Annotated in this window: 56 protein-coding genes; 16 read left to right on the forward strand and 40 right to left on the reverse strand. The window is 56.0% G+C overall.

Annotation, left to right across the window (positions count from 1 at the left end; genetic code table 11):
- The 9 genes from ABEH87_RS12480 to fkpA all read right to left on the reverse strand — a co-directional run.
- Window positions 1-337 (reverse strand): GTP-binding protein (locus tag ABEH87_RS12480; RefSeq protein WP_255887925.1); only part of this gene is annotated, 337 nt, incomplete at its 3' end.
- A gap of 68 nt (window positions 338-405) precedes the next feature.
- The gene (gene fusA, locus ABEH87_RS12485) at window positions 406-2,520 is read right to left on the reverse strand and encodes an elongation factor G (protein ID WP_346576704.1); all 2,115 of its coding nucleotides are present in this window, start codon (window positions 2,518-2,520) and stop codon (window positions 406-408) included.
- 93 nt (window positions 2,521-2,613) lie between these two features.
- Window positions 2,614-3,084 carry a 30S ribosomal protein S7 gene (rpsG, locus tag ABEH87_RS12490; protein ID WP_004160604.1) on the reverse strand — a complete coding sequence of 157 codons (471 nt, stop codon included), beginning with the start codon at window positions 3,082-3,084 and terminating at the stop codon, window positions 2,614-2,616.
- 96 nt (window positions 3,085-3,180) lie between these two features.
- A complete protein-coding gene (gene rpsL, locus ABEH87_RS12495; RefSeq protein ID WP_003852912.1) occupies window positions 3,181-3,555 on the reverse strand; it encodes a 30S ribosomal protein S12 in 375 nt (124 codons plus the stop codon).
- Window positions 3,556-3,681: 126 nt separating this feature from the next.
- Window positions 3,682-3,969 (reverse strand): sulfurtransferase complex subunit TusB, encoded by a 288-nt coding sequence (gene tusB / locus ABEH87_RS12500; RefSeq protein WP_346576705.1) that lies wholly within the window; start codon window positions 3,967-3,969, stop codon window positions 3,682-3,684.
- 7 nt (window positions 3,970-3,976) lie between these two features.
- On the reverse strand, window positions 3,977-4,336 hold the full coding sequence (tusC, locus tag ABEH87_RS12505) for a sulfurtransferase complex subunit TusC (RefSeq protein WP_346576706.1): 360 nt from the start codon (window positions 4,334-4,336) through the stop codon (window positions 3,977-3,979).
- A complete protein-coding gene (gene tusD / locus ABEH87_RS12510) occupies window positions 4,336-4,722 on the reverse strand; it encodes a sulfurtransferase complex subunit TusD (protein WP_346576707.1) in 387 nt (128 codons plus the stop codon). The genes tusC and tusD overlap by 1 nt, the downstream gene beginning before the upstream one ends.
- Window positions 4,722-5,444: a transcriptional regulator gene (locus ABEH87_RS12515; RefSeq protein ID WP_346576708.1), complete on the reverse strand. Its 723-nt coding sequence runs from the start codon at window positions 5,442-5,444 to the stop codon at window positions 4,722-4,724. The genes tusD and ABEH87_RS12515 overlap by 1 nt, the downstream gene beginning before the upstream one ends.
- Window positions 5,445-5,645: 201 nt before the next feature.
- Window positions 5,646-6,476: an FKBP-type peptidyl-prolyl cis-trans isomerase gene (gene fkpA / locus ABEH87_RS12520; RefSeq protein WP_346576709.1), complete on the reverse strand. Its 831-nt coding sequence runs from the start codon at window positions 6,474-6,476 to the stop codon at window positions 5,646-5,648.
- 290 nt (window positions 6,477-6,766) lie between these two features.
- On the opposite strand from fkpA, the gene ABEH87_RS12525 reads away from it, so the two are divergent.
- Window positions 6,767-6,985, forward strand: coding sequence for a SlyX family protein (locus tag ABEH87_RS12525; RefSeq protein ID WP_346576710.1), 219 nt, complete (start codon window positions 6,767-6,769; stop codon window positions 6,983-6,985).
- Window positions 6,986-7,138: 153 nt separating this feature from the next.
- Here ABEH87_RS12525 and slyD read toward each other — a convergent pair whose 3' ends face one another.
- From slyD to kefG, 4 genes are all read right to left on the reverse strand, one after another.
- Window positions 7,139-7,693 carry a peptidylprolyl isomerase gene (slyD, locus tag ABEH87_RS12530; RefSeq protein ID WP_346576711.1) on the reverse strand — a complete coding sequence of 185 codons (555 nt, stop codon included), beginning with the start codon at window positions 7,691-7,693 and terminating at the stop codon, window positions 7,139-7,141.
- Between the two features lie 136 nt (window positions 7,694-7,829).
- Window positions 7,830-8,024 carry a YheV family putative zinc ribbon protein gene (locus ABEH87_RS12535; RefSeq protein ID WP_346576712.1) on the reverse strand — a complete coding sequence of 65 codons (195 nt, stop codon included), beginning with the start codon at window positions 8,022-8,024 and terminating at the stop codon, window positions 7,830-7,832.
- A 147-nt stretch (window positions 8,025-8,171) separates the two neighbouring features.
- Window positions 8,172-9,977, reverse strand: coding sequence for a glutathione-regulated potassium-efflux system protein KefB (gene kefB / locus ABEH87_RS12540; RefSeq protein WP_346576713.1), 1,806 nt, complete (start codon window positions 9,975-9,977; stop codon window positions 8,172-8,174).
- Window positions 9,978-10,529 (reverse strand): glutathione-regulated potassium-efflux system ancillary protein KefG, encoded by a 552-nt coding sequence (gene kefG / locus ABEH87_RS12545; RefSeq protein WP_346577134.1) that lies wholly within the window; start codon window positions 10,527-10,529, stop codon window positions 9,978-9,980.
- Window positions 10,530-10,654: 125 nt separating this feature from the next.
- Here kefG and ABEH87_RS12550 point away from each other — a divergent pair, with 125 nt between their 5' ends.
- On the forward strand, window positions 10,655-12,556 hold the full coding sequence (locus ABEH87_RS12550) for an ABC transporter ATP-binding protein (RefSeq protein WP_346576714.1): 1,902 nt from the start codon (window positions 10,655-10,657) through the stop codon (window positions 12,554-12,556).
- A gap of 56 nt (window positions 12,557-12,612) precedes the next feature.
- Here the strand turns inward: ABEH87_RS12550 and ABEH87_RS12555 are convergent, their stop codons facing one another.
- Window positions 12,613-14,100: a nicotinate phosphoribosyltransferase gene (locus tag ABEH87_RS12555; RefSeq protein WP_346576715.1), complete on the reverse strand. Its 1,488-nt coding sequence runs from the start codon at window positions 14,098-14,100 to the stop codon at window positions 12,613-12,615.
- Complete coding sequence (gene prs, locus ABEH87_RS12560) at window positions 14,090-14,965, reverse strand: ribose-phosphate diphosphokinase (protein WP_346576716.1); 876 nt, start codon at window positions 14,963-14,965, stop codon at window positions 14,090-14,092. The genes ABEH87_RS12555 and prs overlap by 11 nt, the downstream gene beginning before the upstream one ends.
- 212 nt (window positions 14,966-15,177) lie before the next feature.
- On the opposite strand from prs, the gene ABEH87_RS12565 reads away from it, so the two are divergent.
- Entirely contained in the window at window positions 15,178-15,903 is a 726-nt protein-coding gene (locus tag ABEH87_RS12565; RefSeq protein WP_346576717.1) for an NUDIX domain-containing protein, read from the forward strand.
- Here ABEH87_RS12565 and tauD read toward each other — a convergent pair.
- The 5 genes from tauD to ABEH87_RS12590 form a co-directional block, all read right to left on the reverse strand.
- Window positions 15,900-16,739, reverse strand: a complete 840-nt coding sequence (tauD, locus tag ABEH87_RS12570) for a taurine dioxygenase (protein ID WP_346576718.1) — start codon at window positions 16,737-16,739, stop codon at window positions 15,900-15,902. The two genes, ABEH87_RS12565 and tauD, sit on opposite strands and share 4 nt — an antisense overlap.
- Complete coding sequence (gene tauC / locus ABEH87_RS12575; RefSeq protein ID WP_346576719.1) at window positions 16,736-17,563, reverse strand: taurine ABC transporter permease TauC; 828 nt, start codon at window positions 17,561-17,563, stop codon at window positions 16,736-16,738. The genes tauD and tauC overlap by 4 nt, the downstream gene beginning before the upstream one ends.
- Window positions 17,560-18,327 carry a taurine ABC transporter ATP-binding subunit gene (tauB, locus tag ABEH87_RS12580; protein ID WP_346576720.1) on the reverse strand — a complete coding sequence of 256 codons (768 nt, stop codon included), beginning with the start codon at window positions 18,325-18,327 and terminating at the stop codon, window positions 17,560-17,562. Before tauB ends, tauC begins: the two co-directional genes overlap by 4 nt.
- 14 nt (window positions 18,328-18,341) lie before the next feature.
- Window positions 18,342-19,319: a taurine ABC transporter substrate-binding protein gene (gene tauA / locus ABEH87_RS12585; RefSeq protein ID WP_346576721.1), complete on the reverse strand. Its 978-nt coding sequence runs from the start codon at window positions 19,317-19,319 to the stop codon at window positions 18,342-18,344.
- A gap of 312 nt (window positions 19,320-19,631) precedes the next feature.
- On the reverse strand, window positions 19,632-20,234 hold the full coding sequence (locus ABEH87_RS12590; protein ID WP_346576722.1) for a LysE family translocator: 603 nt from the start codon (window positions 20,232-20,234) through the stop codon (window positions 19,632-19,634).
- A gap of 60 nt (window positions 20,235-20,294) precedes the next feature.
- Between ABEH87_RS12590 and ABEH87_RS12595 the strand changes: the two genes are divergently transcribed.
- The 3 genes from ABEH87_RS12595 to ABEH87_RS12605 all read left to right on the forward strand — a co-directional run bounded on the left by ABEH87_RS12595 (window position 20,295) and on the right by ABEH87_RS12605 (window position 22,473).
- Window positions 20,295-21,314 (forward strand): hydrolase, encoded by a 1,020-nt coding sequence (locus ABEH87_RS12595; RefSeq protein ID WP_346576723.1) that lies wholly within the window; start codon window positions 20,295-20,297, stop codon window positions 21,312-21,314.
- The gene (locus ABEH87_RS12600; protein WP_346576724.1) at window positions 21,311-21,529 is read left to right on the forward strand and encodes a YheU family protein; all 219 of its coding nucleotides are present in this window, start codon (window positions 21,311-21,313) and stop codon (window positions 21,527-21,529) included. The genes ABEH87_RS12595 and ABEH87_RS12600 overlap by 4 nt, the downstream gene beginning before the upstream one ends.
- 74 nt (window positions 21,530-21,603) lie before the next feature.
- Window positions 21,604-22,473, forward strand: a complete 870-nt coding sequence (locus ABEH87_RS12605) for a phosphoribulokinase (RefSeq protein ID WP_346576725.1) — start codon at window positions 21,604-21,606, stop codon at window positions 22,471-22,473.
- A 150-nt stretch (window positions 22,474-22,623) separates the two neighbouring features.
- Here the strand turns inward: ABEH87_RS12605 and ABEH87_RS12610 are convergent, their stop codons facing one another.
- Window positions 22,624-23,031: an OsmC family protein gene (locus tag ABEH87_RS12610; protein ID WP_346576726.1), complete on the reverse strand. Its 408-nt coding sequence runs from the start codon at window positions 23,029-23,031 to the stop codon at window positions 22,624-22,626.
- A 366-nt stretch (window positions 23,032-23,397) separates the two neighbouring features.
- Between ABEH87_RS12610 and crp the strand changes: the two genes are divergently transcribed.
- Both crp and ABEH87_RS12620 read left to right on the forward strand, forming a co-directional pair.
- Window positions 23,398-24,030: a cAMP-activated global transcriptional regulator CRP gene (gene crp / locus ABEH87_RS12615; RefSeq protein WP_000242758.1), complete on the forward strand. Its 633-nt coding sequence runs from the start codon at window positions 23,398-23,400 to the stop codon at window positions 24,028-24,030.
- 57 nt (window positions 24,031-24,087) lie between these two features.
- Window positions 24,088-26,166, forward strand: a complete 2,079-nt coding sequence (locus ABEH87_RS12620) for a YccS/YhfK family putative transporter (RefSeq protein ID WP_346576727.1) — start codon at window positions 24,088-24,090, stop codon at window positions 26,164-26,166.
- Window positions 26,167-26,213: 47 nt separating this feature from the next.
- Here the strand turns inward: ABEH87_RS12620 and ABEH87_RS12625 are convergent, their stop codons facing one another.
- The 3 genes from ABEH87_RS12625 to ppiA all read right to left on the reverse strand — a co-directional run bounded on the left by ABEH87_RS12625 (window position 26,214) and on the right by ppiA (window position 28,730).
- The gene (locus ABEH87_RS12625) at window positions 26,214-27,431 is read right to left on the reverse strand and encodes an aspartate aminotransferase family protein (RefSeq protein ID WP_346576728.1); all 1,218 of its coding nucleotides are present in this window, start codon (window positions 27,429-27,431) and stop codon (window positions 26,214-26,216) included.
- An 86-nt stretch (window positions 27,432-27,517) separates the two neighbouring features.
- Complete coding sequence (locus ABEH87_RS12630) at window positions 27,518-28,096, reverse strand: aminodeoxychorismate synthase component II (protein WP_346576729.1); 579 nt, start codon at window positions 28,094-28,096, stop codon at window positions 27,518-27,520.
- Between the two features lie 61 nt (window positions 28,097-28,157).
- Window positions 28,158-28,730 carry a peptidylprolyl isomerase A gene (gene ppiA, locus ABEH87_RS12635; RefSeq protein WP_346576730.1) on the reverse strand — a complete coding sequence of 191 codons (573 nt, stop codon included), beginning with the start codon at window positions 28,728-28,730 and terminating at the stop codon, window positions 28,158-28,160.
- Between the two features lie 277 nt (window positions 28,731-29,007).
- On the opposite strand from ppiA, the gene tsgA reads away from it, so the two are divergent.
- Entirely contained in the window at window positions 29,008-30,192 is a 1,185-nt protein-coding gene (tsgA, locus tag ABEH87_RS12640) for an MFS transporter TsgA (RefSeq protein ID WP_346576731.1), read from the forward strand.
- A gap of 100 nt (window positions 30,193-30,292) precedes the next feature.
- On the opposite strand, the gene ABEH87_RS12645 is transcribed toward tsgA, so the two are convergent.
- The 13 genes from ABEH87_RS12645 to pilM form a co-directional block, all read right to left on the reverse strand.
- Window positions 30,293-31,570, reverse strand: a complete 1,278-nt coding sequence (locus ABEH87_RS12645; protein WP_346576732.1) for a cytosine deaminase — start codon at window positions 31,568-31,570, stop codon at window positions 30,293-30,295.
- A 185-nt stretch (window positions 31,571-31,755) separates the two neighbouring features.
- Window positions 31,756-32,760: a tryptophan--tRNA ligase gene (trpS, locus tag ABEH87_RS12650; protein ID WP_346576733.1), complete on the reverse strand. Its 1,005-nt coding sequence runs from the start codon at window positions 32,758-32,760 to the stop codon at window positions 31,756-31,758.
- 17 nt (window positions 32,761-32,777) lie between these two features.
- A complete protein-coding gene (locus ABEH87_RS12655) occupies window positions 32,778-33,455 on the reverse strand; it encodes a phosphoglycolate phosphatase (protein WP_346576734.1) in 678 nt (225 codons plus the stop codon).
- The gene (gene rpe, locus ABEH87_RS12660) at window positions 33,439-34,125 is read right to left on the reverse strand and encodes a ribulose-phosphate 3-epimerase (RefSeq protein ID WP_062747604.1); all 687 of its coding nucleotides are present in this window, start codon (window positions 34,123-34,125) and stop codon (window positions 33,439-33,441) included. The genes ABEH87_RS12655 and rpe overlap by 17 nt, the downstream gene beginning before the upstream one ends.
- A gap of 37 nt (window positions 34,126-34,162) precedes the next feature.
- Complete coding sequence (gene dam / locus ABEH87_RS12665) at window positions 34,163-34,984, reverse strand: adenine-specific DNA-methyltransferase (protein ID WP_346577136.1); 822 nt, start codon at window positions 34,982-34,984, stop codon at window positions 34,163-34,165.
- Window positions 34,985-35,111: 127 nt separating this feature from the next.
- Window positions 35,112-36,104: an SPOR domain-containing protein gene (locus tag ABEH87_RS12670; protein WP_346576735.1), complete on the reverse strand. Its 993-nt coding sequence runs from the start codon at window positions 36,102-36,104 to the stop codon at window positions 35,112-35,114.
- A 95-nt stretch (window positions 36,105-36,199) separates the two neighbouring features.
- Window positions 36,200-37,288, reverse strand: a complete 1,089-nt coding sequence (gene aroB, locus ABEH87_RS12675) for a 3-dehydroquinate synthase (protein ID WP_346576736.1) — start codon at window positions 37,286-37,288, stop codon at window positions 36,200-36,202.
- A 54-nt stretch (window positions 37,289-37,342) separates the two neighbouring features.
- Window positions 37,343-37,864, reverse strand: a complete 522-nt coding sequence (gene aroK, locus ABEH87_RS12680; RefSeq protein ID WP_048917675.1) for a shikimate kinase AroK — start codon at window positions 37,862-37,864, stop codon at window positions 37,343-37,345.
- Window positions 37,865-38,257: 393 nt separating this feature from the next.
- Window positions 38,258-39,502, reverse strand: coding sequence for a DNA uptake porin HofQ (hofQ, locus tag ABEH87_RS12685; protein ID WP_346576737.1), 1,245 nt, complete (start codon window positions 39,500-39,502; stop codon window positions 38,258-38,260).
- On the reverse strand, window positions 39,465-39,824 hold the full coding sequence (locus tag ABEH87_RS12690) for a HofP DNA utilization family protein (protein ID WP_346576738.1): 360 nt from the start codon (window positions 39,822-39,824) through the stop codon (window positions 39,465-39,467). Before ABEH87_RS12690 ends, hofQ begins: the two co-directional genes overlap by 38 nt.
- Window positions 39,814-40,311, reverse strand: coding sequence for a hypothetical protein (locus ABEH87_RS12695; protein ID WP_346576739.1), 498 nt, complete (start codon window positions 40,309-40,311; stop codon window positions 39,814-39,816). The genes ABEH87_RS12690 and ABEH87_RS12695 overlap by 11 nt, the downstream gene beginning before the upstream one ends.
- Window positions 40,308-40,853, reverse strand: a complete 546-nt coding sequence (locus tag ABEH87_RS12700) for a PilN domain-containing protein (RefSeq protein WP_346576740.1) — start codon at window positions 40,851-40,853, stop codon at window positions 40,308-40,310. Before ABEH87_RS12700 ends, ABEH87_RS12695 begins: the two co-directional genes overlap by 4 nt.
- Window positions 40,853-41,680 (reverse strand): pilus assembly protein PilM, encoded by an 828-nt coding sequence (gene pilM, locus ABEH87_RS12705; protein WP_346576741.1) that lies wholly within the window; start codon window positions 41,678-41,680, stop codon window positions 40,853-40,855. The genes ABEH87_RS12700 and pilM overlap by 1 nt, the downstream gene beginning before the upstream one ends.
- Window positions 41,681-41,796: 116 nt before the next feature.
- On the opposite strand from pilM, the gene mrcA reads away from it, so the two are divergent.
- Window positions 41,797-44,352 (forward strand): peptidoglycan glycosyltransferase/peptidoglycan DD-transpeptidase MrcA, encoded by a 2,556-nt coding sequence (gene mrcA / locus ABEH87_RS12710; protein ID WP_346576742.1) that lies wholly within the window; start codon window positions 41,797-41,799, stop codon window positions 44,350-44,352.
- A 57-nt stretch (window positions 44,353-44,409) separates the two neighbouring features.
- Here the strand turns inward: mrcA and nudE are convergent, their stop codons facing one another.
- A complete protein-coding gene (nudE, locus tag ABEH87_RS12715) occupies window positions 44,410-44,976 on the reverse strand; it encodes an ADP compounds hydrolase NudE (RefSeq protein ID WP_346576743.1) in 567 nt (188 codons plus the stop codon).
- Between the two features lie 401 nt (window positions 44,977-45,377).
- Between nudE and ABEH87_RS12720 the strand changes: the two genes are divergently transcribed.
- The 4 genes from ABEH87_RS12720 to pckA all read left to right on the forward strand — a co-directional run bounded on the left by ABEH87_RS12720 (window position 45,378) and on the right by pckA (window position 50,964).
- On the forward strand, window positions 45,378-47,516 hold the full coding sequence (locus tag ABEH87_RS12720; RefSeq protein WP_346576744.1) for an intracellular growth attenuator family protein: 2,139 nt from the start codon (window positions 45,378-45,380) through the stop codon (window positions 47,514-47,516).
- 137 nt (window positions 47,517-47,653) lie between these two features.
- On the forward strand, window positions 47,654-48,055 hold the full coding sequence (gene hslR, locus ABEH87_RS12725; RefSeq protein WP_346576745.1) for a ribosome-associated heat shock protein Hsp15: 402 nt from the start codon (window positions 47,654-47,656) through the stop codon (window positions 48,053-48,055).
- Window positions 48,056-48,077: 22 nt separating this feature from the next.
- Window positions 48,078-48,956: an Hsp33 family molecular chaperone HslO gene (hslO, locus tag ABEH87_RS12730; RefSeq protein WP_346576746.1), complete on the forward strand. Its 879-nt coding sequence runs from the start codon at window positions 48,078-48,080 to the stop codon at window positions 48,954-48,956.
- Between the two features lie 388 nt (window positions 48,957-49,344).
- Window positions 49,345-50,964: a phosphoenolpyruvate carboxykinase (ATP) gene (gene pckA, locus ABEH87_RS12735; protein ID WP_346576747.1), complete on the forward strand. Its 1,620-nt coding sequence runs from the start codon at window positions 49,345-49,347 to the stop codon at window positions 50,962-50,964.
- A 68-nt stretch (window positions 50,965-51,032) separates the two neighbouring features.
- Here pckA and envZ read toward each other — a convergent pair whose 3' ends face one another.
- Together envZ and ompR are read right to left on the reverse strand one after the other, a co-directional pair.
- Entirely contained in the window at window positions 51,033-52,382 is a 1,350-nt protein-coding gene (envZ, locus tag ABEH87_RS12740; protein WP_346576748.1) for a two-component system sensor histidine kinase EnvZ, read from the reverse strand.
- The gene (gene ompR, locus ABEH87_RS12745) at window positions 52,379-53,098 is read right to left on the reverse strand and encodes a two-component system response regulator OmpR (protein ID WP_001157751.1); all 720 of its coding nucleotides are present in this window, start codon (window positions 53,096-53,098) and stop codon (window positions 52,379-52,381) included. The genes envZ and ompR overlap by 4 nt, the downstream gene beginning before the upstream one ends.
- A gap of 288 nt (window positions 53,099-53,386) precedes the next feature.
- Between ompR and greB the strand changes: the two genes are divergently transcribed.
- Complete coding sequence (gene greB / locus ABEH87_RS12750) at window positions 53,387-53,866, forward strand: transcription elongation factor GreB (RefSeq protein WP_346576749.1); 480 nt, start codon at window positions 53,387-53,389, stop codon at window positions 53,864-53,866.
- A gap of 100 nt (window positions 53,867-53,966) precedes the next feature.
- Window positions 53,967-56,300, forward strand: a complete 2,334-nt coding sequence (locus tag ABEH87_RS12755; protein ID WP_346576750.1) for a Tex family protein — start codon at window positions 53,967-53,969, stop codon at window positions 56,298-56,300.
- Window positions 56,301-56,396 lie beyond the last annotated feature (96 nt).

Consider the following 56,396-nt stretch of genomic DNA (forward strand, 5'->3'; position numbering starts at 1 on the left):
TTGGGCCGTCAGTCGCAGCAACAACCAGGATAGCGCCGTCCATCTGAGCAGCACCGGTGATCATGTTTTTCACATAGTCGGCGTGGCCTGGGCAGTCAACGTGCGCGTAGTGGCGAGTTGGGGTGTCATATTCAACGTGTGAAGTGTTGATGGTGATACCACGTGCTTTTTCTTCTGGTGCGTTATCGATCTGGTCGAATGCACGAGCAGAACCGCCGTAGGTTTTAGCCAGAACGGTGGTGATAGCAGCAGTCAGGGTAGTTTTACCGTGGTCAACGTGGCCGATAGTACCTACGTTGACGTGCGGTTTGGAACGTTCAAATTTCTCTTTAGCCACGACGATATTCCTTACTTTAATGCTCTCACCCTTTGGTGAGAGCATAGGATCAATATTTAAACTGTAGCTTATTTGCTACGAGCTTCAATTACGGCCTGAGCGACGTTGTTCGGCGCATCATCATACTTCAGGAACTCCATGGAGTACGAAGCACGGCCTTTAGTCAGAGAACGCAACTGGGTCGCGTATCCGAACATCTCAGACAGCGGAACTTCCGCATGAATCTGAACGCCGGTAGCGTTAGATTCTTGTCCTTTCAGCATACCACGACGACGGCTAAGGTCACCGATAACGTCACCGGTGTTCTCTTCCGGAGTCTCTACTTCAACCTTCATGATCGGCTCAAGCAGAACTGGCGTTGCTTTCTTAAAGCCGTCTTTGAACGCGATAGAAGCAGCCAGTTTAAACGCCAGCTCTGAGGAGTCAACGTCATGGTAAGAACCAAAGTGCAGACGAACACCCAGATCAACAACTGGATAACCAGCCAGAGGACCTGATTTCAGCTGCTCCTGGATACCTTTATCAACAGCAGGGATGTATTCACCAGGAATCACGCCGCCTTTGATATCGTTGACGAACTCATAACCTTTAGGGTTAACGCCCGGCTCCAGTGGGTACATGTCGATAACAACATGACCGTACTGACCACGACCACCAGACTGCTTGGCGTGTTTACCTTCGATATCGGTAACTTTCGCGCGAATCGCTTCACGGTAAGCAACCTGAGGTTTACCGACGTTCGCTTCAACGTTGAATTCACGCTTCATGCGGTCAACGATGATGTCGAGGTGCAGCTCACCCATACCAGCGATGATAGTCTGGTTAGTTTCTTCATCAGTCCAAACGCGGAATGATGGATCCTCTTTAGCCAGACGACCCAGAGCCAGACCCATTTTTTCCTGGTCAGCTTTGGTTTTTGGTTCAACGGCGATAGAGATTACCGGCTCTGGGAACTCCATGCGCTCCAGAATGATAACGTTGTCCGGGTCACACAGAGTGTCACCGGTGGTCACGTCTTTCAGACCGATAGCTGCAGCGATGTCGCCTGCACGAACTTCTTTGATCTCTTCACGCTTGTTGGCGTGCATCTGTACGATACGGCCCAGACGCTCACGAGCAGATTTAACCGGGTTGAACACGGTATCACCTGAGTTCACAACGCCAGAGTAGACGCGGAAGAAGGTCAGGTTACCCACGAATGGGTCGGTAGCGATTTTGAACGCCAGAGCAGCAAACGGCTCGTTGTCGTCTGAGTGACGAACAGCCGGAGTGTCTTTACCATCGTCCAACATACCGTTAATAGCGGTAACGTCAGTCGGTGCTGGCAGGTATTCAACTACCGCATCCAGCATCGCCTGAACACCTTTGTTCTTAAATGCAGAACCACAGGTGACCAGAATGATGTCGTTGTTCAGAACGCGCTTACGCAGAGACTCTTTGATCTCTTCTTCAGTCAGCTCTTCGCCGCCAAAGAATTTCTCCATCAGTTCGTCAGAACCTTCAGCTGCGGCTTCAACCAGCTTGGCACGCCATTCTTCAGCCAGTTCCTGCATATCAGCTGGAATCTCTTCGTATTCGAAGGTGACGCCCTGATCGGCTTCATTCCAGTTGATCGCTTTCATTTTCACCAGGTCAACAACACCGGTGAATTTCTCTTCAGCGCCGATAGCCAGCTGCAATGGCACCGGGTTTGCACCCAGACGCGATTTCATCTGATCAACAACTTTCAGGAAGTTAGCACCCATGCGGTCCATTTTGTTAACGAACGCGATGCGTGGAACTTTATATTTGTTAGCCTGGCGCCATACGGTCTCAGACTGTGGCTGAACGCCACCAACTGCACAGTAAACCATTACTGCGCCATCAAGCACACGCATAGAACGTTCAACTTCGATGGTGAAGTCTACGTGTCCTGGGGTGTCGATGATGTTTACGTGGTGTGGCTCGAACTGCTTAGCCATACCAGACCAGAAACAGGTGGTCGCAGCGGAAGTGATGGTGATACCACGTTCCTGTTCCTGCTCCATCCAGTCCATGGTGGCTGCGCCGTCATGTACTTCACCGATTTTGTGGTTTACACCGGTGTAGAACAGAACACGTTCGGTAGTGGTCGTCTTACCGGCGTCGATGTGCGCGCTGATACCAATGTTACGGTAGCGCTCAATGGGTGTTTTACGAGCCATTTGATTCCTCTGATTCTTAGACGTTCTAAGTTAAAAAAGCCCAGCAGGTGAGTCACTGGGACGCCCGCTGGGTTTATAACAACTACAGAGCTGTTACCAGCGGTAGTGAGCGAACGCCTTGTTGGCTTCGGCCATACGGTGAACGTCTTCACGTTTCTTCACTGCAGTGCCTTTGTTTTCTGCAGCATCAGAAAGTTCGTTCGCCAGGCGCAGAGCCATAGATTTATCACCGCGTTTACGAGCAGCTTCAACGATCCAACGCATTGCCAGAGCATTACGACGAACCGGACGGACTTCAACTGGTACCTGATAAGTAGAACCACCAACGCGACGGGATTTAACTTCCACGGTTGGGCGGACGTTGTCCAGGGCTACTTCGAATGCTTCCAGCTCGTTTTTACCAGAACGCTGAGCCAGGGTCTCCAGCGCGTTATAAACGATAGTTTCAGCAGTAGATTTTTTACCATCTACCATCAGGATATTTACAAATTTGGCCAGCAGCTCTGATCCGAACTTAGGATCTGGCAGAATTTTACGCTGACCAATGACGCGACGACGTGGCATGGAAATACTCCGTTGTTAATTCAGGATTGTCCAAAACTCTACGAGTTTATTATGACATTTAAGATAAAACGTTTGGCCTTACTTAACGGAGAACCATTAAGCCTTTGGCTTCTTCACGCCGTACTTGGAGCGAGCCTGCTTACGGTCTTTAACACCTGAGCAGTCCAGCGCGCCACGGACGGTGTGGTAACGCACACCTGGCAAGTCTTTTACACGACCGCCACGGATCAGGATCACGGAGTGTTCCTGCAGGTTATGACCTTCACCGCCGATGTAGGAGGTAACTTCAAAACCGTTGGTTAAACGAACACGACATACTTTACGCAGTGCGGAGTTCGGTTTTTTAGGGGTAGTAGTGTATACACGAGTACATACACCACGTTTCTGCGGGCAGGCTTCCAGCGCAGGCACGTTGCTCTTTGCAACTTTGCGTACGCGTGGTTTGCGAACCAGCTGGTTAACTGTTGCCATTAAATAGCTCCTGGGATTTAGCTTTTGCTTCGTAAACACGTAATAAATCGCCTCGCGGAATCACGAGGCCGCAGAATTTTAGGGCTGGGCTGAAAAAGAGTCAAGAAATAACCAGGATTACCGTACTTACCAGGTCATTTGTTGTGTATGACTGACCGCCAGCTTAACAAAACCAGTATAGCCTACCACGGTCACTTTGGATGAAATTTGAGCAGCAAGCCCACGCGCATCAAGATCTTCCTGCAGCACATAGACAGAGATGGGGGCATTTAGCAGCGCTTCAAGTGCCAGACTACCCTCTAGTGCGGCAATGACACCATCCTGCAGCAGCAGCACGTCATCCCCTTCAGCGACAAGACGCAGCAGAGCAGGCAGATCACAGCGGAATGGTGAGGTCATCAGGGTATGCAGCATGGGTTCCTCAGAAGGTCATCACCCGGTCGTAGTTATTGAGCATGGCACGGAGCGCTGTCGGTGCCAGCACCTCTGCCGCCAGAACCCGACCGGCATCCGCAGCAATACCCCGTTCAGCGAGGGCCGCCGCACAAATATAGCAGCGATCAACGTCATACAGCGGCAGCACGCCAAAAGTGGCGATGTAGTTACGCGCCAGAATCTGCTGGGGTTGTTGACCGTTCGTCAGCTGCAGCACGCCATCACTGATAAAAAATAGCGCCACTTCATCAGTCAGAGCGGAAGTGGCCAGCACCGCATCCAGCCCTTCCCGGCCCGCACTGGAGCCGTGGGGCCCCTGGGTGAAGACAAAAGCAATACGCGTCATCAGAACTGCACCATGCGGTCGCAGCTCAGTGCCGCTTCAGCCAGCGCCCCTAATCCGGCAAGCTGAAAGCCATCAGCCAGATTAGCCGCAGGCAGGCCGAGATGAGCGGCTTCCTCGCGGTCCGTAATTCCCCGACGCAGAGCCGCTGCCACGCAGATATTCAGGGCTACGCCCTGTTGGTTATGAAGCTGCTGCCAGCTGCGGGTGAGATCAAACTCATCGCTGGCGGGCGCCGTCAACAGGCTGGCATTCAGCACACCCTCACGATAGAAAAAGACGCTATCAAGGGTGTGCCCCTGCTCAATAAGCGCACTGGCAAACAGCCAGGCGCTGCTGGCCTGCTGCGTGCCATAAGCTGGACCGGTAACCATCAGGCAAAAACGCATTACTTATCATGCCCATGGAAGTCGCCATTCTTGAACTGGCGAATATAGAGGTACACCGTGTGCTTAGAAATATTGAGGCGCTCAGCCACCTGATTGATGGCATCTTTAATGTCGAAAATCCCCTTCTCATACATGTTAAGCACAATCTGGCGATTTTTCGCATTATTGGAGACGTTACGGTCGGCGCTGACTTCCTCGATAGTAAACTCCAGCGTCTGCATCACCAGGTCTTCAACCGAAGACGCAAAATTGACGGATGAGGCCACTTCCTGCGTTTCAGGCGGCATAAACGTCGCCATGATCTGCGAAAACGGCACGTCGAGGTTCATATTGATGCACAGCAGGCCAATCACACGCTGATCGCGGTTGCGGATGGCAATAGTGACCGATTTCATCAGCACGCCGCTTTTGGCACGCGTGAAATAGGCTTTCGACACATTGCTGTCTGCCCCGGTCATATCATGCAGCATGCGCAGGGCAAGATCGGTAATCGGCGAGCCGATTTTACGGCCGGTATGCTCACCGTTGGCAATACGTACCGCCGAGCACTTCAGGTCTTCCAGCGAGTGCAGAACGATCTCGCAATGCGAGCCAATCAGCATCGCGAGGCCATCAACAACGGCTTCGTAAGATTTTAGAATTTCGAAATCACCGGGCGTAAAGGGGTGCTGCTCCAGCAGCTCCGAATCCGCAACATCACCGGAGAAAAGTGAATTTGACATGAACGACACCACCCTTTGACAAGAGCCTGTCACACGGCGCCAGGGCAGACTCATTCTTATTAATTGCGCGCGGGCTAGTCTAGCAAATATGGGAAAGGCGTGTCCCGCCCTTTGTCGTTAAATACAACATGGCGCAAAAAAGGTGCAGAAACAGTGGGTAAGGCGGAAAAAAAACGCCACCCGGAGGTGGCGATAGTCATACTATTTTTTGGCTTTCGCGTCAGCAGCGGCCGGGGCGGCCTGCTCTGCATCGTTATCCGCTTTCGCCGCTGGTTTGATGTCAAGCAGCTCAACATCAAATACCAGGGTGGAGTTAGCCGGAATGCCCGGAACGCCATTTTTACCGTAAGCCAGGTTCGGTGGGATCACTAACTTGATCTTGCCGCCTTTCTTCACGTGCTTCAGCCCTTCAGTCCAGCCTGGGATCACACCATCCAGGCGGAATGACAGCGGCTCACCGCGAGTGTATGAGTTGTCGAATTCAGTACCGTCAATCAGCGTACCTTTGTAGTTAACTACCACGGTGTCGCTGTCTTTAGGCGAATCGCCTGTCCCTTCTTTCTCTACCTGGTAGAGCAGGCCAGATTCTGTTTTCTTCACGCCTTTTTCTTTAGCGAATTTAGTCGCGTAAGCCTCACCTTTAGCGGTGTTCTCTTTCGCGTCTTTTTCCATCTTCGCCTGTGCTGCACCTTTCACACGACCTTCGAAAGATTGCAGGGTTTGTTCAATTTCTTTGTCAGAGAGCTTGCTCTTACCGGCAAACGCATCCTGAACACCCGCGATCAGCTGGTCTTTATCCAGTGCGATACCCAGTTTTTCCTGCTCCTTCAGGGAGTTTTCCATGTAGCGACCTAAAGACGCGCCCAGCGCATACGCTGACTGCTGGTCGTCATTTTTAAAGGCGGCATTTTTCGGTGCCTGCTGCTGAGCTGTTGGCTTAACCGGAACGGCATCGGCAGACATTGCCAACGGTGCGTTCAGCGCAACAGCCATAGTGGTAGCTAACAATGTAACTTTAAACAATGATTTCATCCATTTCTCCAAAACCGAAGCATCTCACCTCGGAAATCGTGTGCAGACCTGCGGCCTGTAATATAACCGGGGGCGTGACGACAAAACAATCACACCATGAAAACTCGAAGTTAACTTCCGACCGCGTGATTATCCGAAAGTTTCAACACAGGGATGGTGGCAACGCCACGACTTTTCAACCTCTGGCGGCCAATTTACGCCATAACGCTTACTTCTGCCTGCATTTTACCGTTAGAATCGGACAATTCGCGAGCCCGTATGAAGGGCAGGTAGTAACAAGAGGAAACAGAATGCAACAATCACCGCTGGAGCAACGGCTGGAGATAATGGAGAGTAAGCTGGCGTTTCAGGAGCATACCATCGACGAACTGAACCACACCGTTGTGCAGCACGAACTGGAGATGGCCCGACTGCGTGAGCAGATGCGCCTGCTGACGGATAAGCTGAAGGCCGCTGCGCCCTCGCTGATGGCCGATCAGTCCGAAGAAACCCCACCTCCGCATTACTGACCCCCGCGTGAGGCATGTCTGAGCCGCCGCAAGTACCAAAAACAAAAAGGCCACCCGAAGGTGGCCTCTGACTCGTAGGGGGCGACCTTTCTTTCCGGTCGCCCCCTACGACAGGCGAATCCAAAAAGCGGTCCGCCCTTACACATTCATCAATCAGTGGCTGCAGCCGCAGCCGCCAGTCCCGCAACCACCCTGACCGTGGTCATGGTCGTGATCGTGGTCATGGTCGTGGTGATGGCCGTCAGCGCCGTGAACGTGGCCGTGAGCCAGCTCTTCTTCTGTTGCTTCGCGGATAGCGATAACTTCAACATTGAAGCTCAGGTTCTGACCAGCCAGCATGTGGTTACCATCAACCACAACGTGCTCATCTTCCACTTCGGTGATCTCTACCGGTACCGGGCCCTGATCGGTTTCTGCCAGGAAGCGCATGCCTACCTGCAGTTCGTCAACGCCCATAAATACGTCTTTAGGTACGCGCTGTACCAGATTGTCGTCGTAGGCACCGTACGCGTCGTTTGACTCAATCTTCACGTCAAACTTATCGCCGACCACATGATCTTCCAGCGCTTTTTCCAGCCCGGAGATCAGGGAACCATGACCGTGCAGGTAGTCCAGCGGTGCACTCACCGGAGACTCATCAACCAACACACCGTCTTCTGTACGTACCTGGTATGCCAGGCTGACCACGAGGTCTTTTGCTACTTTCATGATTACTCCTAACCGTTGAGAGCTTGAGCACTGATTCACAGACTGTCATTGCCAGCCAGGTGCTCTAAGTGGCGACGATTGTATCGAATTTCAATGCGGCTGTACGGAACAACTGAAAAAAAGCTGAACCGCCAGGTTACTTCGGGTGGAAAATCCCGATGACCTGTTCGTGGGGGCGAACCTGCTCGCGCGCCTGCTTATCGGCTTCGCGCATCTGATGGCCGCACTTCACGCACTCTACGACATCGATATTATTTTCCCGCCACAGGGCGAGGGTATCTTTTGCCTGGCACTTCGGACAGGTCGCGCCAGCGATAAAACGTTTACGCATTGGGTTTCCATTTGTAGGGGCGGAGCCTTTTTTCGCTCCGCCCGTTCACCAGAAGCGGGGCGACATAAAAAGAAGGTCGCCCCTACAAGTCAGGTTATGCCGGAGGCGCGGCAACCGGAATAAGGGTCGCCTGGCCGGTAGATATCATCAATCTGCCTCGTCCCAGCCATCATACTGCCGCTTCTCATGCTGCATTTCGGCCTGGAAAATATCTTCCAGCTCGCGCCGGGCCTCTTTCACTCTTGAAATCTGCTGGCTGTCACTATGGTTCGGCATCAGCTCACGCAGCATACGCATATCCAGACGGCGGAAATGTTGCTGAGCGCGGAACGCCTGATGTGGGTGCATACCCAGCGTCATCAGTGTTTTACGCCCCAGTTCCAGCGCACTGCTGAAGGTTTCACGTGAGAACTGCGTGACGCCGGCCTGCAACAGTTCGTGTGCCTCAACGCGACCACGGGCACGCGCCAGGATCTGCAGATGCGGGAAGTGATGCTGACACAGATGTACGATTTCCATCGCATCTTCCGGCCCGTTACAGGTTATCACGATCGACTGCGCCGTTTCTGCCCCGGCAGCCCGTAAAAGCTCCAGTTCGGTGGCATCACCGTAATACACTTTGTAACCATATTTACGCATCAGGCTGACCGCGCTGATATCGCGCTCCAGTACCGTAATGCGTTTTTCATTGGCCATCAACAGACGCGCCACCACCTGGCCGAAACGGCCAAAACCGACAACGATCACCTGAGGCTTATCGTCTTCTACGAAGGGTTTTTCCTCGCTGTCGTCCACTTCGTTAAAGCGACGCTCTAGGATTTTATCCACACCCTGCATCAGCAGCGGCGTGGTCATCATCGACAGCGTCACCGTTACCAGCAGCAGCGGCATCTGATCGCCACTGAACAGCTTCGCCGTAGCCGCCGCCGAAAACAGCACGAAGGCAAACTCACCGCCCTGGCTGAGTACCGTTGAAAACTGCAATCGTTCCGAACTGCGCAGGCCGTAAATGCGCGACAGCAGATACAGCACCGCCACTTTCACCGCCACCAGAATCACCACCCCGGCGAGGATCTCAATAATATGGGTATAGAGCACACCGAGGTTAAGCGCCATGCCAACGGAAATAAAGAACAGTCCCAGCAGCAGCCCTTTAAATGGATCGATGGCAATTTCCAGCTCGTGACGATACTCACTTTCAGCCAGCAAAATGCCCGCAATAAAGGTGCCGAGCGCCATCGACAGCCCCAGCGCATCCATAAACAGCGCCGAACCGAGCACCAGCAGCAGCGCGGCTGCGGTAAACACTTCGCGCACGCCGGACGCGGCAATAAAGCGAAAAATCGGTCGCAGCAGATAACGACCGCCAACCAGCATGCCGCCAAATGCCAGCACCTTCATCCCCACTTTCATCCAGTCGGTATGACCGCTGTCGCCCCCGGCCAGCAGCGGCACCAGCGCCAGCGCCGGAATGACCGCCAGGTCCTGGAACAGCAGCACGGAAAAGCCCAGCTGGCCGGACTCATTGCGGTTCATCGCCTTGTCGCGCATCAGCTGAAGTGCCATTGCCGTTGATGACATCGCCAGGCCAATCCCGCCAATAATTGCCGCCTGCCAGGAGAAATCGGTCAGCCACAGCAGCCCGCCCAGCACCAGCGCACTGAGGATCACCTGGGCCGCACCCACGCCAAATATCGAACGCCGGAGTTCCCACAGCTTGGAGGGTTTCAGTTCAAGTCCGATGATAAACATCAGGAACACCACGCCCAGCTCGGAGAAGTGCAGGATCTCATCCACATCGCTGATGAAACCCAGCCCCCACGGACCGATAGCAATCCCCGCCAGCAGGTAACCTAATACGGCACCGATACCCAGACGTGCTGCAATGGGCACCGCAATCACCGCCGCAAACAGATACACCACCCCTGCGGTCAGGAGGCTTTGACCTTCCATCTAAACTCCTCCATGCGGCAACGGGTTTGCCAGCCAGTCGCCGTAGGCGCGGGCATAATTTTTCATCACGTCTGCCGACTGGCGACGTGCCCAGTAGATAATCATTGGCGTCATCCAGTGCATATTGCACATCTGTGCCGTCAGTTCGAAAGGTCGCATAATGTCCGACATCGGGTAGCGGTTCAGCCCTTCCTGATGGTAGGCCGCCTCCGGCTCACCGGTGGTGATCACGCTGCGCCAGTATTTGCCTTCCAGCATATTACCGCCTGGCCCACTGGCGAAGCCGCGCGACAGCACGCGATCCAGCCACTCTTTCAGCAGCGCGGGGCAGCTGTATGTGTAAAGGGGGTGTTGGAAAACAATGATGTCGTGTTCACGCAGCAGCTGCTGCTCACGATGAATATCAATAAAAAAATCCGGATAGTGTGCATACAGGTCGTGCACCGTCACATGCTCAAGATGACGGGCCGGCTGCAACAAAACGCGATTAGCAATCGAGTCCTGAGACTCCGGATGGGCATACAACAGCAGGACTTTAGGCGGCTGCGACATCATTCCCCTCCAAATCGTCGTCACGGCGGGAGATTTCCGCTACCATGCTCGACGCAACGGAACTGTGGATTCCGAAAAACTGATTATGATGGTGTAATTTAACATACTCTGAACTTACGGCGCTTATGATTGTATTCTCCTCGTTACAAATTCGTCGCGGTGTCCGCGTACTGCTGGACAACGCCACCGCTACCATCAATCCCGGTCAGAAAGTCGGACTGGTGGGCAAAAACGGCTGCGGCAAATCGACGCTGCTGGCCCTGCTGAAAAACGAGATAAGCGCCGATGCCGGCAGCTTCAGCTATCCCGGTAACTGGTCACTGGCGTGGGTTAATCAGGAGACCCCGGCGCTGGACGTTCCCGCCATTGAGTATGTTATAGACGGTGACCGCGAATTTCGTCAGCTGGAGTCTGAATTAGCCCACGCTAATGAAATTAATGACGGTCATGCCATCGCGACGCTGCACGGCAAGCTGGATGCGGTTCAGGCGTGGACCATTCAGTCCCGCGCCGCCAGCCTGCTTGACGGCCTCGGTTTCACTCAGGAACAGCTACAGCGCCCGGTCAGCGACTTTTCCGGCGGCTGGCGTATGCGCCTTAACCTTGCGCAGGCGCTGATCTGCCGCTCTGACCTGCTGCTGCTTGACGAACCGACCAACCACCTCGATCTCGATGCGGTGATCTGGCTGGAGCGCTGGCTGAAAAGCTACAGCGGTACGCTGATCCTGATTTCGCACGACCGCGACTTCCTTGACCCGGTGGTCGATAAAATCCTGCATATCGAGCAGCAGTCGATCTTCGAGTACACCGGTAACTACAGCTCATTCGAAATCCAGCGCGCCACCAAGCTTTCGCAGCAGCAGTCAATGTTTGAACATCAGCAGCAGAAGGTCGCGCACCTGCAAAGTTTTATCGACCGCTTTAAGGCGAAGGCCAGCAAGGCGAAGCAGGCGCAGAGCCGCATCAAAACGCTGGAACGCATGGAGCTGATCGCCCCGGCTCACGTTGATAACCCGTTCACCTTTAGCTTCCGCGAACCGGAAAGCCTGCCAAATCCGCTGCTGAAGATGGAAAAAGTCAGCGCAGGCTATGGCGACAGAAAGATCCTCAACTCAATCAAACTTAACCTCGTACCCGGCTCGCGCATCGGACTGCTGGGGCGCAACGGTGCCGGTAAATCAACGCTGATCAAGCTGCTGGCCGGTGAGCTTGCGCCGCTGCAGGGTGATATCGGGCTGGCCAAAGGCATTAAGCTTGGCTACTTCGCCCAGCATCAGCTGGAGTTTCTGCGCGCCGATGAGTCGCCCCTCCAGCATCTGGTGCGCCTGGCACCGAAAGTGCTGGAACAGCAGCTGCGCGATTACCTCGGCGGTTTTGGCTTCCAGGGCGATAAAGTCAGCGAAGAGACCCGCCGTTTCTCCGGTGGAGAAAAAGCGCGCCTGGTGCTGGCGCTGGTCGTCTGGCAGCGCCCGAACCTGCTGCTGCTGGATGAACCGACTAACCACCTTGACCTTGATATGCGCCAGGCCCTGACCGAAGCGCTGATTGACTTCGAAGGGGCGCTGGTTGTCGTGTCGCACGACCGTCACCTGCTGCGCTCAACCACGGACGATCTCTATCTGGTACACGATGGCAAAGTCGAAGCCTTTGAGGGTGACCTCGAAGATTACCAGCAGTGGCTGAGCGATCAGCAACGGCAAACCAGCGCCGATGCGGCCCCGAAAGCCGACAGCGCCAACAGCGCCCAGGCGCGTAAAGACCAGAAACGCCGTGACGCCGAACTGCGCACCCAGACTCAGCCACTGCGTAAGCAGATCGAGAAACTGGAAAAGCAGATGGAGAAGCACAACGCTGAGCTGGCCGATGCGGAAGGTAAACTGTCTGACAGTGCGATTTACGAACAGAGTCGTAAAGCCGACCTGACCGCTGCGCTGCAGCAGCAGGCAACGGCGAAGTCAGCATTAGAAGAGTGTGAAATGGCGTGGCTGGACGCACAGGAAGAATTAGAATCCATCATGAACGCCTGAATAAAGGCGGGGCGGATTATCGATCCGCCCCTATGACCCACCCCTTTCTTCTCAGGTTATTGCGCCGCCAGGCGCTGGCGCAGCGCGGTCAAATCTTCAAGATTGTGCAGTTTGCCATTCAGGAAACGGGTTTTCAGCTCTCCGCCCTGCTCCTGCTGCCAGCTCTGACCGTCCAGCAGACGATATTTCCCTTGATCATCTTTCTCCACCCGCAGCAGCCCACGCGCAGAGTTTTTCATGCCGTTGTCCGTTTTTGGCTGTTTGAAGATCTCACGCCCGACGCCGTTCACTTCACCGTAGGTCGCCTTCATCGCAAAGCCGAAGGTGTCACGCGTGTTGTACTGGTAGGTGTAAGACCCCACGCCAAACACTACGTTGCTGCTGGCAAAGCCTTTTGCCTCCAGACGGCTGAGGATCTCATTCGCCCGATCGAGGGTAATCGAATCGCCGTAAATCAGGCCAACATGCGGATCCAGCACCTTGTAGCCTTTCGCATTGATCGTGCCGCCAAAAATCTCCCACAGCACTTCCACCGATCCTTTCTGCCCGGCGCTGCGCGCCGGATCGCGATCCGCATCATCGCCGCTGCCGCAGAGGATTGCCACCGGGTCGCCGCTGTCCGGGCGGAAGACCAGACGGCCTTCGCGCGCCATGATTTCTGGCTTCAGCTCGCGGCTGTATTCGGTCAGTACCTTCCAGTAGTCCCAGGTATCAGAAACGACCGACACAAACCCGGCCGGATACAGCTCCGTCAGCAGGCGACGGAAGGTGGCGATCTCGCCCTGCTCTTCCCCCATGCACATGACGCTGTGCTCGGTGGCAGGAATACTGCCGGCGATAAAAGTGCCTTCCGCAGGCGTGTAGTACTGCTGTGCATAGAGGATCGACGGCAGGCTGTCGGTGCCGGTGAAACTCAGCAGGTGGCCAACGCCGGACTGGGCAGCATCATGCAGCCCGGACATGCCGCGGAACGAAAAGTCGTGGCACTGAAAATCGATGTGCGCCATCTCGTCACAGGTGCGTTCTGCCCAGCGCTGGCAAATCTGGCGATAGTGGTGCGCCACGGTGGCATTGGTCGACGACTTCCACAGCTCCGCCGACATCACGCTCTCCAGGTAATTCACCAGCCAGAAGAACTCATCGACGGTATTGGTAATGGTCAGTACCGGGATCTTCATCGGCACTTTGCTGCCTTCATCCAGGCTTTTGATCTCCAGCGGCAGGTAGCCCAGGCGATGCAGTGCACGGATGTGCTCAACGCTGACGCTATCTTTGCCCAGGTAGCTGTCCATCAGCTGCTGGTACTCACCCACCACCTGCTCTTCCGGCTGAGCGAAGAATTTGTCGTTAAACAGATCGACCATAAACCACTGTAAAAAGCCCTGCAGGCCAAAGAACACCAGCGAGTCATCCGCCAGCGGCGAATGAAAATAACGGTTTCCACGCGGCGTGAAGTTAGAGTAAACCCGGTTAGTGCCCAGCGGGTACTGCTCACGGTGTGTGGTTTTGTAGCCGTCGATAGCCATAATCGGATTAATTTGCATGAGTTGCTCCTTCACTGCGGTAAATGGTTTCGATATCAATCAGTTCAACACGATCCTGCGCCTGCTCAGGCCCGGCCAGCGAGCTGGTCGTCCAGATGCGGTCAATGCCCTGGCTCAGCAGAGTGTCAACGCCTTTACTGAACAGGCCGTGCGTCACATACAGGCTGACCGAGCGCGCTCCGGCAGCGCGTAACACCGCCGCAGAGCCGATAAAGGTGCCTCCGGCATCGCACAGATCGTCGGCGATCAGGACATCACGGCCGGCAACGTCGCCCTTCAGCAGTTCGAAACCACTCAGTGCGCCGCTGGCAATATCACGGTGTTTGCCCAGAATACCGTACTCCTGTGCCTTCACCTGCTGCGCCAGAGCATGTATCTTCTTCAGTGCGCCGGCATCAGGGGCAATCAGCATCATGCCCTGCGCCAGTTCGGCCATCAGTGTGCGGCTCTGCGCCAGGCAGGTATGCTGGGGAATAGCGACCATACGGTCAACCACGCCAGCGGCCACATCGCTGTGCGGGTCAAGAACCACTACGCGATCGAAGCGTAACTGATTGAGAAAACCGGCAAACACCTTCAGGGCAAAACTGTCGCCTTCACGCATAGTGCGGTCCTGACGGGCATAGGGCAGCCACGGCAGTTCAAGCGTGGCCTGACGCAGCAGGCAGCGCTGGCGTACCGCATCAAGCACCTGTGCCACCAGCATCAGATCGTCGAGCGTCTGTAGCGCTGTGGCACGCAGCGTCAGCGTTTCGGCCTGTGGGTTTAACGGCGCTAAAACACGCCCCCAGACCGCTCCGTCAGGGAAACGTCCGCTTTCCAGCGCGACATCCTGACCATCAAGTGTTAATTGCAGTTTCATCATCACCCGCTCCATTTACCTGGTTAGTGTCACAAGGACAACTATATAATTGTCCAAGAGACACTATTTCACAAGAAAAAGATCGCCTGATGGTGAAAATAAATTCAATCCATTGATTATATTAATGATTAATCCTTACGGAAAGCTGTCGCGATTGAACCGATGATGTGAACATGCTAATGTGTCCGAGCGACACTTCTTGCAGGAAAATAGCTATGTCATCCGAACACGAGTATCTGGCGCAGTACGACGCCACACGCTACGCCTCACCGATTGTCACCGTTGACAGCGTGCTGTTTACCCTGTGGCAGGACGAGCTGTGTGTACTGTTAGTTAAGCGAGCCAATCACCCGCAGCGCGGCTGGTGGGGGTTACCCGGAGGATTCATTGACGTGCAGCAGGACCTTTCAACGCGCGCTACCGCGCTGCGCAAGCTGCGCGAAAAAACCACGGTTAATCCACCGTGGCTGGAACAGTTGGCTACCTTTTCCGGACCGGACCGCGACCCGCGCGGCTGGAGCCTGACCACCGCGTGGTTCGCACTGATTGCCGCAGAAGACTGTCTGCCAGAAAGCGATGACGTCAGCGACGCCCGGTGGCAGCCGCTGGCCGGGCTGGCGCAGCGCGGCGATATCGCCTTTGACCACCAGTTGATTATTGCTGAAGCGCTGCAGCGGCTGCGGCAGAAAACGCTCTACTCCCTGCTGCCGGTCTACTGCCTGCCCGCCGCCTTTACCCTGACCCAGTTACAGGACGTGACCGAGACCATCCTTGACCGTCCGGTACAGCGTAAAAGTCTGATACGCCGCTTTGAAGCATCAGAGATGTTTGAGGAAACCGGGAAAAGCGTGGCGACCGGCGCCCGCAAAGCGAAGCTGTATCGCCTTAAACCCGGCGCCGATATTCATCATTTCTCGCGCAACCTGATGAGTGACGTTTAAAACGGCTTATCCCCTAATATCGTCGCCCGATGCATGATGCGGCGCTGCGGCAGATAATCGGCATTGGCATAATGCTGCGTCACGCGGTTATCCCAGATCGCCACATCGCCCACCTGCCAGCGCCAGCGCACCTGGAAGTCCGGTTTCTTCACGTGGTCGAACAGGAAGTTCAGCAGCGCCTCGCTCTCCTTCTCTTTCAGCCCGACAATACGCGTGGTAAAGCCCTCGTTGACGAACAGCGCCTTCTTACCGCTGACCGGATGAGTCCGGATCACCGGGTGTAATACCGGTGGATTCTTCGCCACCGCCTGCTGCCAGCGCTGATGCTCCTCTTCGCTGCCGCGATATTTATACTCCTGGAACGACTTCCTGAAGTCATGCTCGGCCTGTAAACCGCTCAGCATCCCCTGAAGCGGCTCAGACAATGCCTGATAAGCCGCAATTCCACTGGCCCACAGCGTGTCGCCTCCGGTCTCCGGCAGCAGCTGCGCGGTGAGGATCGCCCCGGCAGGCGGCGTTTCAATAAACGTCACGTCGGTATGCCAGTTGTCGTTATCCGGTGGATTATCATCGTGAGTGTCCAGCACGATGATCTCCTCCACGCCCGGCGCATGTGGATAAACCGGGTGAATGTGCAGATCGCCAAAGCGTGCCGCCAGCTGACGCTGCTGCTGCGGGGTCAGCGGCTGATCGCGCAGGAACAGCACCTGGTGCCGGATCAGGGCATGATAGAGCTGCTCAAACTGGGCGTCGCTTAACGGGCGGGTCAGGTCGAGATCGCTGACAAGGGCACCGATCCAGGGGCCGAGCGCCTGAATTTTAATACGTTCGTTCATTGTTGTACTCCATGCCAGGGGGTCAGACGGCGCTGTAAGGCGCGTAGCCCCAGCTCCAGCGCAAAGGCTATCAGGGCAATCACCGCAATCCCGGCCAGCACCACATCGGTGGCCAGAAACTCTCCGGCGGACTGCACCATAAAACCCAGTCCACGGGTAGCGGCAATCAGTTCAGCGGCCACCAGCGTCGACCAGCCGACGCCAAGGCCAATACGAATACCGGTCAGGATCTCCGGCAGGGCACCGGGCAGCACCACATACCACAGCACCTGCCAGCGGCTGGCACCCAGCGAGCGCGCCGCACGCAGGCGCACCTGCTGAGCGCTTTTCACCCCGGCCATGGCAGACATCGCAATCGGGGCAAAAATCGCCAGGTAAATGAGTAAAATTTTTGACGTCTCGCCGATGCCAAACCAGATCACCATCAGCGGCAGGTAGGCCAGCGGTGGCACCGGGCGATACAGCTCGATCAGCGGGTCAAGCATGCCGCGCACGGTCTCATTCAGCCCCATAAGAATGCCGACCGGAACGCCAATCGCCGTGGCGGCCAGCAGCGCAATCACAATACGCGTCAGGCTGGCAGCCAGATGCTGCCACAGCGTGGCATCCATAAACCCGGCCGGGCTGGCGATAGTCAGCAGCTGGTGTAACACCTGCTGCGGCGGAGGTAAAAACAGTGGGGTAATCAGCTGTAACGCGGCTATCGCCCACCACACCGCCAGCAACACCAGCAGCGTGGCAAAGCTGAGCGTCAGCTGGCGCGACAGCGGCCAGCGCAGCCTCAGGCGGCGCTCCGGGCTTTTTTCGTTAATCAGTGAACTCATGCAAATACCTCACGCTGCTGAAAGACCCGTCCAAGCACATATTCGCGTCGCTCAATAAAGGCCGGATCGGACTTAATCGCCCGGCAGGCTTCTCCTGCGGCGTAACGGCGGCCAAAGTCGAGCGACAGCCGCTCGACAATGCGTCCCGGCCCCGGCGACAGCAGGATCAGCTCGCTGGCGAGAAACACCGCCTCTTCTATATCGTGAGTGATCAACAGAATCTGCTTGCCGCTGTCGCGCCATAACGTCAGCAGCAGCTCCTGCATCTGTTCACGGGTAAACGCATCCAGCGCCCCGAAGGGTTCATCCAGCAGCAGCAGACGCGGGTCAGCCGCCAGCGCACGGGCAATACCCACCCGCTGGCGCATCCCCCCGGAAAGCTGCCAGATATAGCGCTTCTCTGCGCCCGCCAGTCCGACCTTTTTCAGCATCTGTCCTGCCACTGCCCGACGGGCCTTCTTTTCCATCCCTGCCAGCTGTAGCCCAAACGCGACGTTATCCAGCACTGTGCGCCACGGCAGCAGCCCTTCATGCTGAAAGACCACGCCACGGTCGGCTCCCGGCCCGGTCACCGGCTGACCGTCCAGCGTAATGCTGCCGCCCTCCGCCGGGATAAACCCGGCAATCAGGTTGAGCAGCGTGGTCTTGCCACAGCCCGACGGCCCCAGAACCACCACCAGCTCTCCGTTGCCGATCGACAGGTTGATATCCTGTAAAGCCAGCTGTCCTGCATAGCTGGCGCGAAGATGAGAGACTGACAACATGATCCCGGCTCCGGTTAGTGTGCGAGAGGTTTTACAAAGCGATCGGTAACGTAGCTGCTGTAGTCGGTTTCAACCGCCGGTACTTTGCCCTGCTCTTTCAGGAACTGTGCCGTATCGACAATCGCCTTATTGACCGGACCGTTGAGCTGCGCCACCTGCTGCTGCGCCGTCAGATAGGTATTCCCCTGCACCAGCCCCGGCACATCAGCATTCGGCACGCCGCTGAAGCGGGACAGCTTGCTGAGGTTATCTTCCTGTTTCAGCCACTGCTGTGGGTTATCGAGATAGGCTTTCTGCGCCTCCAGCGCACTGCGGGCAAAGGCGGTCACCACATCCGGGTGCTGTTGGGCGAAATCTTTACGCACTACCCAGACATCCAGCGTTGGCGATCCCCATTTGCCCACTTGGGCGGAATCGGTCAGCACCTTACCGTCTTTCTCCAGTTGATTAACCGCCGGAGCCCAGACGTAGGCACCATCGATATCACCGCGCTGCCAGGCGGCCAGAATCGCCGGGGGCTGTAAGTTAATGATTTGTACCTGGCCCGGCTTAATGCCCCAGTGCTTGAGGGAAGCCAGCAGGCTGTAGTGCGTGGTGGAGATAAACGGCACGGCGATACGTTTACCGATCAGGTCCTTCGGGTCTTTAATCTCTTTTTTGACCACCAGCGCTTCAGAGTTCCCCAGTTGGGAAGCCAGCAGAAACACTTCAACCGGCAGCTTTTGACTGGCCGCGACCGCCAGCGGGCTGGAGCCGATGTTGCCGATCTGCACATCGCCGGACGCCAGCGCCCGCAGCACGCTGGAACCGCTGTCAAATTTACGCCAGTCGACTTTCGCCCCGCTCTCCTTAGCAAAGGTATCGTCGGCCTGGGCCACCTTTGCCGGTTCGGCCGAGGTCTGATAAGCGACGGTGACATCCACCGCCTGAACGCTGAGTGCCGTCAGTGATAACGCTGCCGCAAGAATTGAAAGCCTGAATTTACCCGCCATAGCCCGCTCCGGAATTTATTGTTATGGGTGAACACCTCCTTTGTAACCGGGCGCGACTATTTCTATAAAGTAATTAAAAATTCTTTTTTATAGCAAAAACTGCTTAGGAGGAATTGTGGATTGGTTAGCTGAAAAGCGGATTTAATGTGACACGCAGGGGCAATCATCCTGGCCCGACCGAAACAGAAGGTCGGGCCCTACGATCGCATGATATGCCGTGGCAGTTTTAAGCCCACAGCGAGCACACTCCCTGCGGGGATGAGGCCAGCCGGTCGTATAGCGAGAAAAAATGTGTGGGAATAACGCCAGGGATCAGTGCCAGATCAGCAGCACGCATGCCGCCGTCAGCAACCCCATAAACACGTTGAAAATGGTCCAGGCGCGGCGGCTGCGCAGGATGCGGCCAATCAGCGTGCCAAAACCTAACCAGATCACACCGGACACCAGGTTGACCAGCGCCATACCGATACTGATGGCGATCACCGAACCTTTATACGCCTCGCCCGCCAGACTGAAGCTGGCCACGGCACCGAGCGCCATCAGCCAGGCTTTCGGGTTAATCAGCTGCAACAGCCCCCCCTGCCAGAATGGCATCGGTGCCGCCGGCGCACTGCCTGTCTCCAGCTTTTCATATTCCGCGCTGCCAATTTTCCACGCCAGCCACAGCAGATAGACGCTACCGGCAATTTTCAGGAACAGGTGAAGCGAGGGGTAAAGAAGAATCAGACCACCGACGCCAAAGGCGACCATCAGCAGCATGACCTGCATCCCGATCATGATGCCAATCAGCAGCATCAGAGAGCGCAGAAAACCAAAATTAGCACCAGAGGCGGTGAGTAACATATTATTAGGGCCTGGCGTGATGGCGGCGACCCAGAGAAAGCCCAGCATTGACAAAAACAGACTCAGTTCCATAGAACGGGTGCTCCTCGCCCCCCTGAAAAATAACTAATCCGACGAAGCTAACAGTGAGCCATGGATCCTACAAGCTCTGACCACATGAATTTTAGTCACCTGAACGACAGCGTTTTCCGTCCGCTGGCCGGGGGCAGCAATCCGCATCTGCAAACCCTTCTGCCGCGTCTGGTGCGCCGCCGCATTACGCTGCGCCCGCACTGGCAGCGCCTGACCCTGCCCGACAGCGACTTCGTTGATCTGGCGTGGAGCGAAGACCCGGCAGGTGCCCGCGATAAACCGCGCGTGGTGCTGTTTCACGGGCTGGAAGGCAGCTTTAACAGCCCTTATGCACACGGCCTGCTGCAGGCGTGGAAAGATCGGGGCTGGCTGGGAGTGGTGATGCACTTTCGCGGTTGCAGCGGCGAACCGAACCGGCTGAACCGCATTTATCATTCGGGCGAGACGGAGGACGCCAGCTACTTTTTGCAGTGGCTGCGTGACGAATGGGGCCAGGTGCCCACCGCCGCAGTGGGGATCTCGCTCGGGGGGAATATGCTGGCCTGCCTGATGGGCAAACAGGGCGAAGACTGCCTGCTGGATGCCGGCGTCGTGGTTTCGGCACCGCTGATGCTGGAACCGTGCAGCCAGCGGCTTGAGCAGGGGTTTTCCCGCGTCTACCAGCGCTACCTGCTTAATCTGCTGAAGCAGAATGCCGCCCGCAAATTACAGGCCTGGCCGGGCACGCTGCCGGTCGACCTCGCCCAGCTCAAATCCCTGCGCCTGCTGCGGGACTTTGATGATGCCATCACCGCCCGCGCGCACGGTTTTACTGACGCCAGCGACTACTATCGCCGCTGTAGCGCCATGCCACTGTTACCCGGCGTGCGTAAACCGCTGCTGATTATTCACGCTAAAGATGACCCGTTTATGACCCCGGAAGTGATCCCCGATATCGCCCTGCTGCCGTCCGGCGTTGAGTATCAGCTGACGCAGCACGGCGGGCATGTGGGTTTTGTAGGCGGCACGCTGCGTAAACCACAGATGTGGCTGGAACAGCGTATTCCGCAATGGCTTGCAACCTGGCTGGACAACGAATGATTATTCCCTGGAAAGACCTTGATAACGAAACGCTCGACAATCTGATTGAATCCTTTGTGCTGCGTGAGGGCACTGACTACGGCGAACAGGAGCGATCGCTGCAACAGAAAGTGGACGATGTTCGCCGCCAACTGAGCAGCGGCGAGGTGGTGCTGGTCTGGTCCGAACTGCATGAGTCCGTCAATATCATGCCGCGTGGCCAGTTTCGCGAATAAGCGGAGATGACTTTGCCCGGCGAAACATGGTACCAATGATCCGTCCGTCAGACCTTTCCAGGGAGTTGTAAGCCATGTCAGCCAAACATCCGGTTATCGCCGTCACAGGATCCAGCGGGGCGGGAACCACCACCACCAGCCTGGCCTTCAGAAAAATTTTCCAGCAGCTCAACCTGCGCGCTGCCGAGGTCGAAGGGGACAGCTTTCACCGTTTTACCCGGCCGGAAATGGACATGGCGATCCGTAAAGCGCGCGATATGGGCAAACACGTCAGCTATTTTGGCCCGGAAGCCAACGACTTTGGTCTGCTGGAACAAACCTTCAGCGAGTATGGCCACAGCGGCACCGGCCAGTCGCGCAAATATCTGCACACCTATGATGAAGCGGTGCCGTGGAATCAGGTACCGGGCACATTTACCCCGTGGCAACCCCTGCCGGAACCGACCGACGTACTGTTTTATGAAGGCCTGCACGGCGGCGTCATGACGCCACAGCACAACGTAGCCGAAAAGGTGGACCTGCTGGTCGGCGTGGTGCCAATCGTCAACCTGGAGTGGATACAGAAGCTGGTGAGGGATACCGGCGAGCGTGGCCATTCGCGCGAAGCCGTGATGGACTCTGTGGTGCGCTCAATGGAGGATTACATCAACTTCATTACCCCGCAGTTCTCGCGCACGCATATCAACTTCCAGCGCGTGCCGACGGTGGATACCTCCAACCCGTTTGCCGCACGCGGTATCCCCTCTCTGGATGAAAGCTTCGTGGTGATCCACTTCCAGGGGCTGGAAGATATCGACTTCCCTTACCTGCTGTCGATGTTACAGGGCTCGTTTATCTCTCATATTAAAACGCTGGTGGTGCCGGGAGGCAAAATGGGGCTGGCGATGGAGCTGATTATGGGGCCGCTGGTCAAAAATCTGATTGAAGGCAAGAAAATCGGCTGAGCGGCTCCAGGTGGGATTAAATATTCACGTGCAGCCATTGATACCCTATGTCGCAATCAGGTCGAAAAAATCTCCGCTGATAGCGAGAGCACAGCGATTACTGACGCTTTTCCACCAGGCCTGCACCGGCATTAACCCCAGTGACAGTCATCAGGACAGCTCAATGACTTCGTAGCTGTGCGTCATTTTCACCCCGCTGCCCAGCATAATGGCCACCGAGCAATACTTCTCTGCGGAAAGATCGACCGCGCGGGACACCGCCTTATCCCCCAGCGCTTTGCCGCTGACGATAAAATGCAGATTGATATGGGTGAAAATACGCGGGGCCTCTTCACGACGCTCTGACGTTAACTTCACCTCACAGTCGGCCACATCGTGACGGCCTTTTTGTAAAATAGAGACCACATCAATGGCGCTACAGCCTCCGGCCGCCATCAGCACCATCTCCATCGGGCTGGGTGCTTTATCCCCTGAGTTTCCATCCATCAGAATCTGATGGCCAGATGAGGATTCTCCCAAAAATGTCAGCCCTTCAACCCATTTAACACGTGCCTGCATAACTAAATCCTCGAATTCATTCAGTTACCGCAGAGTACGCCGCGCCAGGAAAAACGGCAATGCTCCCTTTTTCAAATTATGCTGAAGCGAGACAACAGAAGACAGTCTGGTAAAGCTGTGCTACAAACAAAGCTGCAATATTTTACTGGCATGAGAATGCAAGGTAAAAACGGGACGACAGCACGAGCCATGCTCTTAACAGAGGCCCGTATCATTTCCTATGGGAACGCTTGAATATTTCAACGCCTGGCAGGGACTCATACCCTGATACCCTAAATATTTCGCGCAGCAGGCCAGCGGCGACGCCGCTGCAGCACGTAGAATACAGGGTAGATTAGGCACGATTACAACAGAGGATAACAGCGAATGGTTCTCGGCAAACCGCAAACAGACCCTACTCTCGAATGGTTCCTGTCACATTGCCATATTCACAAATATCCATCCAAAAGCACGCTGATTCATCAGGGTGAAAAGGCGGAAACCCTCTACTACATCGTTAAAGGTTCTGTAGCGGTGTTAATCAAGGATGAAGAAGGCAAAGAGATGATCCTCTCTTACCTCAACCAGGGCGACTTTATTGGCGAACTGGGCCTCTTTGAAGAAGGTCAGGAGCGCAGTGCGTGGGTACGTGCAAAAACAGCCTGTGAAGTGGCTGAAATCTCCTACAAAAAATTCCGTCAGTTGATTCAGGTGAATCCTGACATCCTGATGCGCCTGTCTTCACAAATGGCGCGTCGACTGCAGGTCACATCAGAGAAAGTGGGTAATTTAGCTTTCCTTGACGTTACCGGGCGCATTGCCCAGACGTTACTGAATCTGGCGAAGCAGCCTGATGCCATGACTCACCCGGATGGTATGCAGATTAAAATCACCCGTCAGGAGATCGGCCAGATTGTTGGCTGTTCCCGCGAAACCGTTGGCCGTATTCTGAAAATGCTGGAAGATCAGAACCTGATCTCCGCACACGGTAAAACTATCGTTGTTTACGGCACACGTTAACCGGCTCTGACCCCACGGCGCGACGCCCTGTCGCGCCGTTTTTATTTGGTGTGGATCATGTGGCGGCGAATCATCTATCATCCCGAAGTTAACTATGCGCTCAGGCAAACGCTGGTGCTGTGTTTACCTGTGGCCATTGGCTGGATGCTGGGTGAACTGCAAAGCGGTCTGCTGTTCTCTTTGGTGCCTGCCTGCTGTAATAACGCCGGTCTTGATACCCCGCACAAACGCTTCTTTAAACGCCTGATAGTGGGCGGTGGACTGTTCGCCTTCAGCAGTTTTTTAATCCAGTACGCCGGAGCCGAAGGCGTGCCGCTGCCGGTGATCCTGCTGGTCATGGCATTATTGCTGGGCGTGACCGGTGAAATCAGTCCGCTTCATGGCCGTCTGTTACCCGCTTCTCTGATCGCTGCCATCTTCACCCTCAGCCTTGCCGGGCGGATGCCGATGTGGCAGCCACCGCTGTTGTATATTCTTGGCACCGTCTGGTACGGCGCATTTAACTGGTTCTGGTTCTGGCTGTGGAAAGAGCAGCCGATGCGCGAAACCCTCAGTCTGCTATACCGCGAGCTGGCCGACTACTGCGACGCCAAATACACCCTGCTCACCCGACTGACTGACCCGGAAACTGCCCTGCCGCCGCTGCTGGCACGCCAGCAGAAAGCGGTCGATCTGATTAACACCTGCTACCAGCAGATGCATATGCTGTCCGCCAGCCGCGATAACCACTATCAGCGCCTGACGCGGGCGTTTCAGGTGGCACTCGACTTACAGGAACACATTGCGGTCAGTCTGCATCAGCCGGAAGAAGTGCAGAAACTGGTGGAGCAGAGCCACGCTGAGGCGGTGATCCGCTGGAATGCCCAGACCATTGCCGCCCGGCTGCGGGTGCTGGCGGATGACATTCTCTACCACCGTTTTGCGCAACGTTTCACCATGGACAAACCGCTGCAGGCGCTGGAGAAAATCGCCCGTCAGCATCCGGATAACCCGGTGGGTAACTTTTGTTACTACCACTTCAGCCGCATTGCACGGGTACTACGCACCCAGCGCCCGCTGTACCGTCGCGACCTGATGGCCGACCGCCAGCGCCGCCTGCCGCTGCTTCCCGCGCTGAAAAGCTACCTGTCGCTGAAATCCTCGGCCCTGCGCACCGCCGCACGCTATGCCGTTATGCTGACCTTTGCCAGCTCTCTGGCACTGTTCTTTAACCTGCCGAAGCCTTACTGGATCCTGATGACAGTGATGTTTGTCAGCCTTAATGGTTACAGCGCCACCAGGGTACGTATTCAGCACAGAGCGCTGGGTACGCTGGCCGGGCTGGTGATTGCCGCCACCACGCTGGGCCTGCATGTCCCGGAGTCCTGGGTGCTGCTGATCATGCTGGCCATCACCCTGGTGAGCTACCTGTTTATCCGTAAATTTTACGGCTGGGCCACGATTGGATTTACCGTCACCACCGTTTATTCGCTGCAATTGCTGTCCCTCAACGGGGCGCAGTTCCTGGTGCCGCGCCTGCTGGATACGCTGATAGGCTGTCTGATTGCGTTTGCCGGCATGATCTGGCTGTGGCCGCAGTGGCAGAGCGGGTTGATGCGTCAGAATGCGCACGACGCGCTGGAAACCTATCAGGAAGCCCTGCAGATGCTGCTGGGCAGTGAGCAGGAGGCGGTGAAGCTGGCGTACCAGCGGATGCGGGTCAATCAGGCACATAATGCGCTGTTTAACTCACTGCATCAGGCGATGCAGGAGCCGGGCTTTAATTCCCGCTATCTGTCTGATATGCAGCTGTGGGTAACGCACAGCCAGTTTATTGTTGAACATATCAACGCCATGACCATCCTGGCGCGTGAACACACCATGCTGACCCCGTCGCTGGCGGAGCGCTATTTACAGTCATGTGAAATCGCCCTGCAGCGCTGTCAGCAGCGCCTGGAATATGACGGGCCCGATTCAGGGAGTAACGTGCTGGACGCGCCGGAAGATTTCCATCAGGGTCCGGTGACGATTATGGAACGGCATGTCAAACGGATCCTGGGCCATCTCAGCGTGATGCACACCATCTCGTCACTGACCTGGAGCCAGCGCCCGCATCACGGTCGCTGGCTGTTACGGCGGTTGGGGAAATCATCGTAAATACCCCGGGGGCGATCGGAAAAAAGGTCGCCCCTGGGGTCGGGCGATCAGTTCAGTACGTTTTCGACGGCGGTCGCGAAGCGCGCCATGCCTTCGGCAATATCGGCCGGCTCAATCACCAGCGACGGCGCAAAGCGTATCACGTCAGTCCCTGCCACCAGCACCATCACACCCGCTTCTGCCGCAGCGTTAAGGATATCGCGCGCTTTACCGGCATGCTGTGATTTCAGCGCCGCACCAATCAGCAGCCCTTTACCCCGGATATCGCTGAACAGATCGAAACGGGCATCCAGCGCCTCCAGCGCCGCGACGAACAGCTGACGCCGTTGCGCCACGCCGTCCAGCACGGCTGGGGTGTTGATGATGTCCAGCGCCGCTTCTGCCACCGCACAGGCCAGCGGGTTACCGCCGTAAGTGGTGCCGTGTACGCCGGGTGCCATGACGGAGGCAATCTCGTTGGTGGTCAGCATGGCACTGACCGGGAAACCGCCGCCCAGCGCTTTCGCAGTGGTCAGAATATCCGGCTGTACGCCATAATGCTCGTGCGCAAACAGCTTACCGCTGCGCCCCATCCCGCTCTGTACTTCATCCAGCACCAGCAATGCATTATGTTCATCACAAAGCTGACGCAGACCCTGCATAAACTCAGGCGTTGCCGGCATAACGCCGCCCTCCCCCTGAATCGGCTCCACCACGATAGCGCAGGTGTGATCGTCGATCACCGCTTTGACCGCCGCCAGATCGTTAAACGGCACATGCACGATATCCGCCGGTTTTGGCCCGAAGCCATCGGAGTATTTCGGCTGACCGCCGACGGACACCGTAAACAGCGTACGGCCGTGGAAGGCATTGTGGAAGGCAATGATTTTGCTTTTGAACGGACTGTGGCGCTTGGTCGCGTAGTAACGGGCCAGCTTAAACGCCGCTTCGTTGGCTTCCGCGCCGGAGTTAGCAAAGAACACGCGCTCGGCGAAAGTGGCATTAATCAGTTTGGTGGCCAGGCGCAGGGCCGGCTCGTTAGTGAAAACATTGCTGGTGTGCCACAGGGTTTCTCCCTGCGTTTTTAACGCCTCAACCAGGGCCGGATGGCAATGTCCCAGCGCCGTTACCGCAATGCCGCCGGAGAAATCAATATACTCTTTACCCTGCTGATCCCACACGCGGCTGCCTTTGCCTTTGACCGGCACAAACTGTGCTGGTGCATAAACAGGCAAAATCACCTCATCAAACGTTGCGCGTGTTACCGCTAATTTTTCCGCCGCCATTCACTACCTCGCCATTTAATCTTTTCAGAAAAGTGAAAATATAGTCATAAAATATGCATAGAAAGTCACTAAAAGGCAAACATTAATCAACGCCGGAGGAAATTATCCAGAAGCTGATGCCCCTGCTCGCTGAGGATGCTTTCCGGGTGAAACTGCACGCCTTCCAGCGGCAGCGTCCGGTGGCGAAAGCCCATAATCTCATCGGGCTGCCCGTCATCGTCTACCGTCCAGGCGGTGACTTCACATTCGGCAGGGAGGCTGGCGGTTTCAACAATCAGTGAATGATAGCGCGTGACCGTGAGCGGATGATTCAGCCCGGCAAACACGCCGGCATCGCGGTGCTCAATCATCGACGTTTTACCATGCATCACCTTGCGCGCGCGCACCACGCGCGCACCTAACGCCTGTGCTATCGCCTGATGGCCCAGACAAACGCCGAGCACCGGCACTTTACCGGCGAAATGACGGATAGCGGCCAGCGAGATCCCGGCCTCATTGGGCGTACAGGGGCCAGGGGAGATCACCAGATGCTGAGGAGCCAGCGCGGCGATGTCGTCGAGGGTGATGTCATCATTGCGGCGCACACACACCTCCGCCCCCAGCTCAGAAAAATACTGGTAAAGGTTCCAGGTGAAGGAGTCGTAATTGTCGATCAGCAGTAGCATGGAGGGTCCGTAACAACAGGGCCGCCAACAGGCGGCCCTGACAGAGGTGCCAGAAGCGAGATTATGGCAGCACTTTGGCAGAGAGAATGACAACCGGCTTTTCCGGGACATTCTGGTAAGGGCCGAAGGTTTTGGTCGGAACCTGAGCGATCTTATCGGCAATGTCCATGCCTTTCACCACTTTACCGAAGACGGCGTAACCGAAATCACGCTGGCCGTGATCGAGGAAAGCATTATCGGCAACGTTGATAAAGAACTGGCTGGTGGCACTGTCCTTCTCAGCGGTACGCGCCATCGAGATGGTGCCGCGTTTGTTCAGCAAGCCGTTATCGGCTTCATTTTTGATCGGAGGTTTAGGCTGTTTCTGCTGCATATCGGCGGTGAAGCCACCGCCCTGCAACATAAAGCCTGGGATCACGCGGTGAAAAATGGTGTTGTTATAAAAACCACTATTCACGTAATCAACAAAATTATTCACCGATACCGGTGCTTTCTGGTTGTTTAATTCCAGTTCAATAACGCCTGCGGAAGTGGTCAGCAGCACGTGCGTATCCCCCTTCGCAGCAATGGCGGAGGCAGAAATGGAAGACAGCGCGAGAACGGTCGCCACCGCGGTCAACGTACGTTTCAACATGAAAGATTCCTTACTGAGTGCAACAAACCATAAAAACAACGCTAATTGTAAAGAGGCGCCTGACAACGCGCCAGCGTTTTACCTTTATTTACGCGGCAACTATCTGAAAGCAAACGTTACCGAATAAGGCAAAATGGTGATTATGATCACGTTATGAATGAAATATGAAAATATTAGTTTCAGTAAAGATTTAAGCAGATCACGAATATCGTTAAACTCACCCTGTCTGGTACGGGCATTCCGCTCGACAAACATCTCTTTCACACAGGTTTCCACTATGACAAATCGCGATCGAATCGGGCTTACCTGGATCAGCTTCTTCTCCTATGCGCTGACCGGTGCAGTGGTTATCGTCACCGGTATGGTACTGGAGGATATTGCTGCTTATTTCCAGCTGCCCGTTGCTCAGATGAGCAACACCTTTACCTTCCTGAATGCCGGTATTCTGCTGGCGGTATTTCTTAACGCCTGGCTGATGGAAATTGTCCCACTGAAGCGTCAGCTGATCTTCGGCTTTGTGCTGATGGTGCTGGCGGTACTCGGGCTGATGAACAGCCATAGTCTTACCGTCTTCTCCCTGTGTATGTTTGTTCTCGGGGTCGTCAGCGGTATTACCATGTCCATCGGTACGTTCCTGATCACTCATCTGTATGAAGGGCGTCAGCGTGGTTCCCGCCTGCTGTTTACCGACTCCTTCTTCAGCATGGCCGGGACGATTTTCCCAATTATTGCCGCCGCCATTCTCGCACGCTCTCTGCCATGGTACTGGGTGTATGCCTGCATCGGCGTCATCTACGTGGCGATCTTTATTCTGACACTGTGCTTCGAATTCCCGGTACTGGGAAAAAAAGCCGCCAGCGGCGAGCCGGTAGTGAAAGAGAAATGGGGTATCGGCGTGGGCCTGCTGTCGGTGGCCGCGCTCTGTTATATCCTCGGCCAGCTTGGCTTTATCGGTTGGGTGCCGCTGTATGCAACCAAAACGATGGGTATGGATATCGGTCAGGCCGGTAGTCTGGTGGGTAACTTCTGGACCGCGTATATGATCGGTATGTGGGCCTTCAGCGCCATTCTGCGCTTCTTCGATCCTCAGCGTATTCTCACGGTGCTGGCACTGGCAGCGACGGCGCTGATGTACTGGTTTATTTCCGCCAGTGATGCCTCAATGCTGAAGTGGATCATGATGAGCCTGGGCTTCTTCTCCAGCGCTATCTATACCACCATCATCACGCTCGGTTCGCTGCAGACCAAAGTAGCCTCACCGAAGCTGGTGAACTTCATCCTGACATGCGGTACCGTCGGCACCATGCTGACCTTCGTGGTCACCGGGCCGATCGTGGAGAAAGGCGGCGCACATGCGGCGCTGGCCACCGCTAACGGACTGTACGCCGTGGTGTTTGTCATGTGTCTGCTGCTGGGCTTTGTCAGCAAGCACAAACTGCACGGACATATGGGTTCGCATTAAAATCTGATTCGGACAGACCGTCTTTTGCAGTCTGTCCGAATTCCGTTGCAAATCATCGGCACGGGGCGACCGGAAAAAAAGGTCGCCCCGTACGGCGGTTTTATCGTTTGAAATCCACCTTTTCGCTTTCATCCAGATGGATGGTACTGGTAGCGGGCACCGTTTCGGCTATCACCCGCCCGTGGCGGATGGAGTAACGGGCAGGCACCTGACGCCGTAACGCGTCAAAGCCGCTCTCCGCAGGCAGGATCACCAGACTGGCGCTGTTGCCGATCTCAATACCGTAATCCTTCAGCTGGAGTGTTCTGGCGCTGAAGGAGGTGATCAGCTTTAGCCCCGCATCCAGCTGCTCGTAGCCCATCAGCTGGCAGACGTGCATTCCCATATGCAGCACCTGCAACATGCTGGCCGTTCCGAGCGGATACCAGGGGTCAAACACATCATCGTGGCCGAAGCAGACATTAATATCGGCTTCCAGCATCTCTTTCACCCGGGTAATGCCCCGGCGTTTCGGATAGGTGTCAAAACGCCCCTGCAGATGAATATTCACCAGCGGGTTCGCCACAAAGTTAATCCCGGAGAGCTTCAGCAGGCGAAACAGACGTGAGGTGTAAGCGCCGTTATAGGAGTGCATCGCCGTGGTATGGCTGGCCGTCACGCGCGCGCCCATCTTTTCACGCAGCGCCAGCGCGGCGACGGTTTCGACAAAGCGCGACTGCTCATCATCTATTTCATCGCAGTGAACATCCACCATCCGCTGATACTTCTGCGCCAGCGCGAAAGTGCGGTGCAGTGACTCAACGCCATATTCGCGGGTGAACTCAAAGTGCGGTATCGCCCCGACCACATCGGCACCCAGCTGTAATGCCTGTTCCAGCAGCGCTTCACCATCTGGATAAGAGAGGATCCCCTCCTGCGGGAAGGCCACCAGCTGAATCTCCACCCAGGGCGCCATCTCCTGCTTCACTTCCAGCATCGCCTTCAGCGCCGTCAGCGAGGGGTCGGAAACATCAATGTGGGTACGGACATGCTGAATGCCGTTGGCAATCTGCCACTTCAGCGTCTGACGGGCGCGCTGCTTTACGTCTTCGTGAGTCAGCAGCGCCTTGCGCTCTGCCCAACGCTCAATGCCCTCAAACAGCGTGCCTGACTGATTCCACGCGGGTTCACCGGCGGTCTGGGTGGTATCCAGATGAATATGCGGTTCAATAAAAGGGGGAATGGCCAGCCCGCTTTCAGCATCCAGCGCTTCCCCACGGGCACAGGCCGTGGGCTGCGGCACGATGCCTGCAATCCTGCCCTGCCGGATCTCAATCTGCCACAGCCCTTCTCGCTGCGGCAGGCGAACATGGTTAATCCACTGTAATTCGGCTTGCATGGCAGCCCTCCATTATCGATGAGATGCGTTAACACTATCACTGTTCACCGTGTCTGGAGGAGAGGTCTGGGGGATTTATTGCTTTAAACTGCCGTAGGGGTCGACCATTTGTTGCGGTCGACCCGTACCGACAGTTTCCGCCGGGCAGCGGCGATCGCAAAAAAGATCGCCCCCGGCAAAACCGGTTAAGGCTGTGCGACGAAGCCGACAGCTTCATACACCTTTTTCAGGGTATCCTGCGCCTGCGCACGGGCTTTTGCCGCGCCGTCACGTAACACCTGCTCAAGGAAGGCTTCATCGTTACGGTAACGGTGATAGCGCTCCTGCAGTTCGCTTAACATCTGTGATACTGCGTCGGCAACGGCCCCTTTCAGGTGACCATACATCTGACCGGCAAACTCCGCTTCCAGCTCGGCAACGGGCTTACCGGTAACGCCTGACAGAATGTCCAGCAGGTTCGACACGCCCGGCTTCTCTTTCACGTCGTAACGCACGACCGGTGGCTCATCGCCGTCGGTCATCGCCCGCTTAATCTTCTTCACCACCGACTTAGGATCTTCCAGCAGACCGATAACGTTGTTGCGGTTATCATCAGACTTGGACATCTTTTTGGTTGGCTCCAGCAGCGACATCACGCGCGCGCCGGATTTCGGGATAAACGGCTCAGGCACTTTGAAGATATCGCCATACAGCGCGTTAAAGCGCGAAGCGATATCGCGGCTCAGTTCCAGATGCTGCTTCTGGTCTTCACCGACCGGCACCTGAGTGGTCTGATACAGTAAGATATCGGCGGCCATCAGTACCGGATAATCAAACAGACCGGCATTGATATTCTCCTCAAAGCGCGCCGACTTGTCCTTGAACTGGGTCATGCGGCTCAGCTCACCGAAGTAGGTGTAGCAATTGAGGATCCAACCGAGCTGGGTATGTTCCGGCACGTGCGACTGGACGAAGATAGTGCTCTTCTGCGGGTCGATGCCAGAGGCAAGGTAAAGCGCCAGCGTGTCCAGCGTGGCTTTACGCAGAGCCTGCGGGTCCTGGCGTACGGTGATGGCGTGCAAATCGACAATGCAGTAAATGCAGTGATAGTCATCCTGCATCTGTACCCACTGACGCAGCGCACCCATATAGTTACCGATGGTCAGTTCACCTGAAGGCTGTGCGCCGCTAAATACGATGGGTTTGCTCATTTTTCCGTCCTGAATAATTACAGCCCGAGTGCGGGCAACAAATCGTTAAAGTGATCGAGCGTGACGTCCGGTTTACTGGTGGCGATTGATTCACCGTAGTTATAGCCGTAGGTCAGACCGATACAGGGACATCCTGCCGCCTGTGCTGCCAGAATATCATTGCGGGAGTCACCGACAAACACTAACTCACCCGGCAACAGCCCAAATGTGCCCAGCACAAGGAATAGCGGAGCCGGATGGGGCTTCTTCGCCACCACATCATCGCCGCCGATGATCAGCGAGAAATACTCAGCAATGCCCAGGGATGCCAGCAGCGGAGCGACAAACGGCGTAGGTTTATTGGTCACCAGCGCCATCGGCAGCGCGTGCTTAGCGAGCGCTGCCAGCGTCTCTTTGACGTGCGGATAGAGCAGGCTGCCGCCATCAACGTGCGAGGCGTAATGCTGGTCCAGCAGCACGCGCGCATCGTGCAGCAGACCGGCTTCCGGGGGGTGGCCCAGTGCCCAGGTCAGGGCTCGTTCAATCAACACATCCGCGCCGTTGCCAATCCAGGTTGAGACACGCTCAATCCCGGCGGCCGGCAGATCCAGCGCGCTGAGCGCGCCATCAACGGCGCGGGCCAGGCCAGGCGCGCTGTCGGTCAGCGTGCCGTCAAGGTCAAAGGCCAGCGCACGGACATTAGTGAAATGCGCCATGACGGGACTTCTCCAGTTCGGTGCGCATATCGTCGATCACTTTTTTGTAATCCGGATGACCGAAAATAGCCGAGCCGGCGACGAACATATCCGCACCTGCCGCCGCAATCTCGCCAATGTTATCCACTTTAACGCCACCATCCACTTCCAGACGGATGTCGTAACCGCTCTGGTCGATCAGCTTGCGCACCTGGCGCAGTTTGTTCAGCGTACCGGGAATAAACGACTGACCGCCAAAGCCCGGATTAACCGACATCAGCAGGATCACATCAAGTTTATCCATCACATAATCGAGAATACTGAGCGGCGTCGCCGGGTTAAGCACCAGACCCGCTTTGCAGCCGTGTTCTTTGATCAGCTGTAAAGTGCGGTCAACATGCTCAGAGGCTTCAGGATGGAAAGTGATATAGCTGGCACCGGCTTTAGCAAAATCAGGTACCAGACGGTCAACCGGTTTCACCATCAGATGCACGTCAATCGGTGCCGTCACACCGTAATCGCGCAGGGCTTTCAGGACCATCGGGCCCATTGTGAGGTTAGGAACGTAATGATTATCCATCACATCGAAATGCACCACATCACCACCGGCAGCCAGCGCTTTGGCGGTGTCTTCACCCAGGCGGGCAAAGTCTGCGGAAAGAATTGATGGGGCAATTAAAAACTGTTTCATCCGTTTCTCCCTGGTTGTGCCTGATGTCAGGCTCTCATCACCGGCCCGTATACAGCGCCAGCAGTTCATTAACCTTGAGGCGGCTTCCGCCAATACTGCTGATTGAACGGCGCACTTTGATTTCGTGCAGCCTGGTCGCAGCCTGATACCACTCTCGCGTAAGCGGGGTGTCATGATTGGAGATCAGCACGGTAATGCTGCTCTCCTGCGCCAACATCGTAGCCAGTTCGGCCAGATGCTGTTGTTCGCGCATGGTGAAACTATTCGTGTGATATGCCGTAAAATTGGCTGTGGCAGACAGCGGCGCATAAGGCGGATCGCAATAAACTACCGCGCCCTGTTGCGCTTTTCCCAGCGTAACATCGTAGGATTCACAGACAAAGATCGCCTGCTGCGCACGCTCGGCAAACCAGTAGAGTTCATCCTGCGGGAAGTAAGGTTTACGGTAGCGGCCAAATGGCACGTTGAACTCACCGCTCAGGTTATAGCGGCACAGGCCGTTATAACAGTGCCGGTTAAGATACAAAAACAGCACCGCGCGGCGATAGTCGTCACGGCACAGATTGAATTCTTTGCGATAGGCGTAATACACCGTCGACTCGTTCGCTTCAGGAACAAAGAGCTCACGAGCGTCCGCGACGAATTCATCGGTACGCTCTTTGACGATGTTGTAGAGATTGATCAGATCGCTATTAATGTCAGCGAGAATGTACCTGGAATACTGCGTATTGAGGAATACCGAACCCGCCCCGACGAAGGGTTCGATCAAACAATCCCCTTCCGGGAGATGGCGTCGGATATCATCGAGCAGCGGGTACTTACCACCTGCCCACTTCAAAAAAGCGCGATTTTTTTTCATGCCGTCGTTAATTACTTTACTCATCAGGCTGTGGTTACACCGACAGCATATCTGCGCTTTGAATGCTCTGCGCACCAGCGGTACGCACACACTTCAGGGAAAGCCGGGTTGCCCCGGCTGAGAATGATTATTTACCCGCTTCTTTTTTCACCTGGCTGACCGGCTTAACCCACGGATTTTGAGCACGAACGGCTGCCGGAAGCGTGGCGACAGCGCGCTTCGCGTCAGCAGAGGTGGCATAAGAGCCACTCACCAGCACATACCAGGGTTGCCCGTTACGGGTGGTCTGATAGACGTGGTAACCGCTCAGATTCTGTTTTTTCGCCCAGGCATTCAGCGTGTCAGAACGCGATGCACTACTGAGTTGCAACGTGTAGTTACCACCAGGGGTTGAACCGCTGCGGCTGGCCGTACCGCTATGGCTGGCCGTTGCCGCTGGCTTGCTCTCTTTCACCGCAGGTTTACTGGCTGCAGGTGTATGGGCAACGGGTTTATTCTGGTGTGTCGCTGTCGGCCGTGGTGCGGTAACCGGCTTGCTGGCTGTAGCGCGTGGCGTCGCTGCACCCGGTGCGACCGTGGCCGCGCCGGTCGGCAGTGAAGAACCGCCCTGACCCGCCTGCGCGGCGGCATCAACCTGCCCCTGCTGATTGCTCAGCGCGCTGTTCAGATCGCCCGGCAGCTCAATACGCTGCTGGTCAGGCGGAGTCTGCACCGGCGGTGCTTCTGTCGGCGTCGGCGATATTGGTGGGACACCCACATTCTGCGGAGAAGCGGATGTATCCGTGTTCGCCGGAGGGGGGTTTTCTGAGGTCACAGGCTGACCCTGGCCACTCATTGATGAGGAGCCTGACAGGTCGATATTTTTCTCGCCGCTGCCGTTGCCGCTGGTGTTCGCGTTACCCGCTGGCGTTGCAGGCTTCTGCGTCGGGGCACTGTCCGGCGATTTCAGCGCAGAACCAATACCCAGTACCAGCAATAACAGCACCAGAATACCAATACCCATCATCATATGCTGACGGGACACAGGTACTTTTGGCGCAGAAGACGTTTTACGAGACCGCGTTGGTCGGCGGTCGCTGGTGTCAGGTTTTAACTCGTCTTCCGGTTTAAACTCGTCCATTTAACCCCCTCCCATAGAGCGGCGATGCCGCTCAAACCCTGTGAACGGCAAATACAGCAGAAATAGTGGCCAGGATGCCTGGCCTCAGATAGTCGTTACGGCTTCTGGCAATCCTGAATCGATGCCAGAACCATATCATGTGGCACACCGCTGCGCACTTCGGCTTTACCGATTGCCAGCGGAAGCACCAGCCGCAGCTTGCCCGCCAGAACTTTTTTATCGCGCAGCATATGCGGTAGATAGTCAGCAGCAGCCATCGTTTCCGGCCCGTGTACAGGTAACCCTGCACGCTGCAACAGCGCGATGATACGGTCGGTATCCTGGGAACTGAACTGCCCCAGGCGTTCGGCATTGCGCGCCGCCATGACCATCCCGGCGGCCACCGCTTCACCATGCAGCCAGTTGCCATAACCCATATGGGCTTCAATAGCATGGCCATAGGTATGCCCAAGATTCAGCAACGCGCGCTGGCCGTGCTCATGTTCATCAGCCGCAACGACCTCAGCTTTCAACTCACAGCAGCGGCGGATACAGTACGCCATTGCGCGGGTATCCAGCGCCAGCAGCGCGTCCAGATTATTTTCCAGCCAGGTGAAAAACTCCCCGTCGAGAATAATGCCGTATTTGATCACTTCAGCCAGCCCGGAAGCAAGCTCACGCGCGGGCAGTGTTTGCAGGCAATGGAGATCGATCACCACCGAGGCCGGTTGATAAAACGCCCCGATCATATTCTTGCCTAGTGGGTGGTTAACCCCAGTTTTACCGCCGACGGAGGAGTCCACCTGAGAGAGCAGTGTGGTTGGCACCTGGATAAAACGCACGCCACGCTGATAGCTGGCAGCGGCAAACCCGGTTAAATCGCCAATCACACCGCCACCCAGGGCCACCAGGGTCGTATCGCGTCCGTGAGGCCGGGATAAAAGAGCGGTAAAGACCTGGTCCATCACGCTCAGCGTTTTAAACTGCTCGCCATCGGGCAGGATGACCTGATCGACCACCACGCCCATGCCTTCAAGGCGGGAACGTAGTGAGTCAAGATAGAGAGGAGCCAGCGTCTGGTTGGTTACCAGCATGACCTGATCGCCCGCTTTAAGCGGCCAAAAAGAAGCCGGATCTGCAAACAACCCGGCGGCGATGGTAATGGGGTAACTGCGCTCCCCAAGAGTTACGTTAATCCTCTCCATGACGCTGTATCACCTTTTTTGCTGTGCCCACAGCGTGGGCCTTCAGAGCAAGACTTAGCTCTTTTCCAACATATTGATAATTTGGTTAGCCACCACTTTCGCACTCTGATCGTCAGTGCGGATGGTTACGTCAGCAATCTCTTCGTACATAGGATTGCGTTCATCGGCTAATGCTTCCAGCACTTCACGCGGTGGAGAATCCACCTGCAGCAACGGACGTTTTTTGTCGCGCTGTGTACGTGCCAGTTGCTTTTCGATAGTCGTTTCAAGATAAACCACTACGCCACGGGCGGAGAGACGATTGCGCGTTTCGCGCGACTTGACGGAACCGCCACCTGTCGCCAACACAATGCCCTGCTTTTCAGTGAGTTCGTTAATGATTTTTTCTTCGCGATCGCGGAAACCTTCTTCGCCTTCGACGTCAAAAACCCAGCCCACATCCGCTCCGGTACGACGCTCAATTTCTTGATCGGAATCGAAAAATTCCATATTGAGTTGTTGAGCTAACTGACGCCCAATAGTGCTTTTGCCGGCACCCATAGGCCCAACCAGAAAGATATTGCGTTTCTCTGCCATTTTTTCGGTATTACTAAGACAATTCGTTAATGATACCCCGCCTTAAACCAGGCAGGACATGAACTGAAACCTCATGAGCGATAGTGCGAGAGTCAGACTAAAAATTATCTCAACACTGAAGGTGTTTTGGCAACCGATTAAATTTACCTTGCCCATTGCACGCAATATTTTGGCGCGTTTCAGTCCGCTTCATTTATCAGCCGGATGTGGTTGCATCGGCTACGCCGGTTGCGCACGATAAAAAACGGTTAAAAAGCATTCGCTGCTAAGGGCACCTGGCCCGTAATTCAAAATCGCTAAACCTTGTAAGCTAATTCCGCCCTTGCGTCAAACGCAACTGTCAGCAATTCCGGAAAAAACATGCAGGTTCTCCAGTTTGCCTGAAAAAACGCATTAATCGCTACGAATCAATCTCGGCGTGATGAAGATCACCAATTCTCGCCTTTTTTGCTCACGAACATCGTGACGAAACAGCCCGCCCAGCAGCGGGATATCGCCGAATAAAGGCACTTTTGTCCGCCCTGAGCCGCTTTGTTGCTGGAAGATCCCCCCCAGCGCCAGGGTTTGTCCATCTTTCACCATCACCTGGGTATTCATCTCCTGCTTATCGATGGTCAGCACCTCGTTATCCCCACTTCGCATGTTCCGGCCCGGCATATTCTGAGAAATATGTAATTTCAGTAAAATACGACCACTGGCCTGAACGACAGGGGTGACTTCCATGCCGAGCATCGCCTCTTTGAATTCCATCGTGGTTGAACCACTGTTACCGGTCGCGACCTCATAGGGGATTTCTGTCCCCTGCTTAATACTGGCCGTCTGCTGATGGGAAGTCATCAGGCGCGGGCTGGCGATAATATCCGCCTGCTGCTCTCGTTGCAGCGCACTCAGCTCAAGATCCAACAGGCGGCCATCCAGCCGGGCCAGTGTTAACCCAGCGACGCCCGCAGCGTGCCCAACCCCCAGATCCACGCGCAGCTGGCTGGCTCGCAGCGCGTCTGACACCTGCTCTGCCCCACTCAGCCCCCAGTTAACCCCGATTTCACGCAGATTTTCTTCACTGATGGTGACAATTTGCGCGGCCAGCTCAATCTGAGCCAGCGGCACATCCAGCTGGCGCACCCAGCGTTCCGTCTGCGCCAGCGCACTGTCAATATCGCGCAGCAAAAGGCTGTTGGTACGGCTGTCCAGGGTTACGCTTCCACGCGCCGTCATCAGACGCGCACGTTCCTGTTGCAGGCTGGCCTCTACCGCCACCGCCTCCGCATGCCGGAGAACAATCGTGCGGTTATGTAACGGCAGCGTCTGTTGGTGAGCTTCCTGACGCGCAGCGAGCTGATGTTGTTCATCCTGCTGCCAGCCCGCCGGAAAGATCAGCAGCACATTCCCCTGCCGTTCAGAAGTCAGCCGCGCCATTTTCAACACCAGCTGCAAAGCCTGCTGCCAGGGAACCTGTTTTAAACGGAGCGAAAGTGTCCCCTCAACCCCAGGCGCGACCATCAGGTTAAGCTGTTGATAATCGGCCAGGGCCTGTAAAATCTGCGCGACCGGTGCCGCATCAAAGGCCAGTGATAACGGAGCTTCGCTTGCGCATACCGGGCTAATCAGCGCCAGCCACAGGCAAATCGTTCTGAGCATTTTGTCGTCCTTTTAGTGCCAGCCGCAGCGGCGTCTGGCAGTCCTGTATCGGGGTAAGAGTGACCGCCCATTCCTCAACGCGGGCGACTCGCCAGTTCGTATCAGACAGTCGGCTACCGGGCTGTTGCCGCTGTAATGTCCCCTCAGGTGAGCGCAGCCAGGCGTCATAACGCGGCCCACGGCCAATGATGCCCAGTAAACGCCACTCCAGCTCAGCCGGCACCGTGGTCTGGCAGCGCTGCTCACCAGGAGGGAAAAACGGGTCACGGGCCCAGCCGTTTAAGGCCAGCAGCAGCAGACCCCAGGCATATTTAGTGTTCATCCGTCAGCTCCATGACCAGCCGCAGCTGCTGCGCATCGTGTTGCAGACTAAAACGAGGGATCGGCAGCACAGGCTGAAGGGAAGAGAGATAATTCAGCAGCGCGATAAACTGTGACCACTCAAGATGCAGTGCCAGTTCGCCGCCCTTCCCAACGGGATGCCAGTATTCCAGCACGGCACCGCTGGCCTCCAGCATGGCTGGCAGAGAAAATGCCACGGGCGTCGCCGGCCGGAGCTGGTGTTGCAGGTGCTCAGTCTGCCGCTGTAGAGCAGCCAGTGAGGGGAGGGTGCGCAAAGCGTGCAGCTGCTGGCGGTAGCGCTGGCTTTGCAGTCGGGATTGCTGGGCCAGGCGCTGTTGCTCCCGCTGTATGGGATGCCACCAGAAGGACCACAGCAACAGGGTCAGCAAGAGTGTTATGGCGAAAAAACAGGTCAGTTGCCCCCATACTCCCCGCAGCAACCCGTCCGTCAGCGCCCGATACGTCATTCACTTACGTCCCCATGAGCGATCAATGTGGCCTGCATGGCAAAGGTCATGTCTCCGCTGCGGGTGCGCTCAATGCCCCCCAGTACCACCTGTTCAAACAGAGGGAACTCACTTAACCGATCGCGCAGCTGATGCAGGTGCTGGATGCTGTTGCCGGTTCCATTCAGCGTCAGGTTTTGTGGGGTTTTATGCAGGGCATTCAGCCAGATATCCGGCGGGAAAACCGCGCCAAGCCGACGTGCAAAATCATGCCACTGCGCTAACTGCTGCTGACGGCGCTGTTGTTTTTCCCTCTGTAACTGCAGCTGCTTTAGCTGCTGTTGCGCCGTATTTAATCGCCCGCTGAGCGCTGCCACGCCGCCCAGCGCCTGCTGCCACAGGTGCTGCGTGACGGCCTGCTGCTGATTAAGCTGGCGCTGCCACTGCCCCCTTAGCAAAAAGACGGCCAGCAACAGCAGCATCAGTGCGCCCAGCCGCCGCCAGATCCGCCTGCGTTTTTGCAGGGCTGCCTGCCGCCAGGGCAGTAAATTAACCCAGACCATCAGCAGTCATGCGGGCGTAATGCCAGCCCGGCAGCAAGGGAAAAAGTGCCGTCGCAGACGGGCAGCGGCGGCTGATAGCACTGCAATGCTGCCAGCGGCATCAGGGCATGTGTTCCTTCCGGTCGCGCCTCTGCCAGGGCAGAGCTGTACCAGATATCACCACACTGCTGCAGATAACGCTGCTGCAATGCGCCGAAATCTGCGGCCTCTTCGAGCGTACACCAGCCCCAGGTCTGCTCCGTCGCGTCTGGTGCGTACCACAGCCAGTGATCGCTGAGCCGGTGAACCAGCGCCGCCGGGGCATCCAGACCCAGCGCCTGGGCCAGCGCACAGAGCGCGCCTGGCGTCAGCTCCAGCACGTCAGGTGTCAGTGACGCCTGGTGCAGGCAGTCCAGCCAGTTTTGCAATGCCTCCCGGCGCGCCGCCGTCAGATAGACCGCCGCCTCCTCACCGCTGCCGCTGCGGTAGTCCAGCGCCAGCGCTTCCGGTGCGATTGGGAAAAATCGTCTCGCCGCCGCCACGATGTAGCTGCTACGATCGGGTTCACGTAATTGCAAAGTGGGCAACGTGACCTGACGCTGCATCACCAGCTGTGGGGGAAAGCCTACGCGCAGTGAGATGCGGGAGGGGAGCTGTCGCCGCCAGCGTTGCAGCAATGCCACGATGGCGTCCGGGCGTTGCACCAGGCCATTTCTTAACGTATCTTGCGGCAACGTATGCTGCCACCAGTGACGCAGTTGCCAGCCGTTTCGACGGCGCTGGATGCCCAGGGCACAGAGCTGCCCGTTTTGAATATCCAGCCCGACTTGCCATGTCTGAAAAGCCATTGACGCGATCTCCCTGTCGTCAGTTGAAAAGGACGTATCCAAGGTACTGGCTTGTCTTTATACTACCGCGCAATTGTTTATAAACTGCCCAACCGACTTTAAGTGGGAAATATCAGGTGAAGTTCGTAAAGTATTTATTGATCCTTGCAGTGTGTTGCATCTTGCTGGGAGCTGGCTCGATCTATGGTTTGTACAAATACATAGAGCCACAGCTGCCGGATGTCGCTACGCTGAAAGACGTGCGTCTGCAGACGCCGATGCAGGTTTACAGTGCCGATAACGAGCTTATCGCGCAGTATGGCGAGAAACGCCGTATTCCACTGACGCTGCAACAAATCCCCCCGCTGATGGTAAAGGCCTTTATCGCGACGGAAGACAGCCGGTTCTATGAGCACCACGGCGTCGACCCGATTGGTATTTTCCGTGCGGCCAGCGTGGCCCTGGTTTCAGGCCATGCCTCTCAGGGGGCGAGTACCATCACACAGCAGCTGGCGCGTAACTTCTTCCTCAGCCCGGAACGCACGCTGATTCGTAAGGTCAAGGAAGCATTCCTCGCCATCCGTATTGAACAGATGATGAGCAAAGACGAGATCCTGGAGCTGTATCTGAATAAGATCTATCTCGGCTATCGTGCTTATGGGGTAGGCGCTGCCGCGCAGGTCTATTTCGGTAAGAGTGTCGACCAGCTGTCACTGAGTGAAATTGCGATGATCGCCGGCCTGCCTAAAGCGCCGTCGACCTTCAACCCCCTGTATTCGCACAATCGTGCAGTGCAGCGCCGCAATACGGTGCTGGCACGTATGCTTGACCAGCAGTACATCACCCAGAGTCAGTACGACGAGGCGCGCAGCACCCCTCTGGTGGCCAACTACCACGTCCCGGAGATCGCTTTCTCAGCGCCTTATCTGACGGAAATGGTGCGTCAGGAGATGATCAAGCGTTACGGCGAGAATGCCTATAACGATGGTTACAAGGTTTATACCACCGTGACCCGCAAGCTTCAGCTGGCCGCGCAGAAATCGGTGCAGGACAACGTGATCGCCTACGATATGCGTCACGGCTACCGCGGTCCGGCCAACGTGTTGTGGAAAGTGGGTGAGCCGGCCTGGGGCCACAGCGAGATAATGAAAACGCTGAAGTCTCTGCCCGTTTACGGCCCGCTGATCCCGGCCGTCGTCACCACCAGCGCCAGCGATGAAGCCACGGCCATCATGCGGGATGGCAGTAATGTCGCGCTGAATCTTGCCAGCGTACGCTGGGCCCGACCTTTCAAATCGGACACACTGCAGGGCGCCACACCGCGCTCGGTCAGCCAGGTATTGCAGCCAGGCCAGCAGATTTGGGTGCGTAAGGTCGATGAAGACTGGCAGCTGGCTCAGGTGCCGGATGTTAACTCCTCGCTGGTGTCGCTTGACCCACACGATGGAGCCGTTCGTGCCCTGGTGGGTGGCTTTGACTTCAATCTGAGCAAGTTTAACCGTGCCACTCAGGCGCTGCGTCAGGTCGGATCGAATATCAAACCGTTCCTGTATACCGCGGCGATGGATCGCGGTCTGACGCTGGCCTCAATCCTCAATGACGTTCCCATTTCTCGCTGGGATGCGGGTGCCGGTGCAGACTGGCGTCCGAAGAACTCCCCCAATACCTACGCCGGGCCTATCCGCCTGCGTCAGGGCCTGGGCGAGTCGAAAAACGTGGTGATGGTGCGCGCTATGCGTGCGATGGGTGTCGACTATGCTGCTGAGTACCTGCAGCGCTTCGGCTTCCCGGCACAGAACATAGTACACACGGAATCGCTGGCGCTGGGCTCGGCCTCCTTCACCCCGCTGCAAATGGTACGCGGCTACTCGGTGATGGCGAACGGCGGCTTCCTCGTCGATCCGTATTTTATTACGCGCATCGATGATGAGCAGGGTAACCACGTGTTTGAAGCCAAACCGAAAGTCGCCTGCCCGGAATGCAATCTGCCGGTCATTTATGGTGAAACGAAGAAAGCAGTAGCCCTGAGTGAAGACAGCGTGGAAAACGTCGCGGTCTCGTCAGAGGGCAACAACGTGGCCGTTCCGCAGCCACAGCTGGAACAGGTGACACAGCAGCAGGTGCGCGAAGATAACGGCCAGCAGTATGCTCCGCATGTGATCAACACCCCGCTGTCGTTCCTGATCAAAAGCGCGCTGAACTCGAATATTTTCGGGGAACCAGGCTGGATGGGAACCGGCTGGCGTGCAGGGCGCGATCTTAAGCGTAATGATATCGGCGGCAAAACCGGGACCACCAACAGCTCGAAAGATGCCTGGTTCTCAGGCTATGGTCCTGGCGTTGTCACTTCCGTCTGGATCGGCTTTGACGATCATCGCCGCGATCTGGGTCGCACCACGGCGTCCGGTGCCATCAGGGATCAGATCTCCGGCTACGAAGGTGGGGCTAAGAGTGCACAACCGGCCTGGGATGACTACATGAAAGCCGCGCTGGATGGCGTGCCCGTACAGCCGCTGACGCCGCCTGATGGCGTGGTGACGGTGAACATCGACCGCAGCACCGGCAAACTGGCCAATGGCTCAGGCAACACCCGCGCTGAGTACTTTATCAACGGCACCCAGCCGACAGAGTATTCCGTGCATGACGTCGGCACCACGCTGATGGACAACGGGGAAAGCCACGAACTATTCTGATAGTAATCGATGATTAATAGATAAAAGCCCACGCTAGCGTGGGCTTTTTATTTACTATCAATAGGTTAACCTGCCCTGCTTCACCAGCCACTCGCGTACCAGGAACAGCGCGCTGACATTTCGCGCTTCGCAGAAATCAGGCTCTGCCAGCAGCGCCAGCAGGTTATCCAGCGGCCAGCGCAGCTGCGGTAGCGGCTCCGGCTCATCCCCTTCCAGCTGCTCCGGGTAAAGCCCCTCAGCAACCACGATGTTCATCTGACTGGAAAAATAGGAGGGCGCCATCGTCAGCTTGCCGAGCGTTTCCAGCTGATGAGCGCCAAAACCGGCTTCTTCTTTCAGTTCACGGTTAGCCGCTTCAAAAGGCGTTTCCCCCGGATCGATCAGTCCTTTGGGGAAACCCAGCTCGTAGCTTTCCAGCCCGACGGCATATTCCTGAATCAGAATCAGATGGTCATCAATAATCGGGACGATCATCACCGCTTCACGACCTGAAGAACGCATGCGTTCGTAAACCCGGCGTGCACCGTTACTGAACTCAAGATCCACTGCCTCAACGGTAAACAGTCTGGATCGCGCAACAGCCTCAACGCTGTGGATGGTAGGTTTCTGTAATTGTCTGGTCATACTGGCCCCAGCGAAAAGCCGAAAAGGTTAACGTCATGCCCCTACAAAACCGGACATTGACCGTGTTATGGTCCATTGTGCGGCAGCCGCCGCAGGAATCCAATCATCGCATGTATGATTTTACTTATTTATAACAAATCATTGTAAACATGAGAAAAATCTTTTAAAAAATGTCAATTATCGGATTAATAATTAGGAATATGCCGATATCTCCGCCAGCAAATGCCTGGTAACATCACATTTGGCCATGCTATATAATTATTCTAATTTTATGATTTTTAGCGCTATTTTTAATCACACAGTGGATTGCCAGCACTGTCTAAAATCGCGATTCGGGTTAATATGACCACAGTCTTATGCGAGAATAACGACAGGAGCATCGTGGCAGGAATGAGGGGAGCATGAGCACAATAGTCATCATATTGGCTGTGATGCTGGCCTGTTCGGTGACGGCAGGTTGTTTCTTTTGGTACGCTATGCGGCATCGTCCGCCGTTGGCGAAACCACTGCCATTCATTAGTCCCCCCTATCGTAAACTGAGCGACGAAGAGCGCACAGCGGTAGAGCGTTACGTCTTATTGCTGGCAAAAAATCGCGGTGGAACTCTGCCCACCGGCGCCAGTAGCTCACCAGAACAGTTAGTGCTCACTTCTCAAAGTAACAATGTCTACCCCGTCACCCGCTCTATTACCCGCTACGGTCTTTCCACTGATGAACCCCACAAATGGCGCTACTACCTTGATGCCGTTGAAGTGCATCTGCCGCCGCTGTGGGAGCAATATATTGCGGAAGAGAACTATGTTGAGCTGATCAAAACGCAATCTATTCCACTGGTGATTTCGTTAAACGGTCACTCTCTGACCCAGTACAGCTGGGAATCTCCCGCACTGGCTCCGGTGGTCCGTGCCAGCGGGCAAAATGCGTCAATCCGTAAGGAAGAAGGCGAGAACATTGAACTGCTCAGGGTGCGCAAAGAGAGCCTGGAAGAGTATGCCCTGAGCCGCCCGGATGGCACGCGCGAAGCCGTGATCATTGCGCTGGGCATGTTGCTGTTCTTCGTTAGCCTGGTGGGGCCGCGGGTGCTGATGCCGTGGCTGGTGCTGGCAGGGTTCACGATGATTGCAGCCAGTCTGTGGCTGCTGTATCGCCGCCCGACGGAGAAAGATCTGCGCGAAATCCACTGCCTGCGCGGCGCGCCAAAACGCTGGGGCCTGTTTGGTGAATCGAACCAGGGCCAGGTGAGCAACATCTCGCTGGGCATCATCGATTTAATCTACCCGCCGCACTGGCAGAGCTATGTGGCTCAGGATCTGGGGCAGACGACCGAAGTCGATATCTATCTTAACCGTCAGGTGGTTCGCCAGGGGCGCTTCCTCTCCCTGCAGGATGAGGTGCGTAATTTCCCCATTCAGCGCTGGCGTAAAAACGTGGTGCTGGCGGCCGGTTCTCTACTGGTACTGGTGCTGCTGGTCGCCTGGATCCCCCTGTCAATGCCGCTCAAGCTGAGCATGGCGTGGATTAAAGGGACAGAAAGTCTGCAATTCACCCAGGTGAATGCACTGGAAAAATCATCGCTGCACGTCGGTGACAGTCTGAAGGTCAAAGGCACCGGAATGTGTTCAATTCCTGCCATCTATCAGGGTAACCGCACCTACGCCTATATGCCTTTCGACTGCTCTGCGGTTTACTGGAATAATGCCGAGCCGTTACCGCTGCCGCAGTCCGATATTATCGATAAAGCGACCGCGCTGCTGGATACCACCCATCTGCAGCTACACCCGCAGACCAGCACCGATCCCAAGCTTAACCCGCAGCTGGCGACCGCCATCCAGAAATCCGGCATGATCCTGCTGGATGATTTTTCCGATATCGTGCAGAAGACCCAGGAACTGTGTAATCAGGAGCAGGACTGTGTGCGCCTGAAAAATGCCCTGGTGAACCTTGGCAATGCTAAGGACTGGCAGACTCTGGTTCAGCGCGCCAACTCCGGTGCGCTGAACGGAATGAACGTGCTGCTGCGCCCGGTCAGCGCCGAAGCGCTGGAAAACCTGGTGAACACGGCAACATCATCGTTCTTCTATCGTGAAACACGCCGTGCCGCAGAGGCGTTAAACAGCCCTCCTCCGGGCGGATTCCTGATCTACAGCGATGAAGGCCGTCAGCTGGTGAATCAGCCGGCACCGGTCGCCTCACTGTTCGATTACAACGCACCGGATCAGTGGCCGGAGCTGCAACGCCTGGCGGGCATGCTGTTGCATACCCCGTTTGAAGCCAGCGGCATCATCACCAGTATCACCACCGATGCTAACGGCACGCGCCATATTGCCCTGCACAGTGAGCCGGACACTATTACGCTGTGGCACTATCTGGGCAGCAGCCTGCTGTTGCTGATGCTTGCGCTGTGCCTGGTGGTTAATACGCTGCTGGCGCTGCGCCGCATTCACCGCAATCGCGTTCGTATGATGGAAATTCATCAGTACTACGATAAATGCTTCAATCATTCGTTAAACGATATGCAGACTGTGCGCCCGATGTTCTGATAAGGCGCATCTGTGCTATTTTTTAATCATTGATATTCTCCGCGTCATACCCGAAATAATCCTGGATCCCCCCTCCCCCGCGACTTGAAACACGGCGGGGGGAACCCTATATAGGGGTATTCCCAAAAGGAGTAGCGATGAAAGAGAAACCCTCCGCAGGGGTACGGCTCGACAAATGGCTCTGGGCCGCGCGTTTTTATAAAACCCGTGCCGATGCGCGCGAAATGGTGGAAGGCGGCAAGGTGCACTACAACGGCCAGCGCAGCAAACCGAGCAAACTGGTGGAAGTGTCAGCCGAACTGACGCTGCGCCAGGGGAACGATCAGCGCACCGTGGTGATTGAAGCGGTCAGTGATAAACGTGGCCCGGCCACCGTCGCTCAGCAGCTGTATCGCGAAACGCCAGAAAGTATTGAGAAGCGGGAAAAAGTAGCACTGGCGCGTAAAATGAACGCACTGTCTATGCCGCACCCTGACCGACGTCCGGATAAGAAGGAACGTCGCGACCTGATGAAATTTAAACATTCTGGCGACGAATAACGCCACAATTGAGAGAAATATTATGTCCCAGCAAGACCAGATGCACCGTTACCTGTTTGAAAATCATGCTGTTCGTGGCGAACTGGTCACCGTATCCCAGACATGGCACGAGATTATCAACGGACATGACTATCCTCAGCCCGTGCAGCAGGTGCTGGGTGAACTGCTGGTCGCAACCAGCCTGCTGACCGCCACCCTGAAATTTGACGGTGATATTACGGTTCAGCTGCAGGGTGACGGTCCGCTGAGCATGGCGGTTATCAACGGTAACAATCATCAGGAGATGCGCGGCGTAGCGCGGATGCAGGGTGAGATCGCCGACGGCAGCAGCCTGAAAGAGATGGTGGGTAATGGCTATCTGGTGATCACCATTTCACCCAAAGAGGGTGAACGCTATCAGGGCGTGGTCGGTCTGGAAGGTGACACTCTCGCCGCCTGCCTGGAAGATTACTTTATGCGCTCAGAGCAGCTGCCAACGCGTCTGTTCATTCGTACGGGTACGGCAGAAGCGCAGACGGGTGCCGCCGGTATCCTGTTACAGGTGTTACCGGCTCAGGACGCCAGTCTGGACGAGTTCAACCACCTTGCCACGCTGACAGAAACCATTAAAACCGAAGAGCTGCTGGGTCTGCCGGCTAATGATGTCCTGTGGCGCCTCTATCATCAGGAGGAGGTGACGCTGTTCGAACCTCAGAATGTCAGCTTCAAATGCACCTGCTCGCGCGAACGCTGCGGCGAAGTCCTGCGCACGCTGCCGGAAGCAGAAGTGGATGAGATCCTGCAGGAAGATGGCAACATCGATATGCACTGTGATTACTGTGGCAATCATTATGTCTATGATGCGGTCGATATTGCCGCGATTCGTAACGATTCTGCGTCCGGTGACGCTCAGGTTCACTAATCATTCAGGGCCGGATATTATCCGGCCTTTTTTATTCCTGCCTCCGCACTTTTTCCGCCTCCAACCGTGCATTGCCACTTAAAGACAAAGCGATACGCCCGTCGCACAATGCCGAGTTTTTCACCAGTAAAACCGCCAGTGAATAGTCTTTTCCACTAACAAACACCGCCAGGTTAGCAGTATGAATGCAACAGCCACCAGGGCTTTTCATCGAATCAGGGGCGGCTTCTCATTTTTCCTCTTTGACCCTTTCGCTACCTGCTCACGGGTGTAAACTGCGCGCGATCGTGGCATTCCGGCCCTGAAGGACGTGAAAGGTCGTGACGCTAATAACACTGAAATACCCCGACAATTTGCTGCAGTACAAAACCGACAAAGGAGCAGTAACATGCGCACTAACGACCTGACCCCGCAGGACCTCGTCGCTTATGGCATCACTGATACGGTTGAGGTGGTTCATAACCCTGGCTATGAAACGCTGTTCAGGGAAGAAACACAGCCAGGTTTAAGCGGATTTGAACGCGGCATCGTCACCCAGTCTGGCGCAGTGGCGGTTGATACCGGTATTTTTACCGGCCGCTCGCCGAAAGATAAGTACCTGGTGCGCGACGCCACCACCCGCGACACGCTGTGGTGGAATGACCAGGGAAAAGGTAAAAATGATAACCAGCCCCTGTCACAGGAGACCTGGCAATCGCTGAAGTCTCTTGTCACCCGGCAGCTATCCGGCAAACGTCTGTTTGTGGTTGATGCATGGTGTGGTGCGAACCCCGACTCTCGCCTGAGCGTACGCTTTATTACCGAAGTCGCCTGGCAGGCGCATTTTGTGAAGAATATGTTTATCCGCCCGGACGAAGAGAGCCTGAAAACTTTCGTCCCTGACTTCGTGGTCATGAACGGTGCCAAATGTACCAATCCTGACTGGCAGGAGCAGGGGCTGCACTCTGAGAATTTTGTCGCCTTTAACCTGACAGAGAATATGCAGCTGATCGGGGGAACCTGGTACGGTGGCGAAATGAAGAAAGGGCTGTTCGCCGTCATGAACTACCTGCTGCCGCTGAAAGGGATTGCCTCGATGCACTGCTCAGCTAACGTGGGCGAAAAAGGCGATGTGGCGATCTTCTTTGGTCTGTCAGGCACCGGCAAAACCACCCTGTCGACCGACCCGAAACGCCAGCTGATTGGTGATGATGAGCACGGCTGGGATGATGACGGCGTGTTTAACTTCGAAGGCGGCTGTTACGCCAAAACCATCAAGCTGTCAGAACAGGCTGAGCCGGAAATCTATCACGCCATTCGCCCTGATGCCCTGCTGGAGAACGTGGTGGTGCGTAGCGACGGTTCCGTAGACTTTGACGACGGCAGCAAGACCGAGAATACCCGCGTTTCCTACCCGATTTACCACATCGACAACATCGTGAAACCGGTCTCGAAAGCGGGCCATGCGAAAAAGGTCATTTTCCTCACCGCCGACGCGTTTGGCGTACTGCCGCCAGTAGCCCGCCTGACGGCCGACCAGACCCAGTATCATTTCCTTTCAGGTTTTACCGCCAAACTGGCCGGTACTGAGCGTGGCATCACGCAACCCACACCGACCTTCTCCGCCTGTTTTGGCGCGGCGTTCCTGACGCTGCATCCCACACAGTACGCTGAAGTGCTGGTGAAGAGGATGAAAGCCGCCGGGGCAGAGGCATGGCTGGTGAATACTGGCTGGAACGGCAGCGGCAAACGTATTTCGCTCAAAGATACGCGAGCGATTATTAACGCGATCCTCAGCGGCGAGATTGCCGATGCCGATACGGTGACCCTGCCTGTTTTCAATCTGGAGATACCGCTCAGCCTGCCGGGGGTTGACAGCGCGCTGCTCGACCCGCGTAACACCTATGCGAATCAAACCGAGTGGGAAAGTAAGGCGCGCGATCTGGCGCAGCGTTTTATCACTAACTTTGACAAGTTTACCGATACCCAGGCAGGAGCCGCGCTGGTGAAAGCGGGGCCGGTGCTCTGACGAGCAATACCGGATGAACAACGGGGCGACCTTCTGTTTCGGTCGCCCCGTGCTTCAGTTAATCCGGGTCAGGCTACAGGCCCGGCGGGCAGCGTTGCCGGAGGCATCGGCAGCCAGGCGCGAATCAGCAGCCCGCCCTTCTCGCTTTTCCCAATCTCCAGCGACCCCTGATGAGCATCAATGATGCGCTGCACAATCGCCAGACCCAGACCGGTTCCGCTGGTGCTGCGGGCGCTGTCACCGCGTACAAACGGCTGGAACAGGTGTTTCAGCTGGTCGGGTTCAATCCCCGGACCATCATCATCAACCTGGAACCATGCACGATGTAATTCACGCCCTGAGCTGACTTTGATCCAGCCGTTGCCATAGCGGGCCGCATTGACCACCATATTGGCCAGCGCGCGTTTGATCGCCAGCGGATTAATATCCAGCATCAGCTCCGTCGACATCACGGCATTTTCGATTTCGCGCTCGTAGCCGCTTTCCGCCGCCACCACTTCACCGAGAACGCTGTTAAGGTCGGCGCGCTCAAACTGCATTTCCTGCCCGGTGCGCAGATAGTCGATAAACTGTTCGATAATCGCATTACATTCTTCGATATCTTTATTAATCGACTCCGCCAGATAGCCGTCCTGCTCCGACATCATTTCCGTCGCCAGACGAATCCGCGTCAGCGGCGTTCTCAGATCGTGGCTGACCCCGGCCATCAGCAGAGTACGGTCATCGGCCAGCTGTTTAACACCGGACGCCATCTGATTAAAGGCTCGCGTCACGGAGCGGACTTCAGAGGCCCCGTACTCACGCAGCGGCGGCGGAATAATCCCTTTACCCACCTGGAGCGCCGCGTGCTCCAGCTCCACCAGCGGGCGGTTCTGAATGCGGATAAACAGCCAGGCACCGCCAATCGCCAGCAGCATAATCGCCAGCGTATAGCGGAACAGCGGGGAGAAATCCCCCTGGTGGATTTCGGTCAGCGGTACGCGCACCCAGATGTCCGGTGACAGCCAGGTTTTCAGCCATACCACCGGCGAGTTTTTATTCACCTCGACGCGAACATCGGTCGGCCCGCCCAGCTGCTGCGCCATCTGCTGGCTGAGGAACTGATAGTGCTGCGCCCAGCGTAATCCGCTCTCTTCCGCCGCTGCATTGGTATACAGCGAGATGCCCAGTTCACGGTAGATTTCACGGCGGAAGGCCGGTGGCACCTCCAGCTGTGTGCCATCTTCCAACTGCAACCGGTCGGTCATCAACATACGCACTTCATAGGCCAGCACTTTGTTGAACTGTTGCAGACTCGGCAAAATAGCAAAGTTCAGCACTACCAGATAGGTCGTTACCAGGCTGACAAACAGCAGGGTAACGATCAACAGTAAGGTGCGGGCAAATGAACTGCGGGGAGAGAAGCGGAATCGCCTCATGCTTTACTGCCGTCCGGCACAAAGACGTAACCCAGGCCCCAGACAGTCTGGATGTAGCGCGGGTGAGCCGGGTCTTCTTCTACCATACGGCGCAGACGGGAAATCTGGACATCAATAGAACGCTCCATGGCGCTGTATTCACGGCCGCGTGCCAGGTTCATCAGTTTATCGCGCGACAGCGGCTCACGCGGGTGACTCACCAGCGCTTTCAGTACCGCAAATTCACCGCTGGTCAGCGGCATCGGCTCGTCTTCACGGAACATCTCACGCGTGCCGAGGTTCAGCTTGAACTTACCAAACGCAATCACCGCTTCTTCCTGAGAAGGCGCACCCGGCAGCTCATTTGCCTGACGGCGCAGAACCGCACGAATACGTGCCAGCAGTTCACGCGGGTTAAATGGTTTTGGAATATAGTCGTCAGCACCGATTTCCAGCCCGACGATGCGATCCACTTCTTCGCCTTTCGCGGTGACCATAATAATCGGCATCGGGTTGCTCTGGCTGCGCAGGCGGCGGCAGATAGACAGGCCGTCTTCTCCCGGCAACATCAGATCAAGCACCATCAGATGGAAAGATTCACGGGTCAGCAAACGATCCATCTGTTCGGCATTGGCTACGCTGCGTACCTGAAAACCCTGCTCGGTCAGATAACGTTCCAGCAGTGCACGCAAACGCATGTCATCATCTACCACCAGGATTTTGTAATTCTCTTGCATTTCGCTACTCCAAAGGCGCAATTGCCTGAGCCTGTATTTTCAAAAAGGATGCCTGAATGTAACAGTCAATAATGGTTTATATTGTAGCCGAAATTGTTACAAAGCATATTAAACAGCAGCTTATCTTTGAAATCACCCCCAAAATTATCCCGTCGCCCGCGCATTTGCTACGGTATTTATCATGACAAACAAGCAGTAACGTTGCGGAATAATTCGGAACATCGGATTTGCATCCCGACACGTGGCACAACAAAATAGTCCCCATATCACGACAACGATGATGCAACGATGAAAACCAAACTGATCACCCGTGAGGGCTACAACCTGCTCAAGCAGGAGCTGGACTTTCTCTGGCGCGAAGAGCGCCCGGAAGTCACCAAAAAAGTGACCTGGGCTGCCAGCCTTGGCGACCGCAGCGAAAATGCCGACTATCAGTACAATAAAAAGCGCCTGCGTGAAATCGACCGCCGTATTCGTTACCTGACCAAATGTATGGAGCAGCTGCGTATTGTTGACTACTCCCCACAGCAGGATGGCAAAGTGTTTTTCGGTGCCTGGGTCGAAGTGGAAAACGATGACGGCGATGTGAAACGTTTTCGCATCGTCGGCTATGACGAAATCTTTGGGCGTAATGACTATATCTCGATTGATGCGCCGATGGCGCGCGCCCTGCTGAAAAAAGAGGCGGGCGATGCCGCTATTGTCCACACCCCGGCAGGGGAAGCGCTGTGGTACGTCAACGACATCAGCTATGTAAAAGAGTCCTAATCATCACGTTGCCGCAGCGCAGACGGCCCGATAGCTGGCAATCTGCGGCTGCAATCCGTATAACTGTTGCCAATTTCTTCAGCTAAAAAGTATCCCAACCATGATGAATAATTCACTGAGTCGCCTGATTGCCGGTGAGCTACAGGCCAGAGCAGAGCAGGTTGAAGCCGCAGTTCGCCTGCTGGACGAAGGAAATACCGTGCCGTTTATCGCACGTTACCGTAAGGAAGTGACCGGTGGGTTAGATGACACCCAGTTGCGCCAGCTGGAGACTCGCCTGGGCTACCTGCGCGAGCTGGGCGACCGCCGTCAGTCGATTCTGAAATCCATTGCCGACCAGGGAAAACTGACCGACGAGCTGGCCGCTGCCATCAACGCCACCCTGAGCAAAACCGAACTCGAAGACCTTTACCTGCCGTACAAACAGAAGCGCCGCACGCGTGGACAGATTGCCATTGAAGCCGGTCTGCAACCGCTGGCCGACACGCTGTGGCAGCAGCCAGAGCATGACCCTGAGCAGCTGGCAGCCCGCTATGTGGATGCCGATAAAGGCGTGGCTGACACCAAGGCTGCACTCGACGGTGCCCGTTATATCCTGATGGAACGCTTTGCGGAAGACGCCGGCCTGCTGGCTAAAGTGCGCGACTACCTGTGGAAAAATGCGCATCTGGTCGCGCGGGTGATTGAAGGTAAAGAAGAGGAAGGCGCAAAATTCCGCGACTACTTTGACCATCATGAAGCGTTAGCCACCGTTCCTTCGCACCGTGCGCTGGCGATGTTCCGTGGCCGTAATGAAGGCATCCTGCAGCTGGCGCTGAACGCTGACCCACAGTTCGATGAACCGCCGCGTGAAAGTCACGGCGAGCAGATTATCACTGACCACCTGAACCTGCGCCTGAACAATGCCCCGGCGGATGCCTGGCGCAAAGCGGTGGTCAGCTGGACCTGGCGCATCAAAGTCCTGCTGCACCTGGAAACCGAGCTGATGGGCACAGTACGCGAGCGCGCCGAAGATGAAGCCATTAACGTTTTTGCCCGCAACCTGCACGATCTGCTGATGGCCGCTCCGGCGGGCATGCGCGCCACCATGGGTCTCGATCCCGGACTGCGTACCGGGGTCAAAGTCGCGGTTGTGGATGCCACCGGGAAACTGGTCGCGACCGACACGATTTATCCGCATACCGGACAGACCGCCAAAGCCGCCGCTGCCGTTGCGGCACTCTGTACCCGACATCAGGTTGAGCTGGTCGCTATCGGTAACGGCACCGCCTCACGCGAAACCGAGCGTTTCTACCTTGAGGTGCAGAAGCAGTTCCCACAGGTGCAGGGCCAGAAAGTGATCGTCAGCGAAGCCGGCGCCTCGGTCTATTCTGCTTCTGAACTCGCCGCGCTGGAATTCCCGGACCTGGATGTGTCCATACGTGGTGCGGTGTCGATTGCCCGTCGCCTGCAGGACCCGCTCTCTGAGCTGGTGAAGATCGACCCGAAATCCATCGGCGTGGGTCAGTATCAGCATGACGTCAGCCAGAGCCAGCTGGCGAGAAAACTGGATGCGGTAGTGGAAGACTGTGTGAACGGCGTGGGCGTGGACCTTAACACCGCTTCCGTTCCGCTGCTGACCCGCGTGGCGGGCCTGAGCAAAATGATCGCCCAGAATATTGTCGCCTGGCGTGACGAAAACGGCCGTTTCCAGAACCGCCAGCAGCTGCTGAAAGTGGGTCGTCTGGGGCCAAAAGCCTTCGAACAGTGCGCCGGATTCCTGCGTATCACTCAGGGCGATAACCCGCTGGATGCCTCAACGGTTCACCCGGAAGCCTATCCGGTCGTCGAGCGTATTCTCGCGGCGACCGAACAGGCTCTGAACGACCTGATGGGGAATCCGACGGAGTTACGCAACCTGAAAGCCGTCGATTTTACCGATGAGCGTTTCGGCGTTCCGACCGTCAGCGACATCATCAAAGAGCTGGAAAAACCGGGCCGCGATCCGCGCCCTGAGTTTAAAACCGCGCAGTTCGCCGAAGGCGTTGACACCATGAACGATCTGCTGCCGGGCATGGTACTGGAAGGGTCCGTTACCAACGTGACCAACTTCGGTGCCTTCGTCGATATCGGCGTTCATCAGGATGGCCTGGTGCATATCTCTTCGCTCGCCGACAAGTTTGTCGATGACCCCCACAAAGTGGTGAAAGCCGGTGATGTGGTGAAAGTGAAAGTGATGGAAGTCGATTTGCAGCGTAAACGTATTGCGCTGACCATGCGTCTGGACGAGCAGCCGGGTGAAACCGGTGCGCGTCGCGGCGGCGGTAACAGCGCCGCTAACGGTCGTGACGCTGCCCGCCCGGCAAAAACCAGCACCAAACGCCCTGCCGCGTCGTCCGCGGGTAACAGTGCGATGGGCGATGCCCTCGCTGCCGCGTTTGGCAAAAAAAGCTAATCACCCCGGCGGGCCTTATGGCCCGCTCTTTTTCCGCAACCCTCCTCCCGCTGTTACGCTATAAGTTGCCCGATATCAATATGAGCGATTATCACT

Source organism: Erwinia sp. Eh17-17, from assembly GCF_039675725.1.
In the GTDB taxonomy this organism is placed as follows: domain Bacteria; phylum Pseudomonadota; class Gammaproteobacteria; order Enterobacterales; family Enterobacteriaceae; genus Erwinia.

Coding starts and splice junctions, on each gene's coding strand:
- rpe (WP_062747604.1), bottom strand. CDS start 34,125: ATGAAACAGTTTTTAATTGCCCCATCAATTCTTTCCGCAGACTTTGCC.
- ABEH87_RS12670 (WP_346576735.1), bottom strand. CDS start 36,104: ATGGACGAGTTTAAACCGGAAGACGAGTTAAAACCTGACACCAGCGAC.
- ABEH87_RS12625 (WP_346576728.1), bottom strand. CDS start 27,431: ATGGCGGCGGAAAAATTAGCGGTAACACGCGCAACGTTTGATGAGGTG.
- hofQ (WP_346576737.1), bottom strand. CDS start 39,502: ATGCTCAGAACGATTTGCCTGTGGCTGGCGCTGATTAGCCCGGTATGC.
- ABEH87_RS12610 (WP_346576726.1), bottom strand. CDS start 23,031: ATGCAGGCACGTGTTAAATGGGTTGAAGGGCTGACATTTTTGGGAGAA.
- hslR (WP_346576745.1), top strand. CDS start 47,654: ATGAAAGAGAAACCCTCCGCAGGGGTACGGCTCGACAAATGGCTCTGG.
- tusB (WP_346576705.1), bottom strand. CDS start 3,969: ATGCTGCATACCCTGATGACCTCACCATTCCGCTGTGATCTGCCTGCT.
- ABEH87_RS12755 (WP_346576750.1), top strand. CDS start 53,967: ATGATGAATAATTCACTGAGTCGCCTGATTGCCGGTGAGCTACAGGCC.
- aroB (WP_346576736.1), bottom strand. CDS start 37,288: ATGGAGAGGATTAACGTAACTCTTGGGGAGCGCAGTTACCCCATTACC.
- ABEH87_RS12720 (WP_346576744.1), top strand. CDS start 45,378: ATGAGCACAATAGTCATCATATTGGCTGTGATGCTGGCCTGTTCGGTG.
- ABEH87_RS12655 (WP_346576734.1), bottom strand. CDS start 33,455: ATGGCGCATTTCACTAATGTCCGTGCGCTGGCCTTTGACCTTGACGGC.
- ABEH87_RS12555 (WP_346576715.1), bottom strand. CDS start 14,100: ATGCAAATTAATCCGATTATGGCTATCGACGGCTACAAAACCACACAC.
- ABEH87_RS12700 (WP_346576740.1), bottom strand. CDS start 40,853: ATGGTCTGGGTTAATTTACTGCCCTGGCGGCAGGCAGCCCTGCAAAAA.
- slyD (WP_346576711.1), bottom strand. CDS start 7,693: ATGAAAGTAGCAAAAGACCTCGTGGTCAGCCTGGCATACCAGGTACGT.
- tauA (WP_346576721.1), bottom strand. CDS start 19,319: ATGGCGGGTAAATTCAGGCTTTCAATTCTTGCGGCAGCGTTATCACTG.
- ppiA (WP_346576730.1), bottom strand. CDS start 28,730: ATGTTGAAACGTACGTTGACCGCGGTGGCGACCGTTCTCGCGCTGTCT.
- ABEH87_RS12600 (WP_346576724.1), top strand. CDS start 21,311: ATGATTATTCCCTGGAAAGACCTTGATAACGAAACGCTCGACAATCTG.
- ABEH87_RS12620 (WP_346576727.1), top strand. CDS start 24,088: ATGTGGCGGCGAATCATCTATCATCCCGAAGTTAACTATGCGCTCAGG.
- dam (WP_346577136.1), bottom strand. CDS start 34,984: ATGAAAAAAAATCGCGCTTTTTTGAAGTGGGCAGGTGGTAAGTACCCG.
- aroK (WP_048917675.1), bottom strand. CDS start 37,864: ATGGCAGAGAAACGCAATATCTTTCTGGTTGGGCCTATGGGTGCCGGC.
- ABEH87_RS12550 (WP_346576714.1), top strand. CDS start 10,655: ATGATTGTATTCTCCTCGTTACAAATTCGTCGCGGTGTCCGCGTACTG.
- greB (WP_346576749.1), top strand. CDS start 53,387: ATGAAAACCAAACTGATCACCCGTGAGGGCTACAACCTGCTCAAGCAG.
- fkpA (WP_346576709.1), bottom strand. CDS start 6,476: ATGAAATCATTGTTTAAAGTTACATTGTTAGCTACCACTATGGCTGTT.
- ABEH87_RS12515 (WP_346576708.1), bottom strand. CDS start 5,444: ATGTCAAATTCACTTTTCTCCGGTGATGTTGCGGATTCGGAGCTGCTG.
- rpsG (WP_004160604.1), bottom strand. CDS start 3,084: ATGCCACGTCGTCGCGTCATTGGTCAGCGTAAAATTCTGCCAGATCCT.
- crp (WP_000242758.1), top strand. CDS start 23,398: ATGGTTCTCGGCAAACCGCAAACAGACCCTACTCTCGAATGGTTCCTG.
- kefB (WP_346576713.1), bottom strand. CDS start 9,977: ATGGAAGGTCAAAGCCTCCTGACCGCAGGGGTGGTGTATCTGTTTGCG.
- hslO (WP_346576746.1), top strand. CDS start 48,078: ATGTCCCAGCAAGACCAGATGCACCGTTACCTGTTTGAAAATCATGCT.
- nudE (WP_346576743.1), bottom strand. CDS start 44,976: ATGACCAGACAATTACAGAAACCTACCATCCACAGCGTTGAGGCTGTT.
- ABEH87_RS12565 (WP_346576717.1), top strand. CDS start 15,178: ATGTCATCCGAACACGAGTATCTGGCGCAGTACGACGCCACACGCTAC.
- kefG (WP_346577134.1), bottom strand. CDS start 10,529: ATGTCGCAGCCGCCTAAAGTCCTGCTGTTGTATGCCCATCCGGAGTCT.
- tauC (WP_346576719.1), bottom strand. CDS start 17,563: ATGAGTTCACTGATTAACGAAAAAAGCCCGGAGCGCCGCCTGAGGCTG.
- tusC (WP_346576706.1), bottom strand. CDS start 4,336: ATGACGCGTATTGCTTTTGTCTTCACCCAGGGGCCCCACGGCTCCAGT.
- rpsL (WP_003852912.1), bottom strand. CDS start 3,555: ATGGCAACAGTTAACCAGCTGGTTCGCAAACCACGCGTACGCAAAGTT.
- pckA (WP_346576747.1), top strand. CDS start 49,345: ATGCGCACTAACGACCTGACCCCGCAGGACCTCGTCGCTTATGGCATC.
- tusD (WP_346576707.1), bottom strand. CDS start 4,722: ATGCGTTTTTGCCTGATGGTTACCGGTCCAGCTTATGGCACGCAGCAG.
- ABEH87_RS12595 (WP_346576723.1), top strand. CDS start 20,295: ATGGATCCTACAAGCTCTGACCACATGAATTTTAGTCACCTGAACGAC.
- ABEH87_RS12645 (WP_346576732.1), bottom strand. CDS start 31,570: ATGCAAGCCGAATTACAGTGGATTAACCATGTTCGCCTGCCGCAGCGA.
- pilM (WP_346576741.1), bottom strand. CDS start 41,680: ATGGCTTTTCAGACATGGCAAGTCGGGCTGGATATTCAAAACGGGCAG.
- ABEH87_RS12535 (WP_346576712.1), bottom strand. CDS start 8,024: ATGCGTAAACGTTTTATCGCTGGCGCGACCTGTCCGAAGTGCCAGGCA.
- tsgA (WP_346576731.1), top strand. CDS start 29,008: ATGACAAATCGCGATCGAATCGGGCTTACCTGGATCAGCTTCTTCTCC.
- envZ (WP_346576748.1), bottom strand. CDS start 52,382: ATGAGGCGATTCCGCTTCTCTCCCCGCAGTTCATTTGCCCGCACCTTA.
- tauD (WP_346576718.1), bottom strand. CDS start 16,739: ATGAACGAACGTATTAAAATTCAGGCGCTCGGCCCCTGGATCGGTGCC.
- ABEH87_RS12695 (WP_346576739.1), bottom strand. CDS start 40,311: ATGACGTATCGGGCGCTGACGGACGGGTTGCTGCGGGGAGTATGGGGG.
- tauB (WP_346576720.1), bottom strand. CDS start 18,327: ATGTTGTCAGTCTCTCATCTTCGCGCCAGCTATGCAGGACAGCTGGCT.
- ompR (WP_001157751.1), bottom strand. CDS start 53,098: ATGCAAGAGAATTACAAAATCCTGGTGGTAGATGATGACATGCGTTTG.
- ABEH87_RS12525 (WP_346576710.1), top strand. CDS start 6,767: ATGCAACAATCACCGCTGGAGCAACGGCTGGAGATAATGGAGAGTAAG.
- ABEH87_RS12690 (WP_346576738.1), bottom strand. CDS start 39,824: ATGAACACTAAATATGCCTGGGGTCTGCTGCTGCTGGCCTTAAACGGC.
- prs (WP_346576716.1), bottom strand. CDS start 14,965: ATGATGAAACTGCAATTAACACTTGATGGTCAGGATGTCGCGCTGGAA.
- fusA (WP_346576704.1), bottom strand. CDS start 2,520: ATGGCTCGTAAAACACCCATTGAGCGCTACCGTAACATTGGTATCAGC.
- ABEH87_RS12590 (WP_346576722.1), bottom strand. CDS start 20,234: ATGGAACTGAGTCTGTTTTTGTCAATGCTGGGCTTTCTCTGGGTCGCC.
- ABEH87_RS12605 (WP_346576725.1), top strand. CDS start 21,604: ATGTCAGCCAAACATCCGGTTATCGCCGTCACAGGATCCAGCGGGGCG.
- ABEH87_RS12630 (WP_346576729.1), bottom strand. CDS start 28,096: ATGCTACTGCTGATCGACAATTACGACTCCTTCACCTGGAACCTTTAC.
- trpS (WP_346576733.1), bottom strand. CDS start 32,760: ATGAGCAAACCCATCGTATTTAGCGGCGCACAGCCTTCAGGTGAACTG.